The organism is Rhizobium mesosinicum (assembly GCF_019511345.1).
Taxonomy (GTDB): domain Bacteria; phylum Pseudomonadota; class Alphaproteobacteria; order Rhizobiales; family Rhizobiaceae; genus Rhizobium; species Rhizobium mesosinicum.
In genome coordinates, this window is record NZ_JAEUAK010000006.1 from 283177 (window position 1) to 335999 (window position 52823).

Below are 52823 nucleotides of genomic sequence, written 5' to 3' on the forward strand. Positions count from 1 at the left end.
GGCTTACCCTTCATTTTATGGAGCAAGCCTTTATGCCTGTCGTGCGCGGAAAAAACATCGAGCCGCTCTTCACCGCCGAGCAGATCGCCGAGCGCAATCACTCCATGGCGCAGGAGATCGCCGCCGGTCCGACGAAGGACCTCCTGGTTATCGCTATACTCAAGGGTTCTTTCATTTTCGCAGCCGATCTGCTGCGCGCCCTGCACGATACCGGCCTTGCTCCCGAAGTAGAATTCATCACGCTCTCGAGCTATGGCACCGGTACGGTGTCGCAGGGGGTGCGTATCGTCAAGGATATCGACAGTGACGTGAAGGATCGTGACGTTCTGCTGATCGACGATATACTTGAATCCGGCCGCACGCTGCTGTTCGCCAAGGAACTGCTCTATGAGCGTGGGGCGCGCAACGTCACCATCGCCGTACTGCTCGACAAGAGTGTGAAGCGCAAGGAAAAGCTGGAAGCTGATTATGTCGGTTTCGAGTGCCCTGACTATTTCGTCGTCGGTTACGGCATGGATGTCGCCTATGCGTTCCGCGAGCTGCCCTTCGTCGGCGTGGTTACCGGCGACGCGTAAGCGTCCTCCTTCAAGACGGCTTGTTAACCATTCCGTCGATCGGCCTGATATGTTTACCGATCGCTAGGGAACCGCATGCGATCTCCGTCGCGGGGCATGACGACGGAGCAATGCACAGATGGCAAAAATTCTGATCACGGAAGACGAAGATTCCCTTCGTATTTTCGTAGCCCGGGCACTACGCCTTGACGGTCATGAGACCGATGAAGCCGCCGATGGGGCGGAAGGGCTGGAAAAGCTGAAGGGCGGCAGCTACGATCTGCTGCTCTCCGATATTCGCATGCCGGTCATGGACGGCATCGAACTTGCGCATCAGGCCAAGGACGCCTTTCCCGCGCTGAAAATCCTGCTGATGACGGGCTACGCCGAGCAGCGCGAACGGGCCGACGATCTCGCCGAAAAGATCATTGATGTCGTGCCGAAGCCGTTCGCCCTGCCTGACATCCGCAAGGCCGTAGCGCGGGCTCTGGTGGCTTAACATTTTGTGGCGTGGGCGTGCTTTAAGGCACGCCAACAGCTCCCACATCTTCAAGCATCACTGAATATCCAGCAGACGCTCGAGATATTGCCGTTCGATTGCCTGAGTCGGATTGTTGCCCAGCTTTTCTCGAATAGCGTCGAGAATCTCTCGGGCACGCTGAACATCGATCTCGTCGGGTATCTTCACATCGTTGTTCATATCCGGCCCGAGATCGGTCTGGCGGGGGCGGCCGAGCGGATCGCGTCCGTTCTGGTTGCCTTGGCCGAGCTGGCCGTTCGGACCCTGCTGTCCTTGTTGACCTTGCTGCGCCTGCATCATCTGGCTCATCATGTCGCGGGCGCCTTGCCGCAGGGCTTCAAGCGCCCGTCCCTGACCTTCCACGGCGCTGCTGCCGTTGCCTTGGCCGAGGTCACGGCCGGCGCCTTCCATTTCGCGCTGCGCCTGACCGAAGCCTTCGCCCGGCTTCATACCCATATCGCCAAGGCCCTTCTGCAGTTCCTGCAACTGCTTGCCAAGCGCATCCTGCTGGGTACGGAGTTGTTTTAACGCTTCGCGCAGTTGCTCGGCCGTCATCTGGTCGCCGGGCTGCTGGCCCTGCTGCTGCTGTTGACCCTGCTGCTGTTGCTGCTGGCCCTCTTCGCCGGGCATCATGTCGTCCATGTCTGGATCGCCGCGCTGCATGCGGTCGCGTAACCGCTGGTCGAGGCGGAAGGTCTCATCCATCAGCTTCTGCTGGTCGCGCAGGATCTGACCGAGTTTATTCATCTGCTGGGTCAGCTGGCTGTTTTCCTGCTGCTGGCCGCGCTGCGGGCGCGCCGTCTGCAGGTTGTTCATCAGACGCTGCAGATCGGAGAGCATCTGCTGGGCGGCATCGCGATTGCCGGAGCGTGCCAGATTTTCAATCTGGTCCATCATGCGCTGCAAATCCTGCTGGCGCAGGAAATTCTGGGCATTCTGGTTCGGCTGCATCGGCATATTCTGCAGGCGCTGGGCGAGCTCGCTCATATAGTCCTGCATCGCTTTCCGAAGCTCGTCCATCAGCTTCTTGATTTCGGCGTCTGGCGCATTGCGGTTCAGCGCATCGGCAAGGTTCTGCTGGGCGTCGCGCAGCCGCCGTTCGGCAAGCGAAAGATCGCCTTCCTCGATTCCAAGCGCGATGTCCCAGAGATATTGAGCCGTATCCTTGAGCTGCTCATCACCCTTGGCAAGCTTCATGCGGGTCAGTGCGGACTCGATCAGCAGGTAATGGGTGGTGTTCGGGATCGTCTCCTCGGGCCGGATCGTCAGGGCTTCGTTGAGGGCGATCGCCTCGGGCATCTTGCGGATATCGAGAGCGAAGGTCTGGCGCTCTTCGGCGACGGCGGCAGCCAGCGGTTCGCTGAACGGACGCGACGGCATGATCATCTCATAGGGCGGGCTGCGGCCGGTCTGCCCGGCGGCATCCTTGGCGACGAGGGTGATGCGCACGCGTTTGCCGGCGAGCGGGTGTTCGGTCAGGTTCTTGCTGGTCAAGCCCTTGCCGTCACGTGCATTGCGGCGGGGAATTTCCAGCCGGAATTCCGGCAGCGGAAAGAGCGGTGTTGCCGAAGGATCGGATTCGACCGGCCCGATCTCGGCACGGGCTTCCTGCACGCCGTAATCGTCCTTCACCGTAAAGCCGATTTCCAGCGCGCCGTTGACGGTGCGGCGCGGCATGCCGTCGAAGCCGATTTCCGGCGCCTTGTCGGGCAGCACGTCGAAATTCCAGGTGCGGCCGTTTGCCTGCAGCGCGCCATTTTCCTCGAGCTTCATGACGTGCGTCTGCGCCATCAACTGAGGTGCAACTGGCGTGCCTGACGCCTGTTCGGTATCGGCATTTGTGGCCGGCTGCTGCGGCCGCGTGTCTTCCTGGACAGCGATTTCCTGGCTTTCGCCATCGGCCTTTCTGAACAGCACCTTCTCGGTCGATTGGCCGCCACTGACGCGCACCGTCAGGCTGGAAAACTGCGGAACACTGATCGGCGCCTGTTCACTGCCGTCAGTCGTCAGATAGATCGGTGCGCGGCCGGTATAGGAAGGCGGGGTCACCCATGCATCGATACGCACGGCCGGATTGCTTGTTACGTGCGCGGGTGCAGGCTGGAATGCGTCGGCGACGGAGCCGCCGTTGATCGACAGTGAATAACCGAATGCGGTGACGACCAGCAGCGCCGGAATGGCACGCAACGCAAAGCGGTCGTGTCGGGCGATATCGGGTCGCGGCAGGCCGGCGTCCAATGTCGCGATCTTCCGCGCCATGCGCGTCTGGTGTTCACGCCACAGGGTACGGGAGAACGGTGTATCGAAGGCGGGTTCATCCTCCTGCACCATGACTGGCTGATGCGGCAGGCCGTTACGTTCTTCCAGCATGCGGTCGGCATCGACAATCCGCGGCCAGCGAAGATTGCGGAACGGCAGCAGAGAAACAAGGAAGCCGGCAGCAAAGGCGATCAGAAGGAGGACCCGCAGCCAGTCCGGCAGGATGCGGAAGAAGCCGAACCAGGAGACCGAGAGATAAATCGCGATGACGGAAAGAGCGGGCACCAGCGACGGAAGGACCTGCTCGGCGAAAAGCACGAGCCGGGCCAGGAAACGTTTTGCCGCCACCAGCCGCGCAAGAGAGGGTTGAAGCGCGAATGCGCCTTTCTTCTGCCTTGCGGGGCTTGTCATCAATCCGGTCTCCGCGATCTGGTGTTCAGGGAACAGAGGGCGCTTCCGGCGATTGCTGGGCAATACGCTCACGAAAGAAAAGGATAACACTCTTTGTGGCGAAGGCGAGGGCGAGCATCCGTCAATACCGGTATTTCGCGTGTGGTCGCCAAAAAGTGATTGCGGCTTTTAGTCCAGCCAAGCTGGAACGGAATCGAGACCGATCAGCTCCGAATAGGTCCGGCGGGGGCGAACCACATGGAATTCATCACCCTTGACCAGGACTTCGGGCACCAGAAGGCGGCTGTTATAGGTGCCTGCCTGAACTGCGCCATAGGCGCCGGCCGTGCCGACGGCGAGGAGATCGCCCGGCTTTGGGGCCGCCATTTCCCGGTCGAGCGCGAGGTAATCGCCGGTTTCGCAGACGGGGCCGACGACATCGGCACGAATGCGCGGCGCGTTGGCGGCCGAAATCACCACGGGACGGATCTCATGATAGGCTTCATAGAGTGTCGGGCGGATAAGGTCGTTCATCGCGCCGTCGACGATCACGAAAGTCTTCTCGCCGCCATCCTTTATGTAGATGACTTCTGTCACAAGGATACCGGCATTGCCGACGATCAGGCGGCCGGGCTCAGTAACGATCTTGCAGTTCAGAGCGCGAAGCTGGTTCTTGACGATTGCGGCATAGGCATCCGGCAAGGGCGGCGGGTTGTTATCGTCCCTATAGGGAATGCCGAGACCGCCGCCGATATCGACGTGGTGGATATTGTGGCCATCGGCGCGCAGCGTGTTGACCAGATCGTGCAATAGCTTGAAGGCATCATCGAAGGGCTGCAGCTCAGTGATCTGGCTGCCGATATGCATGTCGATGCCGGTTACTTCGATGCCGGGCAGGTTTGCTGCGCGGGCATAGATGGCCCGGGCGCGCTCCCAGGAGATGCCGAACTTGTTTTCCTTCTTGCCTGTCGAAATCTTCGCATGGGTGCGGGCATCGACATCGGGATTGATGCGGAAGGAAACGGGCGCCTTCTTACCGGCGCGCACGGCACGTTGGTTCAGCACTTCGAGTTCCGGTTCGGATTCGACGTTGAAGCAGTAGATGCCGGCTTCCAGCGCGTAATCCATCTCATTCGGCGTCTTGCCGACGCCGGAGAACATGATGCGATCGGCGGGAATTCCGGCCGCAAGCGCACGGCGCAGCTCGCCTTCGGAAACCACATCGATGCCGGCGCCGAGCCGGCCGAGCGTCTTCAGTACGGCCTGGTTCGAATTGGCCTTCATCGCATAGCAGACCATGGAATCGACATCGCCGAAAGCCTCGGAGAAAACCCGGTAATGGCGCTCGAGCGTTGCTGTCGAGTAGACATAGAAGGGCGTACCGACCGCTTTGGCGATCTCGGGAACGGGAACGTTCTCGGCGTAGAGAATGCCGTCGCGGTGCTGGAAATGGTTCACGGGAGTCGGGCCTTAAAGAAGGGGATCGAGGAGGAAAGGCTTGTCGACGGTACCGGGCTGTTTCGTCGGCTTGGAGATATCGCCGCCCTTCGAGGCGTTCGCGCTCGGCGGATCGAGGTCACCTTTGCGGCCGCATCCGGCAACGGCAAGGCCGATGACGGCAAAAACCACCGTAAGGCGGATGAAATGCGGCAAGCTCGTCTGCATGGATATCCTCATATCGGGCACTGGCTGGCATCTTCATAGCGAAGTTTATCAGCCTTGTGCACCCTGATTGTTGAAGCTTCGTGCTGCACGCATTCCCGGACGAACCGTTTTCCGCTCCGCCGGGAAATGCGTTAGTTACGGGTGCGCCAATAGTCGATCTGCTTCCTCACTTCGGACGGTGCCGTGCCGCCGAAGCTCTTGCGGCTGGCGACCGAAGCTTCGACCGTCAACACGTCATAGACCTTTTCGGTGATGGCGGGATTGATTGCCTGCAGATCGGCGAGCGGAAGCTCCGAGAGATCGCAGCCCTTGCTTTCGGCAAGGGCCACCGCGCGGCCGGTGACATGGTGGGCGTCGCGGAACGGAAGGCCCGCCTCGCGCACCAGCCAGTCCGCGAGGTCGGTTGCGGTCGAATAGCCGGCGCCGGCAGCCGCTTTCATTCTGATCGTATTGATCGTCATGTCGCGCACCATGCCGGTCATGGCGGCGATCGCAAGCTCCAGGCTTTCGGCAGCGTCGAAGACCTGCTCCTTGTCTTCCTGCATGTCCTTGGAATAGGCAAGCGGCAGGCCCTTCATGATCGTCAGCAGGGCGATCAGCGAGCCGTTGATGCGGCCGGTCTTGGCGCGCACCAGCTCGGCCGCATCCGGGTTCTTCTTCTGCGGCATAATGGAAGAACCGGTCGAGAAGGCGTCGGAGAGGCGCACGAAGCCGAATTGCGGCGTCGACCAGATGACGATTTCCTCGGCAAGGCGCGACAGATGCACGGCGCAGATTGCGGCGATTGCCAGGAATTCGATGGCGAAATCACGGTCGGAGACCGTGTCGATCGAGTTGCGGGTCGGCTCACGGAAGCCGAGGGCCTTGGCCGTCATGTGGCGGTCGATCGCGTAGCCGGTGCCGGCGAGCGCTGCCGCACCGATCGGGCTCTCATCCAGATGTTCGATCGCGTGGCGAACGCGGGAGCGGTCGCGGCCGAACATTTCCACATAGGCCATGCAGTGATGGCCGAATGTGACCGGCTGGGCGGTCTGCAGGTGCGTAAAGCCGGGCATGACGCTGTCTGCATGTTCCTCGGCACGATCGAGGAAGGCTGTAATCAGATCGGTCAGCATGGCCTCGGTTTTCTGCAGCTCTTCCTTCACCCAGAGGCGGAAGTCGAGGGCTACCTGGTCATTGCGCGAGCGGGCCGTGTGCAGGCGGCCGGCCGCGGGGCCGATCAGGGTCGCAAGCCTCGCCTCGACATTCATGTGAATGTCTTCGAGCTGGCGGGAGAATTCGAAATTGCCGCTTTCGATTTCTGACAGGATCGTGTTTAGCCCGTGAACGATCTTGTCCTTATCGTCCGCAGAAATGATGCCCTGATGGGCGAGCATCGTGGCGTGAGCGATCGATCCGCGGATATCCTGGGCAAACAGCTTCTTGTCGAAACCGATCGAGGCATTTATCTCCTCCATGATCGCGTCGGGGCCGGAGGCAAAACGTCCGCCCCACATCTGGTTGGAGGATTTGGTGTTCGTATTGTCCTCGGCCATGGAAGATGCCCGTCCTGGAGAATGAAATGACGACCAAAAAACCCTTCGGCCTGCCGTCCGTGAAACTGATCGCAATCGCTGCCGTTGCAGGCATCGTTGCCGGTGCGGCAGCGGTATACGTGAAGGAGGCGGGCATTGGCAATGGCGTCAGCGATACGGCCTCGGCCGAATGCCCGCTGACGAAGGAGCGTGCTGCTAGTCTCAGCCCCCTCATGAAGGGCCAGGTTGCAGCCATGGTCGCCGCCAACCAGCCGAAGAAGCTCGAAACCGTTGCCTTCAACGGTCCCGATGGCAAGCCGATGACGCTCGATCATTTCTCGGGCAAGACCGTGCTTCTCAATCTCTGGGCCACATGGTGCGTGCCCTGTCGCGAGGAGATGCCGGCGCTGAATGCGCTGGAGAAGGAGATGGGCAACGACAAGTTCCAGGTCGTGCCTGTGAATATCGACACCGGTGACGATGAAAAGCCGAAGGCATTTCTCAGCGAAATCGGTGTGGATGCTTTGCAGCTCTACCGTGACAATACGATCGGTGTTTTCAATAGCCTGAAGAAGGAAGGCCTCGCCTTTGGTCTCCCGGTGACGCTGCTGCTCGATGACAAGGGTTGCCTGATCTCGGCCATGAATGGCCCGGCCGTGTGGGACAGCGAGGACGCCAAGGCGCTGATCAAGGGTGCCGTAGGGTCGTAAGGATGCCGGTCAGGGGTCGCCGGCGCCGCGAATGAGGAAGACGCCTGCAAGTCCGATCAGGACACAGCACTGCAGCAGGAACATCGGCAATTCGCTCGACATGGCATTTTCCTTCCGTTCACGGCAAGGAAAGCATGTCTCGGACGTTTGTTCCACTCGCCTTTTCAGGCGATGATTTGCTTAGCGGGTCGGAACCGGCGTTTCGCCACGATAGTCGTAGAAGCCGCGGCCGGATTTGCGGCCGAGCCAGCCGGCTTCGACATATTTCACCAGCAGCGGGCAAGGGCGGTATTTGCTGTCGGCGAGGCCGTCATGCAGAACCTGCATGATCGACAGGCAGGTATCGAGGCCAATAAAATCGGCAAGCTGCAGCGGCCCCATCGGATGATTGGCGCCGAGCTTCATGGCGGTATCGATGGCATCGACCGTGCCGACACCTTCGTAGAGTGTATAGATGGCTTCGTTGATCATCGGCAGCAGGATACGGTTGACGATGAAGGCTGGGAAATCCTCGGCGACCGTGACGGTTTTTTCCAACGATGCGACGAATTCCCTGGCGGCAGAGAAGGTTGCCTCCTCAGTCGCGATGCCGCGCACCAGCTCCACCAGCTTCATGACCGGAACCGGGTTCATGAAGTGGATGCCCATGAAGCGCTCGGGGCGGTCTGTTGCGGCCGCAAGACGCGTGATCGACAGCGAGGAGGTGTTGGTGGCGAGGATCGCTTCCGGCTTCAGCACCGGACAGACCTGCGCATAGATCTTGCGCTTGACGCTTTCATCCTCGGTCGCCGCCTCGATCAGAAGATCGGAGGGGGCAAGATCGTTGACATCGGCTGAGCCGGTGATGCGCGCAAGCGCTGCGCTGCGCTCTTCATCGGTCATCTTGCCGTTCGTTACCTGGCGCGCAAAATTGCCGTTGATGGTGGCAAGGCCGGACTCGATACGATCCTGCGACAGATCGTAGATGTGAACCTTGTATCCTGCGGCGGCCGAAACATGCGCGATGCCGCAGCCCATCTGGCCCGCACCGATGATACCAATATTCTTCAACACCGCACTCATCTCTAACCCCCGCCCGGCATACACCTCCGCGCTGCCGGTATTCTTATATGAAATTGCCGGACGAAAGATCGCCCGGCAAAAGTAGTAGACCGATAGAAGACAATTTTCCAGTCATTCGCAAGTGCGAAAAGAAGGCAATGTGCCCGATCAGAGGGCTTTTTCGAGTTCCGGCAGGACGTCGAAGAGATCGGCGACAAGTCCATAGTCGGCAATCTGGAAGATCGGAGCTTCCTCGTCCTTGTTGATCGCGACGATGACCTTAGAGTCCTTCATGCCGGCGAGATGCTGAATGGCGCCCGAGATGCCGCACGCGATGTAAAGCTGCGGCGCGACGACCTTGCCGGTCTGGCCGACCTGCCAGTCGTTGGGAGCGTAACCGGCGTCAACCGCGGCGCGCGAAGCGCCGACGGCCGCACCGAGCTTGTCGGCAACCGGAAGGATCACTTCCTTGAATTTCTCGGCCGAACCGAGCGCGCGACCGCCGGAAATGATGATCTTGGCGGAAGTCAGCTCCGGACGTTCGGAGGCCGACAGCGCGTCGGATACGAAGTTCGAAAGGCCCGGATCGGAAACGGCCGGGATTGCGTCGACGGCAGCCGAACCGCCCTCGCCGGCAGAAGCGAAGGAGGCGGTACGCACTGTGATGACCTTCTTGGCGTCGGTCGTCTGCACCGTCTGGATCGCATTGCCGGCATAGATCGGACGCTTGAATGTATCCGGCGCGACCACTTCGATGATTTCGGAGACCTGGGCGACATCGAGCAGAGCGGCGACGCGCGGCATGACATTCTTGCCGGTGGACGTCGCCGCGGCGACGATCGTGTCGTAGTTGCCGGCTAGAGAGACGATCAGGTCGCCAAGCGGCTCGGCGAGGTTGTTGGCGAGTTCGTCGCTCTCGGCGAGCAATACTTTGGAAACGCCGGCAAGCTTGGCAGCTGCGTCTGCTGCTGTCTTCGCGCCTTTACCGGCAACGAGAACGTGAACATCTCCACCGATCTGTGTTGCTGCCGTCAGGGCCTTGGCAGTCTGGTCGGAAAGGGTTGCGTTGTCGTGGTCAGCCAGAAGAAGAATGGCCATGGTCGTATTCCTTTCTCGAACCTTAGAGGACGCCGGCTTCGTTCTTGAGCTTGTCGACAAGCTCGGCGACCGACTTCACCTTCACGCCTGCCTTGCGCCCGGACGGTTCTTCCGTCTTCAGCACCTTGAGGCGTGGCGCAGTGGAAACGCCGAAATCGGCAGGGATCTTCTTGTCGAGCGGCTTCTTCTTCGCTTTCATGATATTTGGCAGCGTGGCGTAGCGTGGCTCGTTCAAGCGCAGGTCGGTTGTCACGACAGCCGGAAGCTTGACCTTGATCGTCTGCAGGCCGCCGTCGATTTCGCGGGTGACGGTGGCGGTTCCTGCATCTCCGGCGCCCTCGATCGCGATCTTGGAGGCAAAGGTCGCCTGTGCGGAGCCGAGGAGGGCTGCCAGCATCTGGCCGGTCTGGTTGGAATCGTCGTCGATCGCCTGCTTGCCGACAATAACAAGGCCCGGCTTTTCGGCGTCTGCAATACCCTTGAGGATCTTTGCCACAGTGAGCGGCTCGACGGCGTCATCGGTCTCGACGAGGATGGCGCGGTCGGCGCCCATGGCGAGCGCGGTGCGTAAAGTTTCCTCTGCCTTGGCCGGGCCGATCGAGACGACGATCACTTCCTCGGCCTTGCCGGCTTCCTTCAGGCGAAGGGCTTCCTCGACCGAAATCTCGTCGAACGGGTTCATCGACATCTTGACGTTGGCAAGGTCGACGCCCGAGCCATCCGGCTTGACGCGGATCTTCACGTTGTAATCGACAACGCGCTTGACTGGGACGAGAATTTTCATGGGGTCCTTCCTTCGAACAGAGATGGGCCTTCAACAGAGACGTCTGGGAAAATGCGCGCTCGAGCGCTGCTCCGATTGTCGAATGGCGACATGGATACGCGTTTTTCCTCCAAATACAACGCTTCCGTAACGCAATCTGTCGATTTGGATGGCAATATATTAACGTTTACGTTCACGTCAATATTAAAGCTTGTCCCGATCCCAGGGCAGGCGCAGCGGCACAGGCATGCCCGAGGCGGTGATGCGAATGGGACTCGGCCGATCCCTGACGGCGCGCGGCATGACGATCTGCCGGTCGAATAGCGGCACGCCCGGCCGGCGCAGGATAAGAATGAGCAGGGTACCCCCGATGATTCCGCCGACATGTGCGCCCCACGAGACATTACCATCAGGATCGATCAACAGCATGAAAAACTGCTGACCGACCCAGAGCAGGAGCGGGATGAAGGCCGGCAGCGGTAATGGCACGCGGAAAAAGACCAGCACCCAGACCCGCACGCGCGGATGCAGCATCAGATAGGCCGCCACCACGCCGGAGATTGCGCCCGATGCACCGACAAGGGGCGCTTCCGACGTCGTCGACAGCAGGCCATGGCAGAAGGCACCGGCAGCAGCGCAGGCGAGGTAGAAGGCGAGGAAACGTAAGTGTCCCATTGCATCCTCGACATTGTCGCCGAAGACCCAGAGGAAGATCATGTTGCCGGCAAGATGCCAGAAACCCATGTGGATGAAGGAGTAGGTGATGTAGGTCGCTGCTTCCGGCACGATCTCCAGTCCCGGCGCTAGCTCGGCGTGGCCGAAGATGATAGCCGGGATATAGCCAAGGCCGATGATTGCGGCCTGGGCAACCTGCTCGCTCTCAACAGCCGTGAAGAGCCAGGCGGCAATGTTTGCCGCCATCAGGCCGAGTGTGACCCACTGAACCTTGATGTGCTTCAGCGTATTGGCATCGTGCAGCGGTATGAACATGAAGGCCTGCCCCGGGCGATCGTGACGGTTGCGACCCTACCTGTTTTTTCCAGGAACCCAAAGCACATCTGCCTTGCCGCCGTTATTTGCATGACGGGCGGCTACGAACAGGAAATCGGAGAGGCGGTTGACATATTTCAGTGCCGCGGCGTTTACGATTTCTCCGTGGCTTCGGGCAAGCGCCACCATCAGCCGTTCGGCGCGGCGCGCGATCGTGCGGGCGAGGTGCAGGTGGGCGGCTGCAGCACTGCCGCCAGGCAAAACGAAGGATTTCAGTGGCTGCAGCTCGGCATTCAGCCTGTCGATATCCTGCTCCAGCCGTGTGACTTGGCTTTCGACTATGCGCAGCGGTTCGTAGGCCGGCGGCTCAGCTGTTTCAGGCGTGGCGAGATCGGCGCCGAGATCGAAGAGGTCGTTCTGGATCAGCGCCAGCATGGCGTCTAGTTCTGCCCGGTCGGCCGTATGCAGTCTTGCGATGCCGATTGCCGAATTGGTTTCGTCGATGGTTCCGTAGGCCTCGACGCGTAGGTCGTGTTTGGCGCGGCGCGGACCGGAGACCAGCGCGGTCGTGCCGTCGTCGCCGGTTCTGGTGTAGATTTTGTTGAGCTTTACCATCGCCGGCTCTCGGGATCAGCTCGGGCGTCCGCCGCCGGTCAGCCAGAGCGTCAGCATGATGAGGATGACGGCGATCGCCTGTAGCAGCACGCGCAGCTGCATCAGTTTGTTGGAAAGGTTCGCATCGCCACCCTTCATCATGTTGAACAGGCCGCGGATCAGCACGAGGGCGACGAGGCCCATGACGATGATCGCGATGACGTAGGTGACTGTGGACATGCCAGTCTCTTTTCTTCTTCAGTCCGTCCAGCGCATCAGGCGGTAGAAGAGGCCGGCCGGAAGCAGCCTCTTCAACAATATGCCCTGTTTAGCAGGAATCGTTACGGGATAATGTGGCTTTGGATTTTTCGAGTTCAATGCATGGGTCAATACTGCATAGACGGCTCCGGGACCAAGCTTGTGCCGATTGATCGGGCCTGAGCCTTCAAGGCGGGCAAGCTGCCGGCGGTACTCGCCCGCGTGCGGCGAGTTTTCGAGATCGATATGCTCCTTGAACTTCGCCAGCGCGTTTGTGGTGAAGCGGCTGGTGATCGGTCCCGGTTCAATCAGGCTCACATGAATGCCGCTTCCCTGCAGCTCCATGCGCAGGGTGATGCTCAGGCCTTCAAGCGCGAATTTCGAGGCGGTGTAGGCGCCGCGATAGCGGTAGGGCACGAGGCCGAGGATCGAGGAACATTGCACGATGCGGCCTTGGCCGCGCCGGCGCATGAAGGGAATGACCTGCCGCGTCAGCTCGTGCCAGCCGAAGAAGTTTGCTTCGAACTGGTCGCGCAATGCCTGTGTCGGGAGATCCTCAACTGCGCCCGGCTGCCCATAGGCGCCATTGTTGAACAGCGCGTCGATCCTGCCGCCGCTGCGCTCGCAGACTGCCGCCACGAGCGCCGAAATCGTTTCGGGCTGAGTGTAGTCCATCAGAAAGGCTTCGATGCCGTCCGCTTCGAGGGCCTGCAGATCCTCCACCTTGCGTACCGTGGCGAAGACACGCCAACCATTCGCTTTCAGGGCGCGCGCGCAATAAGCGCCGATGCCGGAAGAGCATCCGGTCACGACGATGGTGCGCTGATCGGCCATTCGATGATTCCTGTACAAAATGGGACTCGTTTCCCATATTCGCGGGAAGGATACAATTGGGAAGCCGAATGCCTAAATTCCTGCGCACGCTCTATGATGTGGTCTACGACGCCATCTGCCACCTCATCGAAGACGACGGCTTCGCCATGGCAAGCCATGTTGCACTTTCCACCCTGCTTGCAGTCTTTCCCTTTCTGATCTTCGGCACTGCGCTTGCCAATTTTCTCGGTGCCGACCAATTTTCTACCACGGCCATCCATCTGATCTTCGATACGTGGCCGGAAGCCATCGCCAAGCCCCTTGCCGACCAGGTGGTGCAGGTATTGACGATCCCTCGCGGCGGGCTGCTGACCATCTCTGTGCTTGCGGCTGCCTATTTCGCCTCGAACGGCGTCGAGGCGCTCAGAATCTCGCTCAATCGCGCCTATCGTGTGCAGGAAACCCGGCCCTGGTATCTCACGCGTCTAGCGAGCCTCGGCTATGTGCTTATCGCTGTGATCATCTTTGCAGCCATCAGCATTCTACTTGTCGCAGTTCCCGTCGGTCTTGATTATGCACGCGACTGGCTGATGCATAACGACACGCTCGAATGGCTTCCCGTCACGATCCGTCAATGGTTGCCCGTTATCGTCGATACACTCGAAATTGTTTTCAGCTGGCGCATTTATGGCACGCTCGTCATGCTGACAATTGCCCTTCTTGTGGTCCATCTCTGGTTGCCCGCCGGCAAGCGTCGCGTTTTCGACGTCGTTCCGGGCGTGTTTCTGACCTTGGTAGCCTGGCTCATAGGCGCGCTTATCTTTGCCTATTATCTTGCGACCTTCGCCAATTACACGGCTACCTATGCCGGTCTGGCGTCCGTCATGATCGTGCTGATCTTTCTCTATATGGTGGGGGTCATCTTCATCGTCGGCGCGGAGATCAATGCAGCGCTCATGAAGTTCCGGGTGCTGCGCAATTTCTCGCGAACTTTCTCGGTGGTCGGACGTGACCACGCTGCTGGCTCAAAGTCCGACAAGACGGCGAATATCGGCAGCTGACAGCCCTTTGGCACGCAGTTCCGCAAGGCCGGTATCGCCCTCGCTCTTTGAAAGCTTGCGGCCATCTGCATCCACGACGAGGCGATGATGGTGGTAGAGGGGCTGCGGCAGGTTGAGCAGGTTCTGCAGCAGCCTGTGCACCGAGGTGGCGTGGAAGAGGTCGAGGCCGCGCACGACATGGGTCACGCCCTGCAGCGCATCATCGATGACGACGGAGAGATGGTAGCTGGAGGGGGCATCCGAGCGTGACAGAACGACGTCGCCCCAGGCGGCGGGCTCGGCCAGGATTTCGCCCTTTCGTTCATCGCCGGTCTCCGTCCAGAACAGCGGTTCGCCGATCACGTCCAATGCCCTGTTCATGTCGAGCCGCCAGGCATGTTTGAGACCGGAGACCAGCATCGCATCGCGTTCTTCCTCGCTGCGGTCACGGTCGTCCGCTGGGTAGTGCGGCATGCCGTCCGGATCGCGCGGCCAGGTTTCGTCCATTCTCTCATAGGCGGCGACGCGTGTTTTGACTTCACCGCGCGTCAGGAAAGAAGGATAAACCAGTCCGCGTTCGATCAGTGAATGAAGGGCCGCCTGGTATTCGGAAAAATGTTCCTGCTGGCGACGGACCGGCTGTTCCCACTCAATGCCAAGCAATTCGAGATCGGTGTAGATGCCGGATTCGAATTCGGGTGTACAACGCGTCAGATCGATGTCTTCGATACGCAGCAGCAGCCGACCGTCTGCGGCCTTGGCCATGTCATCGTTCAGGAAAGCCGACAGCGCGTGACCGAGATGCAGCGGCCCATTGGGGCTCGGGGCGAAACGGAAAACGGGTTTTTGACGCGGAGTCGTGATCATGCTTTCTTTTGACATGGATTTGAAGCGATCGCGAGGCAAGGTGCGGGTCATCGTCAATGAAAAGGATATTGAAGAGGGGCTTGCCGCTCTTGTTGCTCTCGATCCACGGCTCATGGCGATTGCCAGGGAAGCCGGTCCTGTTCCGCTCAGGCTGCGCGAGCCGGGCTTTGCCGGCCTTGCCCATATCATCGTTTCGCAGATGGTATCTCGCGCCAGCGCCGAGGCGATCTGGCGGCGGATGCAGCCGGCGAGCGGACTGCTGAGCGCGGAGACCTACCTCCTGTTTCATCCAGAGGCCTGGCGCGAATTCGGGCTTTCCCGCGCCAAGGCCGACGCGCTGACGCGGATTGCGCAAGCCGTCGCTTCCGGGCGAATCGATCTGCAAGGGCTGGTTCAAAAGCCACCTGCCGAGGCGCTCGCGGAACTGACTGCGCAGAAGGGAATCGGGCCGTGGACGGCAGAGGTCTATTTGATGTTCTGCGGCGGGCATGCGGATGTTTTTCCGGCGGGTGACGTGGCGCTTCAGGCGGCGGTCGCTGCGGCATTCGGTCTCGCTGAACGCCCGCAAGCCAAGGTGCTTGCAGGGCTTGCGGAAATCTGGTCGCCCTGGCGCTCGGTGGCAGCCAGGCTCTTCTGGGCTTATTACGCCGCAAAAATGCGTCGCGACGTGCTGCCGATCGGCTAACGGGTTCCGTCCCTCAATTTGCCTTTATCCCCTGAATTTATTGGACTTCACAATCCTGTAACAACCGGCCTAATATACAAGTGCAGATGCCGAATCGATCCAGGAGGGCTCCTTGACGATTGCAGTCTCACCACAGGCCCTGCCAGCGCTCGTCCTGAACGCTGACTACCGGCCACTGAGTTATTACCCCTTGTCGCTGTGGTCCTGGCAGGACGCGATCAAGGCGGTATTTCTCGACCGTGTGAACATCATTGCGGAATACGAGCACGAGGTTTCCTCACCGAGCTTCTCGATGCGGCTGCCGAGTGTCGTATGCCTAAAAACTTACGTTCAGCCGTCACGCAATCCCGCCTTCACCCGTTTCAATGTCTTCCTGCGCGACCGGTTCGAGTGCCAGTATTGCGGCGCTCATGACGATCTGACTTTCGACCACGTCATTCCACGTGCCCATGGCGGCGAGACGACCTGGGAGAATGTCGTGGCGGCGTGTTCGCCCTGCAATCTGCGCAAGGGCAGCAAGCTTCCGAAGCAGGCAAGCATGTTCCCGGCGCAGAAGCCGTACCAGCCGACCGTGCAGGATCTGCACAATAACGGCCGGCTCTTCCCGCCGAACTATCTACACGATAGCTGGCTCGACTACCTCTACTGGGATACCGAGCTGCAGCCCTGATCGAATTGATTACGCGGTCTTCTTCACGCTCCAGAATGCGAAGGCTGCGAGGATCAGGCTTGCGATCACATTCCAACCCGCAAAAGACAGGCCGAGAACGCGCAGTGCTGCGTCCGTGCAGGACGGGCCTTTGATCGTGTTCAGTTCGCCCAGGAGATCGCCGGCATTGGTGGTCATGCTGCTTGCGGTGGTCGAGCAGGTGGCGGGGCCTGGCCAGAAGTGCCACTCCACGCCTGAGTGATAGACCCCCATGCCGGCGCCCACGAGCATCAGGATGCCGACCGCGAGAATGATGGCGCGCGTCATCCAGTTCGGCAGGCCGAGGAGGGCGGCTACCGCGCCAACGATCGCGATCGGAATACCATAGTAGTAGGGCTGGCGCTGCAGCAGGCAGAGCGCGCAGGGAATATAGCCGCCGATATACTGGAAGCCGAGAGCCGTTCCGACGACCACTGCCATGGCGACGGCAAGCAGCAGAGAGAGGGTGAAGCCCGGGCGGGCAAGCGGCGAGGCGGTGGCATTCATGGCGGAGCTCCGCGAAGTTGGCTCAGTGGGCAAAATATCGGTAGGCTAGATATAGCACGATCACGACCGCAGCGCCGATGCCGACGATCTGGCCGAGGCGCTTCTCGATGAAGTGGCGGATCGGCTCGCCGTAACGACGCAGCAGCCAGGCAAGGAACAGGAAACGGGCGCCGCGGGCGATGATCGCCGAGACGATGAAGAGCGGCAGGCTGACATGAATGACGCCTGATAGAATCGTGACGATCTTGATTGGTGGCAGATGCGCCAGGCCCGAAGTGACGAGGAGCAGCAGGATCGTCTCATAAGTGACGTAGGATTTCATCTGCTCGAATTGATCGAGCTTTCCATAAAATTCCAGAACCGGGCGTGCCACGGTTTCGTAGGCAAAATAGCCGAGCGCCCAGCCGGCGATGCCGCCCAGCACCGATGCGACCGTGGCGACGATCGCGTAGCGATAGGAGCGTTCGGGCTTCGCAAGCGCCATCGGCAGGAAGAGCACGTCAGCGGGGACCAGAAAGACGGAGCTTTCGACGAAGGCGATGACGGCGAGCCAGACTTCGGCCGATTTCTTCGAGGCCAGAGACATGGTCCAGTCGTAAAGTCTGCGGAGCATCCGTTTCCTTTCTCTGTTGCAACGCACAAAGCATTAGGGGGCGATCACGGTGCTGTAAATGCTCGGCCTGTGGCTTCCTGGCGTTCCCGCTGAAAATTTTCGTGATCTGATGCAGGTATTCCCTCCCAATATCTTGCGGGATGGCAAAAGCGCCAAACTAGGTCAGGCTGGGTTCTCGTTCGACGAATCCGGGCATGTCATGAAATTCAGGGTCATAGAGGGCGGGCTCAGTTCCGCAGGGGAGCGGGATAGGCAAGCGAGCGGTCGTGGGCCGGGGCGCGAGGATATCCGGCGCGAGGCGGCTCGTCGTTTGAGCGCCAGCGGCTATCACCGTTCCCGCATCATGGAAGCAGCCGGCGTGCCGATATCGCCGGCGTTGCAATATTTCGCCATGCAGATCGATTTCGCTGCAGATGCCATCTGCCGGCTCGATCCCATCCCGGCCGATTTTCGTTCCGATCTTTACTGGCCGAAGCTGGATGACGCTGCGACGGCGTGATCGGGCTTGCGCTCCGAGCGCCTACGACAGGTCCATGGATTTTTCCCACTGCTGGCGCATGACGTTCATCTCGGTGCGCTTCTGCGCCATTTCGCTGACGATGGTGCGAAGGTTCGGGTGGCGAGACATGAACATGTTGAAGTCACGCCGCTCCAGTACTTCGAACTGGCAGAAATCGACAGCGATGACATCGGCCGTGCGACGTCCGCCGCTGAGCAGCGCCATTTCGCCGAAAAAGGCACCGGGCTCGAGCCGCACAGCGCCGCTTGCCAGCCGCACCTCTACCGCACCGGAGGAGATGAAATACATGCTGTCGCCGCGGTCGCCGCGGCGGATGACGCGTTCGCCGGGTGAGGCGAGTTTGGGGTTGAACAGCAGGAGGAGTTCTTCGAGCGCGTCCTCGCCAACTTCGGAGAAGAGCGGGAAAGTCTCGACCAACTGCTGGATCCGCAGATAATGCTGACGCGCGCGCTCCTCGCCTAGTGCCCTGATCTTTTCCAGTTCCCGCGCCAAGGCGTCCTGGTTTTTCCGGCCGTAGCCTTCGTAGATGCGCGGCCACTTCACCTTGATCTGGCGGTTCAGCTTCTCCGCCACGAAGATCACGAGGGGGTTCACCGTGATGGAAAGGATTGCTGCGGCAAGGATCAGATCCTGTCCTTCATGCGGCAGGAGCCCGAGCGAAACGCCGAGGCCGGCAAGGATGAAGGAGAATTCGCCGATCTGGGCAAGGCCGCCGGCAGCCGTCAGGCCCATTCCGATCGGATAGCGCAACAGGGCGACGATCCCGAAAGAGATGATTGCCTTGCCGACGATGATCAGCGCCAACGCGCCGATAACAGCCAAAGGCTGACGCACGATGACCGACGGATCGAAGAGCATGCCGACCGAGACGAAAAAGAGCACCGAAAAGGCATTCTGCAGCGGCAGGGAGTCGGCGGCGGCGCGATGGCTGAGGTGGGATTCGCTCATGACCACGCCGGCGAAGAAGGCACCCAGCGCAAAGGAAACGCCGAAGATCGCCGCCGAGCCGAAGGCGATGCCGAGCGCAATGGCGAGCACTGTGAGCGTGAAGAGTTCACGCGAGCCGGTGCGGGCGATCAAAGTCAAAAGCCAGGGCACGATGCGCGGCCCGAGGAAGATCGCCATGGCGGCAAAGGCTCCGACCTTCAGCAGGGTGAGGGCGATCGTGGCCGAAAGCGGCAGGTCGAGACCATGCGAGGCGGTGTCGCTCGCATGTCCGCCCAGAAGTTCGGCGAGGGCCGGCAGCAGCACGAGCGCCAGTACCATGGCGAGATCCTCGACGATCAACCAGCCGACGGCTACGCGCCCGCCGGCGGTATTGACGAGGTTGCGATCTTCCAGCGCTTTCAGGAGCACGACCGTGCTGGCAACCGAAAGGCTGAGGCCGAAGACGATACCGGCGCCGAGGCTCCAGCCCCAGAATTCGCCAAGGCCGACGCCGAGCAAGGTGGCAAGCAGGATCTGGCCAATCGCGCCCGGCACGGCGATGCCGCGCACAGCCAAAAGATCGGATGCGGAGAAGTGCAGACCGACGCCGAACATCAGCAGGATCACGCCCATTTCGGCGAGCTGGCTCGCAAGCTCCGTGTCGGCGACAAAGCCCGGTGTGAATGGTCCCATGAGAATGCCGGCGAAGAGATAGCCGACCAGCGGCGGCAGTCGCAGCCTGTCGGCGCAATAGCCAAGAACCGCCGCAAAGACGAAGCTTACAGCCACCGTCGCAATCAATCCCGCTTCCTGATGCATCCGCCCTCTCACAATGCCCCGCGGCCGGCACTTTAGGATGAAGCGCCGGCAAAGTTAAAGAGTTGATTTGGATGGATTAGACCTGGATGGCCGGCTTTTTGAGCGGAACCACTAAGCTCCCGTGTCGTTGCTTATACATGAAGACAAGGAGAAGAAAGATGCGAAAGATCATCATCAACTGCGCAATCGCAGCCCTGGCCCTGGGCTCGGCTGCAGCGCCTGCAATGGCAGACAGCGTTACGGTCACACGCGAGCGTTCCTATGATGGATATGACGGATATGACCGGTATGACCGCGACAGGGTCCGCCCCGGCGTTACCATCAGTGATCGCGGCATTACGTTCGGCGCGGTGCGCGAACGCGATCGCTGGCGCGATCGGGACCGTGACCGCTGCTACACGCGTAGCGTGACCCGTCAGACCGATGAAGGTACTGTCACAAAAACAGTAAGGCGGTGTGACTAAGCAGCAGGCTGGGGCTCTGTATTTCGCGGAACTTCAGCATCGTCCGCCACGGATAGTGCCCTCGCCCTTGAGGGCGTGGGCAAGCACAAAAGGAATATGCTGTTGGAGACATTTGGTGCCCCATGCCGGGGTCGAACCAGCACTTCTTTCGAAACTCGATTTTGAGTCGAGCGCGTCTACCAATTCCGCCAATGGGGCAGCGAAATACGAGGCGGCTGTCTAACATGCGTTCGCCCGCGCGTGCAAGACGGCGGGCGAAGTTTTGGCGCTTAGAAGTGTGGTTTAGTGGGCGACTGCCTCACTTGAGGCAGTGAGGCCGGATTTCTTCAGCGTAATAGCGAGAACCGAGGCCAATAGGCAGAAGGCGCCGGCGATGAAGAAGGCCGGCAGGTAGCTTTCCAGCGCTGTGCGCGACAGGCCGGCACCATAAGCTGCGGTGGCAGCACCAAGCTGATGACCGGCGAAGACCCAGCCGAAGACGAGGCCGGCTTTTTCACGGCCGAAGCGGTCGGCGGCGATCTTGACTGTCGGCGGCACGGTGGCGATCCAGTCCAGACCATAGAAGACGGCGAAGATCGACAGGCCGTAGAAGCTGAAATCGCTGAAAGGCAGGAAGAGCAGCGAGAGGCCGCGCAGGCCGTAATACCAGAACAGCAGCCAGCGGTTATCGACGCGGTCTGAGAGCCAGCCGGAGCCGATCGTACCGAAGAAATCGAAGATGCCCATGACGGCGAGAACGCTGGCGGCTGCGACCGGCACAATGCCGAAATCGCCGCAAAGTGTGACGAAATGGGTCTGGATGAGGCCGTTGGTGCTGAGGCCGCAGATGAAGAAGGTGGCAAACAGGATCCAGAAGGTCGAGGTCGTCGAAATATCCCTGAGAACTGTGATCGGTGTTGCAAGCGCTGCGGCGAGCGTGCCGCGGGCAGGGGCCGGCGTCACCTGGGTTTCGCCGACCGAAGGCAGGTTCACGTCCGAGGGACGGTCACGCATGAAGAGCAGCACGAGAAGGGCCGCGACCATGATCATCGCGCAGACGAAGAAGACGGTGGCGCGCCAGCCGTAGCGTTCCGTCAGTTCCGCCATCAGCGGCAGGAAAACGAGCTGGCCGGTTGCTGAGCTTGCCGAGAGCATGCCGACGACGAGGCCGCGATGCTTGACGAACCAGCGTGTGGAGACCGTGGCCGCCAGCACCATGGCCGTCAGGCCGGTACCGAAGCCGACGACGATGCCCCAGAGCGCCAGCAGATGCCAAAGCTTGGTCATGAACAACGAGCCCACGAAGCCTGCGCCGATCAGGGCAAGCGCGAAGACGATGACCTTGCGGACACCGAAATAATTCATGAAGGCGGCTGCGAAGGGACCCATAAGGCCGAAGAGGATCAGGCGAATGGCGAGGGCGGAGGAAATTTGGGAGGTTTCCCAGCCGAATTCGTCCTGCAGCGGCTTGATGAGGACGCCCGGTGCGCCCATTGCGCCGGCGGTTACCAGCATGGTCAGGAAGGTGGCGGCGACGACGACCCATCCATAGTGAATGTTTCGCCGGGCAAGGGATGATGCAAGGACTGCAGAGACCATGGGCAAATTCCGTTATGACGTGAGGATCATATACAAGACCGCTTTACATGACGGTCATCATATTTGTTGCGTATTGATGATGGACATCATATAAATTGTCAAGCGACCATTTCCGGAGACGAAAAATGCGGGTCAGCCGCGAGAAATTTGCAGAAAACCGCGAGAAGATCCTGACGGCTGCCAGCGTGCTCTTTCGCGAGAACGGGTTCGATGGCGTCGGTGTCGCCGACATCATGAAGGCGGCGGGTCTTACGCATGGCGGGTTTTACGGCCATTTCGAATCGAAAGACGACCTCGCGCTGGAGGTCAGCCGCAAGCTGATCGAGCGTGTGGAAGAACGCTGGCGTGAGCTGATCGCCGCTGAGCCAGACAAGCCGCTTCAGGCACTGCTCGATCACTACATCCATTGGCGCACGGTCGACGATCCCGGCGGAAGCTGCGTATTTGCCTCACTGATTCAGGAAGTCAGCCGCAGCGAAGGCGCGGTTCGTGCGACCTTTAGCGAGGGGCTGTCCACGCTGGTCGATGTGCTGAAGGAGGTGGTGCCGGGCGCGACCGAGGAAGAGCGCCGCGCCAATGCGACGACGACGCTTTCGTCGATGATGGGGGCCGTCATTCTTGCCCGTGCGGTGGAGGATCGGGCGCTCGCCGAGCACTTTCTGGTCACGATGCGCCGCAAGCTCGACCCGGTGCGGCAATCTTAGGCCGCGTTCTTTCAGATTCGCTCACTACGCCGTCGGTCTGTAACGCATGTCGTCGCGGAAGCGCGGGACGGCGCTTTACTTGAAGCCGGCGACGTTGTGCGGGATGTAGGGTGCTTCCAGTGCGGCTATATCATCGGCGCTGAGTTTTACCGTCAGTGCGCTGACGGCATCCGTGAGGTGGTTCGGCTTGGATGCGCCGATGATCGGGGCGGTGACGGCGCTCTTCTGCAGGATCCAGGCGGTGGCGACCTGCGCCCGGGAAACGCCATGGGCCTTGGCGATTTCGGCAACCTTCTCGACAATCCTGCGGTCAGCATCTTCGGCCTGCTTATAGAGTGTCTTGCCGAATTCATCGGTCTCGCTGCGGTTGGTCTTCTCATCCCAGTCACGGGTCAGACGGCCGCGGGCAAGCGGGCTCCAGGGAATGACGGCGATCTTCTGGTCTTCGCAGAAAGGCAGCATTTCGCGTTCTTCTTCGCGATAGAGCAGGTTCAGGTGGTCCTGCATACTGACGAATTCCGTCCAGCCATTGAGGCGCGAGGTGTAGAGCGCCTTGGCGAATTGCCAGGAATACATGGAGGAAGCGCCGATATAACGTGCCTTTCCGGCTTTCACGACATCATGGAGAGCTTCGAGCGTTTCCTCGATTGGTGTCGTATAATCCCAGCGGTGGATCTGGTAGAGGTCGACGTAATCAGTGCCGAGGCGGCGCAGGCTGTTATCTATTTCGTCGAAGATCGCCTTACGCGATAGGCCGGCGCCGTTCGGGCCGGGGCGCATGCGGTTGAAGACCTTGGTCGCGAGTACGATATCCTCGCGCTTGGCGAAATCCCTGATGGCGCGTCCGACGATCTCCTCGGAGGAGCCGTTGGAATAGGTGTTGGCCGTGTCGAGGAAATTGATACCGAGATCGATCGCCTGTTTGAGGAGCGCGCGGCTTTCCTCTTCCGGCAGGCTCCAGGCATGGTTTCCGCGGTTGGGATCGCCATAGGTCATGCAGCCGAGGCAAATCTTCGAGACTTCGAGACCGGTTTTTCCGAGTTTTACATATTCCATGAAAGTGCTCCGCGATGAATTTCAGCGACTCCCAGGCGCATGCGCACGATGTAGCGCAGAAATCGCCGAAGTCTCAGCAAGCCCGACAAAGAATGTGTTGTGCAGCTAGCGCAATAATACCTGATGAGCGAGCGGAATGTCTTCTTATCCCTGCGGGTTACACCGCTTGCGCATTCGGTCGGTGAGGTGTTAGCTGGTGCAGCATTCTACTGGATCATGCCCATGAAACTGCCGCCCGGCGATCGATACGACACGCTCTACCGCGATTTCTCCTGGCAGATCCCCGAGGACTTCAATATCGGCCGCGCCGTCTGCAACGACTGGGCGGCGCGTGATCCTGATCGCGTCTGCCTCGAACATTTTAGTCCCGACAGCCACCATCTGGCGTTGACCTATGGCGAGCTTGCCGCCCGCTCCTCATCCTTCGCCAATGGGCTTTCGGCACTTGGTCTCGGCAAGGGGGATCGTGTGGCGCTGCTCCTGCCGCAATCCTTCGAGACGGTCATTTCGCATGTGGCGATCTACAAGATGGGTGCGATTGCCCTGCCGCTCGCGTTGCTTTTCGGTGTCGATGCGCTGGAGTACCGGCTGAAGGCTGCAGGTGCGAGAGCTGTCGTCACCAATGGTTTCGGGCTTGGACGCATCAATCAGATCCGCGACCGACTGCCTGACGTCAAACATCTCATCAGCGTCGATGGAGCCTCCGCAAGCACGCTCGGCTTTGCCGATCTGGTTTCTGCCCATTCTTCAACCTTTGAAATTGCGCAATCGGGCCCGGATGAGCCGGCACTGATGATCTTCACATCAGGCACGACAGGTCCACCGAAGGGCGCGCTGCACGGTCACCGGGTACTCGCCGGCCACATTCCCGGCATGCAGTTCGTTCACCAAGGTTTCCCGCAGGCGGGAGACAAGGTCTGGACGCCGTCTGACTGGGCATGGGCGGGGGGGCTGCTCAATGCGTTGCTGCCGAGCCTGCTGCTCGGCGTGCCTGTTGTTTCCTCGCCGGCACAGAAATTCGATGCTGACATGGCCTATCGCATCATGGCCGAGATGAAGGTGCGGAATGCCTTCATTCCGCCGACGGCACTTAGACTCCTGAAATCCGTCGAGGAGCCGCGCTCGAAATACGATCTCGTGCTGCGCACCATCGGTTCGGCAGGTGAATCCCTGGGGCGCGAAACCTACGAGTGGGCGCGCCGCACGCTCGGCATTACCGTCAACGAATTCTACGGGCAGACGGAGTGCAATTTCGTGCTGTCTTCGAGCGCTGCCTTCGGGGTGACCAAGGCTGGTGCGATCGGGCGGGCGTCGCCTGGCCACAGGGTGGCGATCGTCAGTGATAAAGGTGATGAGGTGTCTGTCGGCGAGCAGGGGCAGATCGCTATCGCCAGCCCCGACCCGGTGATGTTCCTCGGCTACTGGAACGACCCCGATGCGACGGAGAGGAAATATGCTAAGGGCTGGCTACTGACCGGCGATATCGGCCGGCAGGACGCGCAGGGCTATGTCATCTTCGCCGGCCGTGACGACGACGTCATCACCTCGTCCGGGTACCGCATAGGGCCGGCGGAGATCGAGGACTGTCTCGTCGGCCATCCGGCCGTGCAGCTTGCCGCTGCCGTCGGCAAGCCAGATGCGCTGCGTACGGAGATCGTCAAGGCCTATATCGTGCTTTCGCCGGACTACAGCCCGAGTGCGGAGCTGGCAGCAGAAATCCAGGACTGGGTGAAAACCCGGCTTTCGATGCACGAATATCCGCGCGAGGTTGAATTCGTCGATACTCTGCCGCTGACGACTACCGGAAAGGTCATTCGCCGGCTCCTGCGGGAAAAGGCTGCGGCGGAAGCTAAGAACTAACCGCGGCCGGCAAGCGACATGATCTTCTCGCGCAACATCTTCGCCATGTTGCGGGTACTGCGGTACATGTGGAGCTGGGCTGCGACCTGTCGCATGTCGCGGTCGCCGTTCTGGGTGAGGCCGATCACAAGCGTGCCCATCTCCTCGCGTTCCCGCCAAAAGCGGCTCATGATCGGATGATCCGAGACGGCGCAGGAATCCGAACGCACGACATTGGCATCGTCGAGATGCCACTCGGTCAGTTCGCTCATCAAAAGTTTGCCCGGCGAATAGCGGGAGTAGTTTTCGTCATAGGCGGTCTTCCAGGTATAGGCCTCGCCGCCCATCATCAGCACGACCACGGCAGCGATTGCCTTGCCATTAACGTCGATCGTGTGGATGCGCACGGCATCGACTTCCGCCAGATTGGAGACAGCCTCGCGGGCAAAGGCGGTGTGATAACGGTCGGTCACTAGCGCGCTGCGGCGCTTGCCTTTCCAGCCGCCGGCCTCCAGTGCCAGGAATTCCTCGAAGCGTAGATGGATCTCGCGCGGCTGGCGGGCCACGGTATGAACGACCGAGCCGAGTTCTTCGAGCAGCCGCCACTGGCGGCGCATCTCGCGCTGGTGGGAGGAAGATACCGTGCGGCCGAGATAGACCATGGCGTCGTCATCGCTCTGCAGCATCGGCCGTTCGTAAGGATTGGCGACGGTCAGCGGCAGATTGCGGCTAAGCGCCACGGCTTTTGCCATGCGCACGAAGATGCCGTTCAGCCGGACGTCCGGCAGCACCAGCGTGCCCGGAAGGCCGAGATCCGGCGTGACAAGGCCTTCGAAGAGATTGTCCAGCGTCTCGGCCGCGTCCTCGGCATCAACCAAGGGGGTGCCAAGCGGACCGAAACTGTTTGCCCAGCCGCGGATGATCGACGGGCCGACGGCAAAGCCGGGTTTGTCGACCGAGAAGGGCATAAGAAGGCGCATGCGGCTACGATGTTCGTTCTCATCGCGGATGATTGCGAAATTGACCTGCCGGTCTTCCAGCCGCGGCATGGCGGGCGCCAGGAAACGGCCGCTGAAGAAGACGTTCGGCTCCATCGCGCGGTTGGAGAGGAAATCCAGTTCTTCCTGCAGATCGTAACCCAGCTTACCGGGGTAAAGGCAGAGCTCGCGCCCTTGCCGCCCGATTTCGATCCGTGCTTCTGCCTGCGGGGCTTCGAACTTGAGTGCGGCAAGATCGTGAACCATGCGGTTCGCGTTGCTGTCGGTGCTCTCGGTGATGGGAGGTATATGCACCATCTATCGGGCTCTCATGTCTGGCGTTGCGGCGGAAGGGGTTGCAAAGGCAAAAAGCGTGAAGCCGAGTGCGCGGCGCACAAAGACATGCAGCAGGATCGCTTCCACGGCCATGGCGGAGGCAGTGGCAATCGCCGTGCCGACGATGCCGTAGTGCGGGATCAGCAGGAGATTGAGGCCGACATTGGCGGCGAGTGCTCCAGCATAAAGGGCGACGCAGAGGTTCTGCTTGCCTGCCATCATCAGCAGCGTCTCGGCGGGGCCGACCAGGGCCTTGGCAAGGATACCAGCCAGCAGGATCGCCATCAGCATATAACCAGCCGTAAAGGCGCCGCCGAAAAGCGACAGCAGCAGATGCCCGGCCGCCAGCACCGCGAGACCGGCTCCAAGCGCAGGCCAAAAGGTCCAGCGGGCGGCATCGGCAGCCGCAACCGCGAGATCGGCCCGGTTGCCCTCGGCAATGATCGAGGAGAAGCGCGGGCCGGCGGCGGCCTTAACCGAGAAATTGATGAAATGCACCAGCGCCATCGTCTTGGCCGCCGCGAAATAAATCGCGACGTCATGCGGCTCCAGGAAGATGCCGACGACGACGACGTCGGAGTTGGTCAGCAGGAAGCCCACGCCCTCGATGAGGAAGATCGGGAAGGCAACACCGAGCCACTCCAGGAAATCCACCTTGCGTGGACCGGCATCGTAATGCCTACGCATCCGATAGAGCGTGGCGGCATATTGGCCGAGCGCGGTGACGAAGGTTGCCGCGAGTGCGGCCTGCATGGCGGTGACTGCCGTGTGCGGTGCGCCGAAGAAGATCGCGGCCAGCATGAAGAGGATGATGAGGATCGGCCTGACAATATAGACCGGGCTGAGCGCCATGACCGGCCAATGATTGGCCCGCGACGTGCCTTCGAGAATATCGCCGAGCGCGATCATCGGCATGGCCATGAGGCCGAGGAAGATCGGCACCAGATAATAGCTCTCGATCCTGTCGCCGAAGAAATGGAGCCCGAGCATGCCGGCGATGAGAACGGTCGTCCCCGAGAGCAGCGCGAAAATACGCGCGGAGCCGGTCAGGCCGCGGATTTCGGCGAAGGCGCCGGCAGCGCGATATTGCGGCAGGAAGCGGACGATCGCGGTGTGGAAACCGAGGCAGGAAAGATCGCCGCAGAGGACGACCAGCACCCACACGAAAACGAAGATGCCGTATTCATATTCGCCCATCAGCCGGGCGAGCACGATCTGCGACAGGAAGGCGAGGGCTGCGCTCAGAATACGGATTGAAAAGGCGATCAGCGCCATACGCTGGGCAGCGGCCTTGTCGCCCCGTTCGGTCAGAACTGCGGCAAGCATGCGCAGCAGGCGGGCGGCGATCGGCCGCAGCCCCGCGGGCAGCATTTTTTCCGCTGTTTCTATGACCGCCATTTTAACACGCAAAACTCTAAGGGCAGGGCATTCGCACGGCCAAGTCTTGCCAGATCAGAGTTAAGAAACGGTATGCCCGACGAGGCGGCATTGCCTGTCGCGATGATCCATAATTGAGCGGAAATTACCCAAGAAAAATGGCGCCCGAAGGCGCCATTCTCAGACCTGTTCGAAAGCACCGTGGCAGTGCTTGTATTTCTTGCCCGAGCCGCAGGGGCAGGCCTCGTTGCGGCCGACCTTGCCCCAGGTCGATGGATCGTTGGGATTGCGGTTTTCCGGCGGCACCGTGACTTCAAGCGCTTGATAAGTCGTGTTGGCGAACTCATCCTCGCCGGTCGTCGGATCGAGGTGATGGGCCTGCATGACCGGCGGTTCCGGCTGCGGCGGAGCCTGTTGCACCAACTCGACTCGCATCAGCTGCGCGGTAACGGCCTGACGCAGGTTGTTGAGCAGCGCCTGGAAGAGCTCGAAGGCTTCCGACTTGTATTCCTGCAGCGGATCGCGCTGGGCGTAACCGCGGAAGCCGATGACGGACCGCAGGTGGTCGAGGTTGACGATGTGCTCGCGCCACAGATGATCGAGCGTCTGCATGACGACCTGACGCTCGACATAGTGCATGATGTCGGGCCCGAAGCGTTCAACCTTCTCGTTGAAGGCGGCATTGGTCGCTTCCATCAGGCGTTCGCGGATGTCGTCTTCGCCAATGCCCTCTTCCTTCACCCATTCCTCGATTGGCAGGTCGAGGTTGAGGATGTTGGCGACCTGTGCCTTCAGGCCGACGGCATCCCACTGCTCGGCGTAAGCGCGTTCCGGAATGTGGGTCGTGACCAGATCGTCAACCACTTCGCGACGCATGTCGGAGACAGTCTCGGAAATGTTTGGCGCTTCCATCATCTCGACGCGCTGTTCGAAGATGACTTTACGCTGGTCGTTCAGAACGTCGTCGTACTTCAGGAGGTTCTTGCGGATGTCGAAGTTGCGGGCTTCGACCTTCTTTTGCGCGCGTTCCAGGGCTTTGTTGATCCAAGGATGGACGATCGCTTCGCCCTCCTTCAGACCGAGCTTCTGCAGCATGCTGTCCATACGGTCGGAGCCGAAGATGCGCATCAGGTCGTCCTGAAGCGATAGATAGAACTTGGACCGGCCGGGGTCGCCCTGACGGCCGGAACGGCCGCGCAACTGGTTGTCGATGCGGCGGCTTTCGTGGCGCTCGGTGGCGATGACGTAAAGACCGCCGGCGGCGAGCGCCTTTTCCTTAAGCTGCTTGATCTCTTCACGGATCGCTTCGATCTTGGCATCGCGTTCCGGGCCTGGCTCGACTTCGCCAAGCTCACGTTCTACACGCATTTCGAGGTTGCCACCGAGCTGGATGTCGGTACCGCGGCCTGCCATATTGGTAGCGATCGTGACCGCGCCAGGCACGCCGGCCTGGGCGACGATATAGGCTTCCTGTTCATGGTAGCGGGCGTTCAGAACCTGGAAGTTCGAGAAGCCCTGCTTGCGCATCAGCTCGGCCAGGAATTCCGACTTTTCGATCGAGGTCGTGCCGACGAGCACCGGCTGGCCGCGCTGGTGGGCGTCCAGGATCTCGGCGATGATCGCCTTGTATTTCTCTTCGACCGTCCGGTAGACCTCGTCGTCCTCGTCGATACGCTTGATCGGCAGATTTGTCGGCACCTCGATGACATCGAGGTTGTAGATGTTGCCGAATTCTTCCGCTTCCGTCTGAGCCGTACCGGTCATGCCGGCGAGCTTGCCGTACATGCGGAAGTAGTTCTGGAAGGTGATGGAAGCCAGCGTCTGGTTTTCCGGCTGTATCTGCACCTTTTCCTTGGCTTCCAGCGCCTGGTGCTGTCCTTCCGAATAGCGGCGGCCGGGCATCATGCGGCCGGTGAATTCGTCGATGATGACGATCTCGCCGTTGCGGACGATGTAGTCCTTGTCGCGCTGGAAGAGCTTGTGAGCCTTCAGCGCGTTGTTGATGTGGTGAACGATCGCGACGTTTTCGATGTCGTAAAGCGAAGCGCCCTTCAGGAGACCCGCCTGCTTCAACAGGTTCTCAAGCTTTTCGGTGCCGACTTCGGAGAAGTTCGCCGACCGCTGCTTTTCATCGATCTCATAATCCTCCGGCGTCAGCAGCGGGATGTAAGTGTCGATGGTGTTGTAGAGGTCGGAGCGGTCGTCGAGGGGGCCGGAAATGATGAGCGGCGTGCGCGCTTCGTCGACGAGGATCGAATCCACTTCGTCGACGATTGCGAAGTTGTGGCCGCGCTGAACCATCTGGCTCTTCTCGTACTTCATATTATCGCGCAGATAATCGAAGCCGAGTTCGTTGTTGGTCGCGTAGGTGATGTCGCAATTATAGGCGTCGCGGCGCTCCTCGTCGGAAAGGCCGTGGACGATGACACCCGTGGTCAGGCCGAGGAAGCCGTAGAGCCGGCCCATGGTCGCAGCGTCACGCTGTGCGAGGTAGTCGTTGACGGTAACGACATGCACGCCCTTGCCGGCAAGCGCGTTCAGATAGACCGGCAGGGTGGCGACCAGGGTTTTGCCTTCGCCGGTCTTCATTTCGGCAATGGCATTGGAATGCAGGATCATGCCGCCGACAAGCTGTACGTCAAAAGGTCGCATGCCAAGGACGCGGCGGGAGGCTTCGCGCACGACCGCAAAGGCCGGAATGAGGATGTCATCGAGCGTCTTGCCTTCTGCGAGGAGTGCGCGGAACTCCAGCGTCTTTGCGGCAAGCTGCTCGTCCGTCAGCGCCTTGGTCTTCTCTTCGATAGAGTTAATCGCGACGACGTTCGGCTGGAATGATCGCACGCGGCGATCGTTGGCTGAGCCAAATAACTTGCGGGCAATACCGCCAAAGCTGACCATATGACTGGTCCTTTCTGAATATTCTTCCCCGACGTTTCTTATTCGCTACCCAGCCGAAAAACAGGCGCACGCTTGAAAACGCCCGGAAACTGTTCTGGACGCGAGGTTGCGTGACAGATAAGAGGGGGGGCAAATGATGTCAACGGATTTGGCTGATATAGAAAGGCCACATTCCGGTGTTGAAGCCTGTTTCGGCTGGATTCACGAAAGCGGAAGCCGGCGGTATGATTGTGAAGGGTTATTTGATGTTGAGCACCAACAAACTTGCTGCGCTGGCGTTTACGGCCTTCGTTGCCTTCCAGGCTCCGGCCCATGCCGATGATGCCGTCGTCGCCAAGGTCGGCGATCTGGAAATCCATCAGTCGGAACTCGATCTGGCTGTGGCCAATCTCGACCCGCAGCTTGCGCAGCTCCCTGACGACCAGAAGAAGGTTGCCGCCCTCTCTGCCGCCATCGATGTGAAGCTGCTTGCTGCCGACGCCACGGCCGAGAAGCTCGACCAGACTGATGATTTCAAGAAGCGCATGCAGTATCTGACCGACCGTGAGCTTCACAATGCCTACTTCAAGAAGCATGTCGTCGACACCGTCACCGATGCCGACGTGAAGGCACGCTACGACAAGGAAGTCGCCGCCCTGCCGAAGCAGGAAGAGGTTCATGCCCGCCACATCCTCGTCAAGACCGAGGACGAGGCGAAGGACGTCATCAAGCAGCTCGACGCCGGCAAGGACTTTGCCGAGCTTGCCAAGGAAAAATCCACCGATCCCAACAAGGATGACGGCGGCGACCTCGGCTATTTCAGCCGTGGCCGCATGGTCAAGGAGTTCGAGGATGCCGCTTTCGCGCTTGAGAAGGGCACCTATTCCAAGACCCCGATCAAGACCGATTTCGGCTATCACGTCATCAAGGTCGAGGATAAGCGAGACGCTCCGCCGCCGCCGTTCGACCAGGTCAAGGATCAGGTTCGCCAGCTCGTCATGCGCGACAAGTATCTTGCGCTCCTGAACCAGGCCAAGGCTTCGGCCAAGGTCGATATCATGGACGAAACGCTCCGCAAGGGTTACGAAGACGCGAACAAGCAGCCTGAGCCGGGTGCCGAACCCGCGCCGGCACCGGCGCCGCAGCAGTAATCACCAGCATCTGGGCCCGGTTCTTCCGGGCCTTTCACTATGATAGACAGGTCACATCCGATGTCCGCTACCGTTTCTCCGCTTGCCCCGAAAACCTTTGCCTCGCTGCCGGCCCTTCGCGGCGTGCGCATGGCGACCGCTTCCGCCGGCATCAAGTACAAGAACCGGACGGACGTGCTGATGATGGTCTTTGATGCGCCGGCTGCCGTTGCCGGCGTCTTCACCAAGTCGAAATGTCCCTCCGCGCCCGTCGATTTCTGCCGGGCCAACTTGCCGCATGGCACGGCGCGCGCCGTCGTCGTCAATTCCGGCAATGCCAATGCCTTTACCGGCATGAAGGGCCGTGCTGCGACTGAGCTTACCGCCAAGTCTGCCGCCGCTGCCATCGGCTGCGGCGAAAACGAAATCTTCCTTGCGTCGACCGGCGTCATCGGCGAACCACTCGACGCTACCAAATTTGCCGGCGTGCTCGACAAGATGCATGCCGATGCGACAGGCGATTTCTGGTTCGAGGCCGCCAAGGCGATCATGACCACCGACACCTATCCGAAGGTTGCGACGCGCACTGCCGAAATCGGCGGCGTCAAGGTGACGATCAACGGCATCGCCAAGGGCGCCGGTATGATCGCGCCCGACATGGCGACCATGCTCTCCTTCGTCGTCACGGATGCTGCGATCGACTCCTCCGTCCTGCAGTCGCTCTTGTCTGCGGGCGTCGAGCCGAGCTTCAACTCCATGACGGTCGATAGCGATACTTCGACATCGGATACGCTGATGCTGTTTGCGACTGGTGCTGCTGCAGCTGATGGGCAGGCGCGTATCACGAGCGCGGACGACCCACAGCTCGATGCGTTTCGTTCGGCGCTGAACGACCTCCTCAAGGATCTGGCGATCCAGGTCGCCCGCGACGGCGAGGGCGCAACGAAGATGCTGGAGATCACCGTGACTGGTGCCGAGAGCGATGCCGCTGCCAAGACTATTGCTCTTTCAATCGCCAATTCGCCGCTGGTCAAAACCGCGGCTGCGGGTGAGGATGCCAATTGGGGCCGGATTGTCATGGCCGTCGGCAAGGCCGGTGAAATGGCCGACCGCGACCGGCTCGCCATCTGGTTCGGCGATGTGCGCGTCGCCGTCAACGGCGAGCGCGACCCTTCCTATTCCGAGGATGCGGCCTCAGCCGTGATGAAGAAGCAGGATATACCTGTGAAAGTCGATATTGGCCTCGGCTCCGGCAAGGCTACGGTCTGGACCTGCGACCTCACCAAGGAATATGTTGCGATCAATGGCGACTACCGGAGCTGATCGTTCGTTGACGCAAGCATCCCTTCCGAAGCAGAACCTGCCGCTGGTCCGGCGGCTGGAAGCCGTGGGCTTTCGCGCCTGGCCGGCCGCTTCCGTGCAGTATGACGGGAGCTGGCAGGTCCGCCTGACGGCGGGCCATCCCTCCAACCGCCTGAATTCCATCGTGCCGCTCGATCCCTCCGATCATCGCGATGTCGAGATCAGGCTCGAGAAGGCAAGCCGCAAATTCGAGGCCTATGGCCGCCCTGCCGTCGTGCGTGAGACGCCGCTTGCCTCGCGTATCCTGATCGATCTGATCAAGGAACAAGGATGGAAGCGTTTCGATGAGACGGTCGTGATGGTCTGCGATCTCTCGCAGGCCGATCTGCCCGATACGCTCGATCATCTTCCGACCCACGATGTCGGCCGGTTTGTCGACGCTAATCTCGCCGTCGATCAGGCGCAGCTTTCTCTGAAGCCGGCGCTCGCGGAGATCATTTCTGCGATCAAGCCCCCATGCGGGCTTTTCATGATCGATGACGCCACCCACGGCCCGCTGGCGACAGTCCTCTGTGTGCAGGACAACGATCTTGCTGGCGTCATGTCGCTTTCGGTCGCTGGCAGCCATCGCCGCAAAGGTCTCGGCATCGAGATCCTGACTTCGGCCCTGCGTTGGGCGCGGATGCGCAGTGCCCGTACCGCCTGGCTGCAGGTGAAACTCTCCAATGCGCCGGCGATTGCTCTTTATGATCGTCTCGGTTTCCGCGATGCCTATCACTATTGCTACTGGCAGGAGCGCTGCGAATGAGCGAAGGCGCAAGGAAGCTGCTCCTGGTCGCGGCCTGTGCATTGATCGATACGGACGGGCGTATCCTTCTGGCACAGCGGCCGGAAGGCAAGTCCCTTGCCGGCCTGTGGGAATTCCCCGGCGGCAAGGTCGAACCCGGCGAGACGCCGGAGCAAACCCTGGTGCGCGAACTGAACGAAGAGCTCGGCGTTATTACCAAAGTGCCGTGCCTTGCGCCGCTGACCTTCGCCAGCCACAGCTATGATACGTTCCATCTGTTGATGCCGCTTTACGTTTGCCGCCGCTACGAGGGCATCCCCCTGGGCCGCGAGGGCCAGGCGATCAAATGGGTGCGCCCGCAGGCGCTGCGGGATTACCCAATGCCGCCGGCCGACGAGCCGCTCATCCCAGTACTGCAGGATCTACTTTAGCTTTTGCTGATTATTGGGACGAAACGTCGATTTCGCCTGTGGATATTAATCGATCATTTAGCACCTTCTGGCAATGATCGGCCTCACTCAAGCAGCTGGCGTGCGTGTATTTAAGGGCTTGACGTCATGGACGACGATTTCTGGAAAGCTGTGCGCGAAAAGGAACGCGCTTCTTCGTCTGCCTCGCGCAGGACGGGGGCGCTCAATATTGCCCTTCTCTTCGGTACGGCCGTAGTGGCGCTGACCCTCATTCTGACGCCGATGCTGGCGGATTCTTCCAAGAAGAGTGTGCTCGCCAGCGCGCCGGCAGATTTCGACACGATTACCACCGGCTCCATCCCGAAGACCGAGAATGGCGCGAAGAGCGAGAACGGCAAGCGCTATACAATCCGCCGCAGCGTGCTCCAGGATACGCCTGGTTCAGTCTGCGTCGTCCAGGGCTACGGCGTCGGCGCCGGTTGCTGAGGAAATGAAGCTCCATCCCAGGGAGCCTTGAATTTCATTGCTGTCTGAGCGCAAAAGGTCGGGTCGATGAATTTGCTAAGGAAATTTGTGGCGGACAGAAGCGGTGCGACGGCGATCGAATATGGATTGATCGCAGCGCTGATGTCGGTTGCCCTCATTGGAGGGCTGGGTGTGTTAACCAACGGCCTGCGCGGCGTGTTCAACACCGTCGAGAATAACCTGACCATCAACTGAGCTATCCGTTAGAGCGCCGTGCGGCCATTCGGATGCGTTAAGGACGCTCTAACTCTTTGAATCGACGCATCAGGCTTTCCGGAAATCGATTCCGATTTTCGGGCCAATGCTAACGATCTCACTGCCTGAGCTTCTGCTCCTCCACCTTCAGTGCGTCAGCAAGCCGCGCCTTGGCCGTTCCTGGTTTCAGCGGCTGCTGCTGGCTTTCATGCGGTGCCCAGCCCGACACATAGATCACTGAAAATGTCGCGCGGATGCGGCCGTCCGGGTCCGAATAGCGCTCGGCATAGATTTCAGCGGCGCGCAGGAAGAAGGCGCGCGTCAATGGCTTGCGGCTGCGGGCAGCGAGCGGATTGGCCATGCCCATCGCTCTCAGGTCGCGCATCAGCGGAAAAATTGAATCATAGCGTACCGTATAATTCTCCGCGTCGATGACGGGCAGGGCAAATCCTGCGCGCTGCAGCAGACTGCCGACATCGCGGACATCGGCGAAGGGGATGACGCGCGGGCTTGCACCGCCGGTCATCTCGATCTCGGTCGCGAGCAGCACTTCGCGCAGTTCCTGCAGCGTACCGGCGCCCGGAATGGCGGCCAGGAACAGGCCGTCCGGCTTCAATGCGCGGCGGATTTGGATGAAGACGCCGGGTGTGTCGTTAGTCAGGTGCAGACTGAGCGGTGCAATCACCAGATTGGCCGATTGGGGCGCGAGCGGCACGTCTTCGAGTGGCGCTTCGAGAAAAGATTCGCCCGGTGCGACATAGCGTATGTCGCTTTCCACGCGGATGAGGTTGCCGACCTTGCCGGTCGCGACCACCGCACGGGCGGCGGCACCTGTAGTGCCGTGCAGTTCCGCCGCATGTTCAAAGCTGCGCTCGACGACGGCCAAACGGTCTGCCAGTTCCTCGGCGGCTATATCGAGCAGGAAGGCTGCTTTCGGGTCATTATTTGCGAGTGCGCGCCGACGATTTATGGCGATCTGCGTCCTGTCAAAGATGATATCCATGGCCATGTCCATATTCCCCCGTCCAGCAGGCGGCAAGGCGATTTTCCTTTGGCTCGCGACGCGCTAGTCTGCCTCATATGGGGATGATCGAGATGAAAAGTGAGACGGGACGGATATGGGCGCAACTTCTGCGGCCCTTTTCGATGCTTGCCGATCTTGTCTATCCGCCGTCCTGTGCGGCTTGCGGTGTTTCGACAGGCGGTCATCGCGGGCTTTGTGCCAAATGCTGGTCCGAGGTCCGCTTCATCGAGCGGCCCTATTGCGAAGTGCTCGGCATTCCCTTTTCCCATGATCTCGGGACCGGCATTCTCAGTGCCGAGGCGATCTCCAATCCGCCGCCCTTCGATCGACTGCGTTCAGCAGCTACCCATGATCATGCCGTTCGAAATCTGGTGCATGGCCTCAAATACCGGGATCGCACGGATCTCGCGCCGATGATGGCCGGCTGGATGCTGCGCGCCTCGGACGGCACGGTCGAGCGCTGCGACGCCGTCATTCCGGTTCCACTTCATCGTGCCCGCATGGTCTCGCGCAAATTCAATCAAGCCGCGGAACTTGCCCGGCATTTGGCGGGGCTTGCAGGAAAACCGCTGCTGCCGGCAACGCTTTTGCGTGTGAAACGTACCAGCCAGCAGGTCGGTCTTGGCGTGCGGGCACGTGAGGACAACGTCCGTGGCGCTTTTGCGGTCGCCGCGGGCAAGGAAAGCGATGTCTTCGGCAAACGCATCGTGCTTGTCGACGACGTCTTTACGACAGGGGCGACAGTTGGTGCGGCAACGCGCGCGCTGCGCAAGGCGGGTGCAGCCGATATAACGGTTTTAACCTTTGCAAGGGCACTTGCGGAAACTATATGACAGAAAGAAAACAGCACGGTCTGGAGACCTTCATGGTACCTGTTGCCATCTATACGCGTCAGTTCTGCGGCTATTGTGCACGCGCCAAATCTCTTCTTGAAGAGAAGGGCGTCGACTATGTCGAATATGACGCGACCTTCTCGCCGGAGCTTCGCCAGGAAATGCTTGGCAAGTCGAACGGCCGCACCACCTTTCCGCAGATTTTTATCGGCAGCACCCATGTCGGCGGTTGCGACGATCTCTACGCGCTCGACCGGGCGGGCAAGCTCGATCCGTTGCTGGCAGCCTGAGGAAGAGCGATGAGCTTCATAGCCGCCGCCATCCAAATGTGTTCCGGTGTCGATCCGGAGCGGAATGCCGCTTCGATGGCGCGCCTCGTTCGAGAGGCTGCCGCAAAGGGCGCAACTTACGTGCAGACCCCCGAAATGACCGGCATGCTGCAGCGTAATCGTGCGGCGGCAAAGGAAGTTCTGCGCGACGAGAGCAATGACATCATCGTCGAAACCGGTTCGGCCCTTGCGGCCGAACTCGGCATCTTCATGCATGTGGGCTCGACGGCGATTGCGCTCGATGACGGCAAGATGGCCAACCGCGGCTTCTTGTTCGGCCCCGACGGCAAGGTTCTGAACCGCTACGACAAGATTCACATGTTCGACGTCGATCTCGACAATGGCGAGAGCTGGCGCGAAAGCGCCGCCTACCGGCCGGGGTCGGAAGCGCGCGTTCTATCGTTGCCGTTTGCCGAGATGGGTTTCACGATCTGTTACGACGTGCGTTTCCCGCAGCTTTTCCGCGCGCAGGCTGTTGCCGGTGCTGAAGTGATGACCGTTCCGGCCGCTTTTACGAAGCAGACGGGCGAGGCGCATTGGGAAATCCTGCTGCGGGCGCGCGCCATCGAAAACGGTGTCTTCGTCATCGCCGCAGCGCAGGCCGGCCTGCATGAAGACGGACGCGAGACATTCGGTCATTCGATGATCATCGATCCCTGGGGCAAGGTTCTGGCATCAGCCGGCCCCGTCGGTGAGGCCGTCATTCTGGCAGAGATCGATCCGGCGGCCGTGAAGGCCGCGCATGACAAGATTCCGAACCTTAAGAACGGCCGGGAGTTTTCCATCGAGAGGATTGCGGGGGAAATTTCAGGAGGCGTTGCAGCTTGATCCGCTATTCCCTTATTTGCGAAAATGCCCACGAATTTGAAGGCTGGTTTTCTCAAAGCGCCGATTTTGACCGGCAGGTTGAAAGCGGCTTTCTGACCTGCCCCGTCTGCAATTCCGCTTCCATCTCCAAGTCGCTCATGGCTCCCTCCGTCTCGACCGCGCGCAAAAAGGAAGAGATGCAGACGGTCGCGATGGACACGGCCCGCCGCGAAGCCTTCTTGAAGCTCAAGGAAGCTGTCGCCGCAATCAAGGCGAATTCCGAGGATGTCGGAACCCGCTTTCCCGAGGAAGCTCGCAAAATCCACTACGGTGAGGCGGATGCCCGCGGTATCATCGGTCAGGCGACGCCCGACGAAGCTGAGGCGCTGGTGGAAGAAGGCATCGAGATCGCCGCCTTGCCGGTCCTGCCCGAAGACGTGAACTGATTTGCGGGCGGCTGGGTTAGCATGACTTAGGTGCGCAGGCGGCGCGATCAGGTCGGCCGTTTTGCCAGTAGCATATAATTCACATCCATATCCTTCGACAGGTTCCACTGGTTTGCCAGCGGATTGAAGAAGACGCCCGTGCGGTCGACAATATCGAGGCCGCTTGCGGCAAGCGGCTTTTCCAGTTCTTCCGGGCGTACCAGTTTCTCATACTGATGCGTGCCGCGCGGCAGCCAGCGCAGGACGTTTTCGGCAGCGAAAATGGCAAGCGCGGCGGCCTTCACGGTGCGGTTGATCGTGGCGACGAACATCAGGCCGCCCGGCCGGACCATGCTGGCGCAGGTATTCATGAAAAGCTCGACATCGGCCACATGCTCCACCACTTCCATGTTGAGCACGATATCGAAGGTCTCGCCTGCCTCGGCAAGCTGCTCGGCGGTGACGGCGCGATAGTCCACCGCAACACCCGATGCCTTGGCATGGGTGGAGGCGATGCCGATGTTCTTTTCCGAGGGATCGGCACCTACGACTTCAGCGCCCATGCGGGCGACCGGCTCCGATAGGAGGCCGCCGCCGCAGCCGATATCGAGCACGCGCAGGCCTTCAAGCGGCTTGGCGCTCTTCGGATTACGTGAAAAATTCTCCGCCGCCTTGTCGCGGATATAGGCCAGGCGAACAGGATTGAACTTGTGCAGCGGCTTGAACTTGCCCGTCGGACTCCACCATTCGGCCGCCATGGCGGAAAAGCGATCGACTTCGCTCTGGTCGATGGTGGTTTTGGCCGCTTCGTTCATCTGCCGCTCCTTAATGTCCTGTTACTGAAGTCGGACGATCGAGGCGATAAGTCAAGGGCGGCCAGGTCGCGCCGGAGCTTGGCAAGACCGTAAAAAAAGAGGAAGTCTGAAGGCAGTTAAAACCCCGCGTCGTCGCGGGGTTGCGGATGCTGGTGATTGCGATTAGCGGCACTGGCGGCGTGGGCCGTACGTGGGCTGGTACGTATTGTCGTATGCACGGTACGAGCGATAACGGCTGTAGCAATAGTCGGCATGGGATCTGCCCGCACGCACGCGTGGCTGCGAGGCTATGATACTACCGATGATCGCGCCGGCAGCCAGGCCGCCGATAATGGCGCCGGTATTGTCATGGCGGCGATAATAGCGGTCGCGGTAGTAGCGGTCCCCATAATAGCGGCGATCCCATCTTCGGTCGTACCGATAACGGTCGGAGTAGCGATAATTGCCCCATCCTCGGCCTTCGTAGTCGTAACGCGGGCAGTTCGTGAAGTTGTTGCAGCCCACCTGAAGAAGGTCCGGCTGGCTGCCGGCGGTTTGCGGTTGCGCTGTCGAGTGAACCGGGGTTGCCGTATAGACCGGTCCTGCCCAGGCGGGCACTCCCGAGAATGCGGTCGTTATCGACAGCGCAATTATCGCTAATCTTCTCATTCTACTCACCAGCTTTCTTGACACATTTATTGCGGTTTAAACGCATTCGAGGCCATTAAGTTCAAGCGCCTCCACGCTTCCATGCCTCTTTCATCGGATGGACCAGGGGGCTTTGCAGTAGTCGCAGCGACCATTTCTTGACGAAATCCTGCCGCTTCCACTTCACATTTTCACTGCCCTTGCCACCCCCTGCCAAACTCGCTAAGAGACGCGCCAACTTTCGTCCTTGGTTGGCGGGGCTTTAGAAGCGTTCCAGAAACCAGTATTTTCCGGGCTCTTCGGCCGTTGGACAGCCGGGGTTTTTGATGTCCGGGAGGGCGCTGCGTTTCCGGGCGGTTTATGAATGCGCGTGGCGTACCGGAAGCAAATCCGTCTTCCGGTAATCTCGCGCGGGTCATGGTAGAGGCTTATGGCACGCATCGTTATGAAATTCGGCGGAACCTCCGTCGCGGATCTGGATCGCATCAAGAACGTTGCCCGCCATGTTAAACGTGAAGTCGATGCCGGCCATGAAGTGGCAGTCGTCGTGTCCGCCATGTCCGGCAAGACCAACGAACTTGTCGGCTGGGTGCAAAACACGCCCAAGGTGATTGGCGCCAACTCGCCTTTCTACGACGCGCGCGAATATGATGCTGTCGTTGCCTCCGGCGAACAAGTAACGTCAGGTCTTCTTGCGATTGCATTGCAGAGTATGGGCATCAATGCCCGTTCCTGGCAGGGCTGGCAGATCCCGATCCGCACGGACAATGCCCATGGAGCGGCTCGCATCATGGAGATTGACGGGGCCGACATCATCAAGCGCATGGGTGAGGGGCAGGTTGCCGTCGTCGCCGGTTTCCAGGGCCTCGGTCCGGATAATCGTATCTCGACGCTTGGACGCGGCGGATCGGACACTTCGGCTGTAGCGATAGCGGCTGCTCTCAAAGCCGATCGCTGCGACATCTATACCGATGTCGATGGCGTCTACACGACCGATCCACGCATCGAACCCAAGGCGCGGCGCCTGAAGAAGATCGCCTTTGAAGAAATGCTGGAAATGGCGTCGCTCGGCGCCAAGGTTCTTCAGGTGCGCTCGGTCGAGCTTGCCATGGTACACAAGGTGCGCACTTTCGTGCGTTCTTCTTTCGAGGATCCCGATGCTCCGGGCATGGGCGACCTCTTGAACCCGCCCGGAACGTTGATTTGTGACGAGGATGAAATCGTGGAACAGGAAGTAGTCACCGGCATTGCCTATGCTAAAGATGAGGCTCAGATTTCGCTTCGTCGTCTTGCCGACCGGCCTGGCGTTTCTGCCGCGATCTTCGGTCCGCTCGCAGAAAGCCACATCAACGTCGACATGATCGTCCAGAACATTTCTGAAGATGGTTCGAAGACGGATATGACCTTCACCGTGCCCTCGGGCGATGTCGACAAGGCCATCAAGGTTCTCTCCGACAACAAGGAAAAGATCGGCTACGACGTCGCGCAGAGCGAATCGGGTCTGGTGAAAGTCTCCGTCATCGGCATCGGCATGCGCAGCCATGCAGGCGTTGCAGCGACCGCGTTCCGGGCACTTGCCGAAAAAGGCATCAACATCAAGGCCATTACAACCTCGGAGATCAAGATTTCGATCCTGATCGACGGTCCTTATGCAGAACTCGCTGTCAGAACTTTGCATTCCTGCTACGGTCTGGATAAGAATTGATTCCGGCGGGCGGCCTGCCCCTTCAGGTTGAAGATGCGGCCGGTTCTTGTGGCCGCATCAGGTGTTTGTTTCAGGGAGCTTGAGACGCAATGAGAGACCTTTCCGGCGGTCCGCGCGTATTGCTCAAGCGGTTGCGCGAATTGATGGCGGAGCCACTGGAGCCGCAGGAGCGACTCGACCGGATCGTGCGTCAGATTGCCAGCAACATGGTAGCGGAGGTTTGCTCCGTTTACGTTCTTCGCGCTGACGGCGTTCTTGAGCTTTATGCTACCGAAGGTCTCAATAAGGAAGCCGTCCACCTCTCGCAGCTGAAGATGGGACAGGGTCTCGTCGGCACGATCGCCGCCTCGGCCCAGCCGCTCAATCTTTCCGACGCGCAGTCGCATCCGGCCTTCCGCTACCTGCCGGAAACGGGCGAAGAGATCTACCATTCCTTCCTTGGCGTGCCGATCCTACGGACGGGGCGCTCGCTTGGCGTTCTCGTCGTGCAGAACAAGGCAAGCCGCAATTATCGCGACGAAGAGTTGGAAGCGCTCGAGACGACGGCGATGGTTCTCGCCGAGATGATCGCGACCGGCGAACTGAAGAAGATCACAAAGCCGGGTCTCGAACTCGATCTTACGCGTTCGGTTACAGTCGATGGCGATACCTATAATGACGGGATCGGCCTTGGTTACGTCGTTCTCCACGAGCCGCGCATCGTCGTTACCAATCTGCTCAACGAAGATGCGGAGAAGGAAATCCGGCGGCTGGCGGAAGCCATGGGCTCGCTTAGGATCTCCATCGACGACATGCTGTCGCGCCGCGATGTTTCCATGGAAGGCGAGCACCGCGAAGTGCTCGAGACCTATCGCATGTTCGCCCACGACCAGGGCTGGGTTCGCAAGCTGGAAGAGGCGATCCGCAACGGCCTGACGGCGGAGGCGGCTGTCGAGAAGGTCCAGAGCGACACCAAGGCGCGCATGATACGCCTGACCGATCCCTATTTGCGCGAACGCATGCACGATTTCGAAGATCTGGCGAACCGGCTGCTGCGCGTATTGACCGGTTATACGGGCCGCACAACGGCCGAGGGTTTTCCGAACGACGCGATCGTCCTGGCGCGCGCCATGGGTGCGGCAGAACTCCTCGACTATCCGCGTGCCAATGTACGCGGGCTGGTGTTGGAAGAAGGCGCGGTGACCAGCCATGTGGTGATCGTCGCACGTGCCATGGGCATTCCTGTTATCGGCCAGGCGGCAGGTGTCGTGGCGCTTGCCGAAAACGGTGATGCCGTCATTATCGACGGCGACGAAGGGCATGTGCATATCCGGCCGATGCCGGAGCATCAGCGCTCCTATGAAGAGAAGGTGCGCTTCCGCGCCAGACGGCAAGAGCAATTCCGGGCGCTGCGTTCCGTTGAGCCGGTCACCCGGGATGGGCAGCGCATCCAGCTTCTGATGAATGCCGGCCTGCTGGTCGATCTGCCGCAGTTGGCGGAATCCGGAGCGGAGGGTATCGGCCTGTTCCGCACTGAGCTGCAATTCATGATCGCCTCGACCATGCCGAAGGCGGAAGAGCAGGAGATGTTCTACCGCAATGTGCTGAAGCAGGCGGGTGGACGTGTCGTGACCTTCCGCACACTTGATATCGGCGGCGACAAGGTTGTTCCTTATTTCCGCGGCCATGAGGAAGAGAATCCGGCGCTCGGCTGGCGGGCAATCCGCCTGTCGCTCGATCGGCCGGGACTGTTGCGCACGCAGCTGCGCGCCATGCTCAAGGCCGCGGCCGGCGCCGAGCTGAAGCTGATGGTGCCGATGGTGACCGAAGTTTCGGAAATCAGGCAGGTGCGCGAACTCCTGCAGAAGGAAGTGCAGCATCTTTCGCGTTTCGGTCACGGGCTGCCGCGCAAGCTGCAGTTTGGCGCGATGCTGGAAGTGCCGGCACTTCTTTGGCAGCTCGATGAGCTGATGGACGCGGTCGACTTTGTCTCCGTCGGTTCCAACGATCTCTTCCAGTTCGCCATGGCGGTCGATCGCGGCAATGCGCGGGTTTCCGAGCGTTTCGATCCGCTGGAGCGGCCGTTCCTGCGTATCCTTCGTGATATCGTACGTGGCGCGGCTCGCAATAAGACACCGGTGACGCTCTGCGGCGAACTGGCGGGCAAGCCGCTTTCGGCCATGGCGTTGCTCGGTGTCGGGTTCCGTTCGATCTCCATGTCGGCGGCCTCGATCGGACCGGTTAAGGCGATGCTGCTCGGCCTTAACGCCGAGGCTCTGACGAAGGCCGTCGATGAGGCGCTGGACGACCGGAATGCGACCGTGCCGATGCGCGAGGTGCTTGCCCACTTCGCCGAGAGCCACAATATTCCCCTTTAGACATATATAAGAATTGGAGTAAGGGGTGGCGAAGCTTCCCATTGAAAAGATGCGCGAGCTTGAGCGCCGCTTCGGCGAGATCGAAGCCCGCATGTCGGCCGGCCCTTCGGCCGATGTTTATGTAAAGCTCGCATCCGAATATTCCGAATTGCAGCCGGTCGTCACCAAGATCCGCGCCTATCAAAAGGCCATCGGCGAGCTTGCCGATCTGGAGGTGCTGCTCGAGGACAAGTCTGTCGACCGCGATATGCGCGAGCTTGCCGAACTCGAACTGCCTGATGTGAAGGAGCAGATCGAGGCGTTGGAGAACGAAATCCAGATCCTGCTCTTGCCGAAGGACGCTGCCGACGAGAAGAGCGCGATCCTGGAGATTCGCGCCGGTACCGGCGGCAACGAGGCGGCCCTTTTCGCCGGTGACCTCTTCCGCATGTATGAGCGTTATGCGGCAACGCATGGCTGGAAGGTCGACGTACTTTCGTCGAGTGAGGGCGAAGCCGGGGGGTTCAAGGAAATCATCGCAACGATCACCGGCAAGGGCGTGTTCGCCAAGCTGAAGTTCGAATCCGGCGTGCACCGCGTGCAGCGTGTACCTGAGACGGAAGCGGGCGGACGCATTCACACCTCGGCGGCAACGGTCGCCGTTCTGCCGGAGGCCGAGGAGATCGATATCGAGATTCGGCCGGAAGATATCCGCATCGATACGATGCGCTCCTCGGGTGCAGGCGGACAGCACGTCAATACGACGGACTCTGCCGTGCGCATCACCCACCTGCCGACGGGCATTGTCGTCACCAGCTCGGAAAAGTCCCAGCACCAGAACCGCGCCAAGGCCATGCAGGTGCTGCGCTCGCGTCTTTATGATGCCGAGCGGCAGAGGGCCGATAGCGAACGCTCCGCCGACCGGAAGAGCCAGGTCGGTTCCGGCGACCGTTCCGAACGTATCCGCACCTATAATTTCCCGCAGGGCCGCATCACCGACCATCGCATCAACCTGACGCTCTATAAGCTCGACCGAATGATGGAAGGTGAAATCGACGAAGTGGTCGACGCCCTGCTGGCCGACTATCAAGCGAGCCAGCTCGCACAGCTTGGTGAACAGCAATGACCGTGTCGGGGCCGACGGTTTCCGAGATGCTTGCCGAGGCTAGGCGCCGTTTCACGGAGGCGGGCATAGCCGATCCACAGACAGATGCGCGGTTGCTGATTTCGGGACTGCTGAAGCTGTCGCCGACAGAGATGCTGACGGCAGGTCGCCAGTCGGTTTCGGGGGAACAGGCAGGCAGTATCGGCCGCGCAATCGAAAGGCGGCTGAAGCACGAGCCGGTGCATCGCATTCTCGGAGAGCGGGAATTTTACGGCCTGCCGCTTTTGCTGTCCGCCGGCACGCTGGAGCCGCGGCCTGATACGGAAATTCTTGTCGATACGATCATTCCTTATCTGCGTGATCTTGCAAAGACGGAAAGCAATGTCCATATTCTCGATGTAGGAACCGGGACTGGAGCGATTTGCCTTGCGCTCCTCAATGAGTGTCCGGAAGCATCAGGCATCGGCAGCGACATTTCGATCGATGCACTTGAGACGGCAAGATCAAACGCAGAAAGAAACGGATTGCAGGATCGATTCACGACCATTCGGTCGAATTGGTTAGAGAACATCCGCGGGACGTTTCATGCGATTGTCTCAAATCCGCCCTATATTGCTTCCAAAACCATTCATGATCTCGCTCCCGAAGTGACGAAATTTGATCCGGCTGCAGCTCTGGATGGTGGCTCGGATGGGCTTGACGCTTACAAAGCCATAGCCAAGGATGCGGCGAGGTTCGTACGGCCAAATGGAGTCGTCGGACTGGAAATCGGCTACGATCAGCGAAACGATGTGACGGCGATCTTTGAAGCAGAAGGCTTCAAGTGCCTCAAATCCGTGAGAGATTATGGTCAGAATGACAGAGTGCTCGTGTTCTCGCCGGCATGACCGGCGACAAATTGCAGCATCGAACTGGACATTATTGCTGTTGCGAAGAAAAGGCTTGGATTTCCTGAGGAAGCAATATAGGTTGCCCTTACGCGTTGGGCACATAGGAATGAACGAGATTCGTTCGGTACTTGCTCAGCCTCGGGGGTCTGCTCTTTTAGACGAGAGTTTCAAAGGTTGAACACGACCCAATGCGTGAATCAGTCAAACTGACTTGAAGACAAGCGGCAGGTCGGCGCGAAGGCGCACTATGCTTGCGGCACGAAGGCCCTGATCCGGATGAACCGGTCTTGGCGATTGGTGCCATGTATCAAATCACAAACAGAAGAATTCAGGTGAACGATCGATGAGGCCAGGACAGCAGAACAAGCGCGGTCGAGGGCGTGGCAATAACAACAACAATAACAATGGCGGCGGTGGAAATAACAATAACAACAATTTCAACCGCAAGGGCGGAAACCCGCTGACCCGGACTTATGACAGCTCCGGCCCCGATGTGAAAATCCGCGGCACTGCCCAGCACATAGCTGAAAAATATGCGCAGCTTGCTCGTGACGCCCAAAGTTCCGGCGACCGCGTCATAGCTGAGAACTATCTGCAGCATGCTGAACACTACAACCGCATCATTGCTGCCGCACAGGCGCAGATGCAGGAACGCTTCCAGCGCGATGATCGCCACGACTTTAACGATCGCGATAATGCGGACCGTGACGGTGATGAACTGGACACGGCGGATAGTGACGACGTCGTCATCGTTCAGCCGCCCCACCAGCAACAGCGCGAACAGCAGCGGCCAGCTGCCGCAGCACCGGTGCCCGCACAGTCTCAGGCGGAGGTGATCGACGGTACCGGCCCGCAGCCGGATATCGAAGGTATCCCTGCCGAAGTCGCGATGGAGGAGGAAGGCTCTGCTGCGCCGCAGCGCGAGCGACAGCCTCGCCGCCGCAACGCAGGCAGCCGTCCGCGCCGTCCGCGCCGCGGTGCTGAAGGTGAGGCCGCCGGCGAGGAAGGTGCTTCCGCCGAAGCGCCGGTTCTGGCTGAAGCTGCTTCCGAATAAACTTGTTTCACGTGCGGAATCTGAAAGGCTGCCCTTCGGGTGGCCTTTTCTTTTTTGCGCGTCGCGTTGCCCTTGCCGCTGCGGGGCCGGAGGAGCGTCATGGGGTTCCTCGCCTGGGGGTGCGACCAAGGCGACTTCAGCACTAATTAGGTGCCGCCAGGCGTCGTCGGTGGGCAAATAGCGTCTGCGAAGGAGGTGCTCGCGGGCGTCAGTTTTCCGGTGTCTTACCCCTTTAAACTCTCCGGATTCTCCACCATATCCTGACCAGATCGTTTGCCGCAAATCCTAATGGCGACAAACAGGGCTTGCCTTTTGAGGGAGCTCAATCTCAATCATCGGTCTGTGCCTTATGAAGGGCAGGGCGATTCATGGAGGTAACATATGAATATCGAGAAATACTCCGAGCGGGTGCGCGGTTTCGTTCAGTCCGCCCAGACCTATGCGCTGGCGCAAGGGCACCAGCAATTCACCGCAGAACATGTGCTCAAAGTCCTGCTTGATGACGATCAGGGCATGGCCGCTTCGCTGATCGAGCGTGCCGGCGGCGACGCAAAGGCCGCGCGGCTTGCCAATGATGCAGCGCTTGCCAAACTGCCGAAAATTTCCGGCGGCAACGGCAATATCTATCTCGCCCAGCCGCTCGCAAAAGTCTTCTCCACGGCTGAGGAGGCCGCGAAGAAAGGCGGCGACAGCTTCGTTACGGTCGAGCGTCTGCTGCAGGCGCTGGCGATCGAAACCTCTGCCTCGACCTATCAGTCGCTGAAAAATGCCGGCGTGACCGCGCAGGCACTCAACCAGGTCATCAACGAAATCCGCAAGGGCCGCACGGCAGATACGGCGAGTGCCGAGCAAGGTTTCGACAGCCTGAAAAAATACGCGCGCGATCTGACGGGCGAAGCCCGCGAAGGTAAGCTCGATCCGGTTATCGGCCGCGACGACGAAATCCGCCGCACGATCCAGGTTCTCTCGCGCCGCACCAAGAACAATCCCGTCCTGATCGGTGAGCCGGGCGTCGGTAAAACGGCCATCGTCGAAGGCCTTGCACTGCGCATCGTCAATGGCGATGTGCCGGAGAGCCTGAAGGACAAGAAGCTGATGGCGCTCGACATGGGCGCGTTGATTGCCGGTGCGAAGTACCGCGGCGAGTTCGAGGAGCGCCTGAAGGCTGTGCTGAACGAGGTTCAGTCGGAGAACGGTGAGATCATCCTCTTCATCGACGAAATGCACACGTTGGTCGGTGCCGGCAAGGCGGATGGGGCAATGGATGCCTCCAACCTGCTGAAGCCTGCGCTTGCCCGCGGCGAACTGCACTGCGTCGGTGCTACCACGCTCGACGAATACCGCAAGCACGTCGAGAAGGATCCGGCCCTTGCCCGCCGTTTCCAGCCGGTCATGGTCGAGGAGCCGACGGTGGAGGATACGATCTCGATCCTGCGCGGCCTGAAAGAAAAGTACGAGCAGCATCACAAGGTGCGCATCGCCGATGCCGCGCTGGTTGCCGCCGCAACCCTTTCGAACCGCTATATTACCGACCGTTTCCTGCCAGATAAGGCGATCGACTTGATGGACGAGGCGGCCGCCCGCCTGCGTATGCAGGTGGATTCAAAACCGGAAGAGCTCGATGAACTCGACCGCCGCATCATCCAGCTTAAGATCGAACGCGAGGCGCTGAAGAAGGAAACCGATGTCGCCTCCGCCGACCGGCTGAAGCGGCTGGAAACCGAGCTTTCCTCAATCGAGGAAGAAGCCGACGCGCTGACGGCCCGCTGGCAGGCGGAAAAGCAGAAGCTCGGCCTTGCCGCCGACCTGAAGAAGCAGCTCGACGATGCCCGCAACGAGCTGGCGATTGCCCAGCGCAAGGGTGAATTCCAACGCGCCGGCGAGCTCGCCTATGGCGTGATTCCGGGACTGGAAAAGCAGCTGGCCGACGCCGAAAGCAAGGAAGACAATAGCCGCAACGCGATGGTGCAGGAGGTCGTAACCCCTGACAATATCGCCCATGTCGTTTCGCGCTGGACCGGCATTCCCGTTGACAAGATGCTGGAGGGCGAACGCGACAAGCTGCTCCGGATGGAAGACGAGCTGGCGAAGTCGGTGATCGGCCAAGGCGATGCGGTTCAGGCCGTATCCCGTGCCGTGCGCCGTGCCCGCGCAGGCCTTCAGGATCCGAACCGGCCGATCGGCTCGTTCATCTTCCTCGGCCCGACCGGCGTCGGCAAGACGGAGCTCACCAAGGCGCTCGCCCGCTTCCTCTTCGATGATGAGACGGCGATGGTGCGCATGGACATGTCGGAATACATGGAGAAGCACTCCGTGGCACGGCTGATCGGTGCACCTCCAGGTTATGTCGGCTATGACGAAGGTGGCGCGCTGACGGAAGCCGTTCGTCGCCGGCCCTATCAGGTCGTTTTGTTCGATGAGATCGAGAAGGCCCATCCCGACGTCTTCAATATCCTGCTGCAGGTGCTGGACGACGGTCGCCTGACCGATGGTCAGGGCCGGACGGTCGATTTCCGCAACACGATGATCATCATGACCTCGAACCTCGGTGCCGAGTACCTCACGCAGTTGCGCGAGGGTGAGGACAGCGAGACCGTTCGCGAGCAAGTGATGGATGTCGTTCGTGGTCATTTCCGGCCGGAGTTCCTGAACCGTATCGATGAGATCATCCTCTTCCATCGCCTGAAGCGTGAGGAAATGGGCGCGATCGTCGATATTCAGCTGAAGCGGCTGGTTTCGCTGCTGTCCGAGCGCAAGATCGTGCTCGACCTCGATGAGGAGGCCCGCAACTGGCTGGCGAACAAAGGATACGATCCTGTCTACGGCGCCCGTCCGCTGAAGCGGGTGATCCAGAAATTCGTCCAGGATCCGCTTGCCGAGCAAATCCTCTCGGGCCAGGTGCCGGACGGATCGACGGTGACGATTACCAGCGGCTCGGACAGGTTGCTGTTCCGGTCGAAACAGTCGGTTAGCGAAGCGGCGTAAGGCCGCGCAAACGAGAATTGGAGTGGCGGCTTTCGGGGCCGCCATTTTCGTTTCTTCGGAAAGGGAGAGTTATTTGCTCGCGACCTGATCCGAGGCGGGCTGATTGTTCAGCAGCGTATCGATGCGCTTGCGCTCATCCTCGAACTTGGCGAGCGCATCGCCCTGGAGCGACTTGCCGCCCGGCAGGCGGATGCGCAGCGGGTCGACCTTGGTGCCGTTGACGATCAATTCGTAGTGCAGGTGCGGGCCGGTGGATTCGCCTGTAGTACCCACCCAGCCGATGACCTGGCCTTGTCGCACCTTGGCGCCCGGCACGATACCCTTGGCGATGGCGCTCTGGTGGTTATAGGAGGATTCATAGCCATTGGCGTGGCGGACGATCGTCTGGTTGCCGTAGCCGCCGGAATCCCAGCCGGCCTTTTCGACAGTACCGTTACCGGCTGCGATAATCGCTGTGCCGCGCGGGGCTGCCCAGTCGACGCCAGTATGCATGCGAGCGAAGCCGAGGATCGGGTGGCGGCGCATGCCGAAGCCGGACTTGAAAATACCGTTCGGGACAGGATTGCGTAGCAGGAACTGCCGGATGCTCTTACCGTCCTGATCGAAGTAGTCGATCGTGCCGTCTTCCGGGTCCTGAAAGCGGTAGAAGCGCGTCAACGTATCGCCGAAGCGGGCGTTGACATAGAGAAGGTCGGAATCCTCCGTCGCCTGGCCGTTGGTGTCGGCCACGGAGAAGAAGGCTTCGAGGTAATCCGTCGGCTTCAACTGCGCCTGGAAATCGACATTGCTGGCGAGCAGCTTGATGATCAGCGCCGTCATGTCCTTCGTCATGCCATAGGAAAGGGCTGCGCGGTAAATGCCGTCATAGACGCGCGGCAGGTTCTGACCGGCGGACGGGGCGAAGGAATTGTCCTCGAAAGCGGTGGCGATCGCGTCCAGCATCGGCGGCTCGCTGCCGGCCACGAAACGGCCCTTGTCGTCGAGCGCGACGGTGACGAGATGGCGCGTGCCACGATAGACACTGGCGCGGATGATCTTTGCCTGCTCGCCCTTCTGGATGATACCGATGCGCAGGACGTCGCCCTTCGAGAGCGTATCGGTGCCGAACAGTGGGGCGATATAGCCGGACATGCCGTCTGCCTGTAACTGCGGATAGCCGGAATCGGAAAGCGCCTTGGCGATTGTCGTATCCTGGCGCACAGGCAGGATGTCGTCGGCGAATTCCTCGGTCTGCGGCGTAATGGATTCCGGTGCCGAGACCGTCATGTTCTGTTCGAGCACGCGTGCCGCAAGGCCGGCGGTGAGGTCGACGTCGTTGTCCTCGGCCGAGAAGCGGCGTGGATCCACATAATAGAGAGCTGCAAGCTGGGCATTTCCGTCTGTCAGAACGGAGCCGTTGGAGCGGACGTTCTCCTCGACCTCGTCAAGCGAGAGTCCAGGGGCCATGTTGAGGTTGGATTTGCCGGTCGGGAACGGTACAGTCTTCAGCGCCACTTCGGATTCAACATCGGAACCGTAAATCGCACCGGTGCGGCTTTGCGGTGCCGGCTGCGGCTCGTCGGCCGAGAAGATCGCGAGGGGATCGAAGTCCGGATAATCCTCGGTCGCGACGTGATTGGCAGCCAACATCATCTTCACATGGGAGAAGGGTTGGCGGCGTACGACTTCCTTCTCGCCGTCGTGGACGACGGTCGAGACTTCCATGATGGCGCGGTCGGATGGTTTGGCTGCGATGACGGGGGCGATCAGACGGCTGCCGCGGGTAACAGACGTGTCCTGATGTGCGTCGGCCGATGCGCTTGCATAGGCCTCGGCCGGGATTGCCAGTTGCTGCCGGCCATCGAGGGCAGCAAAAAGCGCAACACCCATGAGGATCGATGAGGTAATGCCTGTGAGGAACGTGCCCGAAAGCCAGCGAAGCGAAACTTCGCGTCGGTCGGGCGCACGTCGCCCGTCTGCCAGAAGCGGAGGCTCGCTGCCGAGCGAGCGGATCATCATTTTCTCCGTCATCATGGCAGGGGAGTTCGCATCCTTACATTCGATGTCGTTACAGGCATCCGCGGGCCGCTCCTGGCTGGGGCGAAAGATGTGCATATTTTGAGCACTGAAGTCAAATCACACCGGAATAGGCATTCTGCGCCTGTATGCCTGCGTGAATCGTGCGTGTTTCCTCTGACCAGCAGAATGTGATGATGTCGGGGCGAAGATGATCAAAATCGTATCTTCCACAGCAAAACCGACAAGTAGTCATGTTTTTCGGATTTTCCCGCGTAATCGGAATCCGGGAAACAAGCGGCTTTTTGCAGCCGATATAAAATCTTCTGTAGAAACAATGGGATGGAAGAAAAATGATTTTTTCGAAAAAGGGCTGTTGACTGTTTTGGTTTGGTGGGATTATAAGCCCACTCACTGACGAGGGCGGCGGCGCTGCTGGCGACGAAGTTTCTCGTTCTTAAGAAATCAAGCGGATTGGCGGATGCTGGTTTGTTGCTCTGG

At 60.2% G+C, this 52823-nt stretch carries 51 protein-coding genes and 1 tRNA gene; 26 read left to right on the forward strand and 26 right to left on the reverse strand.

Annotated features, from left to right (window positions below; all coding sequences use genetic code 11):
- The first annotated feature begins 32 nt into the window (after positions 1 to 32).
- Both hpt and JNB85_RS18315 read left to right on the forward strand, forming a co-directional pair.
- Positions 33 to 575: a hypoxanthine phosphoribosyltransferase gene (hpt, locus tag JNB85_RS18310; RefSeq protein ID WP_220335735.1), complete on the forward strand. Its 543-nt coding sequence runs from the start codon at positions 33 to 35 to the stop codon at positions 573 to 575.
- 118 nt (positions 576 to 693) lie between these two features.
- On the forward strand, positions 694 to 1053 hold the full coding sequence (locus tag JNB85_RS18315) for a response regulator (protein ID WP_183749606.1): 360 nt from the start codon (positions 694 to 696) through the stop codon (positions 1051 to 1053).
- A 57-nt stretch (positions 1054 to 1110) separates the two neighbouring features.
- On the opposite strand, the gene JNB85_RS18320 is transcribed toward JNB85_RS18315, so the two are convergent.
- The 4 genes from JNB85_RS18320 to argH form a co-directional block, all read right to left on the reverse strand.
- Positions 1111 to 3744 carry a TIGR02302 family protein gene (locus tag JNB85_RS18320; RefSeq protein ID WP_220335736.1) on the reverse strand — a complete coding sequence of 878 codons (2634 nt, stop codon included), beginning with the start codon at positions 3742 to 3744 and terminating at the stop codon, positions 1111 to 1113.
- Between the two features lie 168 nt (positions 3745 to 3912).
- Positions 3913 to 5181 carry a diaminopimelate decarboxylase gene (gene lysA / locus JNB85_RS18325; protein ID WP_220335737.1) on the reverse strand — a complete coding sequence of 423 codons (1269 nt, stop codon included), beginning with the start codon at positions 5179 to 5181 and terminating at the stop codon, positions 3913 to 3915.
- A 12-nt stretch (positions 5182 to 5193) separates the two neighbouring features.
- Positions 5194 to 5388, reverse strand: a complete 195-nt coding sequence (gene lptM / locus JNB85_RS18330) for an LPS translocon maturation chaperone LptM (RefSeq protein WP_183749609.1) — start codon at positions 5386 to 5388, stop codon at positions 5194 to 5196.
- A 131-nt stretch (positions 5389 to 5519) separates the two neighbouring features.
- Positions 5520 to 6923: an argininosuccinate lyase gene (gene argH, locus JNB85_RS18335; protein ID WP_220335738.1), complete on the reverse strand. Its 1404-nt coding sequence runs from the start codon at positions 6921 to 6923 to the stop codon at positions 5520 to 5522.
- 26 nt (positions 6924 to 6949) lie between these two features.
- Here argH and tlpA point away from each other — a divergent pair, with 26 nt between their 5' ends.
- Positions 6950 to 7612 carry a thiol:disulfide interchange protein TlpA gene (tlpA, locus tag JNB85_RS18340; protein WP_220335739.1) on the forward strand — a complete coding sequence of 221 codons (663 nt, stop codon included), beginning with the start codon at positions 6950 to 6952 and terminating at the stop codon, positions 7610 to 7612.
- Between the two features lie 180 nt (positions 7613 to 7792).
- Here the strand turns inward: tlpA and JNB85_RS18345 are convergent, their stop codons facing one another.
- The 7 genes from JNB85_RS18345 to JNB85_RS18375 all read right to left on the reverse strand — a co-directional run bounded on the left by JNB85_RS18345 (position 7793) and on the right by JNB85_RS18375 (position 13190).
- Positions 7793 to 8674, reverse strand: a complete 882-nt coding sequence (locus tag JNB85_RS18345; RefSeq protein ID WP_220335740.1) for a 3-hydroxybutyryl-CoA dehydrogenase — start codon at positions 8672 to 8674, stop codon at positions 7793 to 7795.
- 147 nt (positions 8675 to 8821) lie between these two features.
- Positions 8822 to 9751: an electron transfer flavoprotein subunit alpha/FixB family protein gene (locus JNB85_RS18350; RefSeq protein ID WP_220335741.1), complete on the reverse strand. Its 930-nt coding sequence runs from the start codon at positions 9749 to 9751 to the stop codon at positions 8822 to 8824.
- 22 nt (positions 9752 to 9773) lie between these two features.
- Positions 9774 to 10535, reverse strand: coding sequence for an electron transfer flavoprotein subunit beta/FixA family protein (locus JNB85_RS18355; protein WP_220335742.1), 762 nt, complete (start codon positions 10533 to 10535; stop codon positions 9774 to 9776).
- A gap of 183 nt (positions 10536 to 10718) precedes the next feature.
- The gene (locus tag JNB85_RS18360; protein ID WP_220335743.1) at positions 10719 to 11504 is read right to left on the reverse strand and encodes a rhomboid family intramembrane serine protease; all 786 of its coding nucleotides are present in this window, start codon (positions 11502 to 11504) and stop codon (positions 10719 to 10721) included.
- Between the two features lie 36 nt (positions 11505 to 11540).
- Positions 11541 to 12119 (reverse strand): cob(I)yrinic acid a,c-diamide adenosyltransferase, encoded by a 579-nt coding sequence (locus JNB85_RS18365; RefSeq protein ID WP_220335744.1) that lies wholly within the window; start codon positions 12117 to 12119, stop codon positions 11541 to 11543.
- 15 nt (positions 12120 to 12134) lie between these two features.
- Entirely contained in the window at positions 12135 to 12338 is a 204-nt protein-coding gene (locus JNB85_RS18370) for a twin transmembrane helix small protein (protein ID WP_007825545.1), read from the reverse strand.
- 18 nt (positions 12339 to 12356) lie between these two features.
- Positions 12357 to 13190: an SDR family oxidoreductase gene (locus tag JNB85_RS18375; RefSeq protein ID WP_220335745.1), complete on the reverse strand. Its 834-nt coding sequence runs from the start codon at positions 13188 to 13190 to the stop codon at positions 12357 to 12359.
- A gap of 68 nt (positions 13191 to 13258) precedes the next feature.
- On the opposite strand from JNB85_RS18375, the gene JNB85_RS18380 reads away from it, so the two are divergent.
- Entirely contained in the window at positions 13259 to 14230 is a 972-nt protein-coding gene (locus tag JNB85_RS18380) for a YihY/virulence factor BrkB family protein (RefSeq protein ID WP_220335746.1), read from the forward strand.
- Here the strand turns inward: JNB85_RS18380 and gluQRS are convergent.
- Complete coding sequence (gene gluQRS / locus JNB85_RS18385; protein ID WP_220335747.1) at positions 14195 to 15076, reverse strand: tRNA glutamyl-Q(34) synthetase GluQRS; 882 nt, start codon at positions 15074 to 15076, stop codon at positions 14195 to 14197. The genes JNB85_RS18380 and gluQRS overlap by 36 nt on opposite strands.
- A 13-nt stretch (positions 15077 to 15089) precedes the next feature.
- Between gluQRS and JNB85_RS18390 the strand changes: the two genes are divergently transcribed.
- The gene (locus JNB85_RS18390; protein WP_420852280.1) at positions 15090 to 15761 is read left to right on the forward strand and encodes a DNA-3-methyladenine glycosylase family protein; all 672 of its coding nucleotides are present in this window, start codon (positions 15090 to 15092) and stop codon (positions 15759 to 15761) included.
- Positions 15762 to 15873: 112 nt separating this feature from the next.
- On the forward strand, positions 15874 to 16431 hold the full coding sequence (locus JNB85_RS18395) for an HNH endonuclease (RefSeq protein ID WP_007825539.1): 558 nt from the start codon (positions 15874 to 15876) through the stop codon (positions 16429 to 16431).
- Positions 16432 to 16440: 9 nt separating this feature from the next.
- Here JNB85_RS18395 and JNB85_RS18400 read toward each other — a convergent pair whose 3' ends face one another.
- Entirely contained in the window at positions 16441 to 16956 is a 516-nt protein-coding gene (locus JNB85_RS18400; RefSeq protein WP_220335749.1) for a disulfide bond formation protein B, read from the reverse strand.
- Positions 16957 to 16978: 22 nt separating this feature from the next.
- A complete protein-coding gene (locus tag JNB85_RS18405) occupies positions 16979 to 17569 on the reverse strand; it encodes a YqaA family protein (RefSeq protein WP_220335750.1) in 591 nt (196 codons plus the stop codon).
- A gap of 199 nt (positions 17570 to 17768) precedes the next feature.
- Between JNB85_RS18405 and JNB85_RS18410 the strand changes: the two genes are divergently transcribed.
- Entirely contained in the window at positions 17769 to 18068 is a 300-nt protein-coding gene (locus tag JNB85_RS18410; RefSeq protein ID WP_220335751.1) for a hypothetical protein, read from the forward strand.
- Between the two features lie 21 nt (positions 18069 to 18089).
- On the opposite strand, the gene JNB85_RS18415 is transcribed toward JNB85_RS18410, so the two are convergent.
- Positions 18090 to 19835: a cation:proton antiporter domain-containing protein gene (locus tag JNB85_RS18415; RefSeq protein WP_220335752.1), complete on the reverse strand. Its 1746-nt coding sequence runs from the start codon at positions 19833 to 19835 to the stop codon at positions 18090 to 18092.
- 158 nt (positions 19836 to 19993) lie between these two features.
- On the opposite strand from JNB85_RS18415, the gene JNB85_RS18420 reads away from it, so the two are divergent.
- The gene (locus JNB85_RS18420; RefSeq protein ID WP_183749625.1) at positions 19994 to 20299 is read left to right on the forward strand and encodes a hypothetical protein; all 306 of its coding nucleotides are present in this window, start codon (positions 19994 to 19996) and stop codon (positions 20297 to 20299) included.
- A gap of 113 nt (positions 20300 to 20412) precedes the next feature.
- On the opposite strand, the gene JNB85_RS18425 is transcribed toward JNB85_RS18420, so the two are convergent.
- Together JNB85_RS18425 and JNB85_RS18430 are read right to left on the reverse strand one after the other, a co-directional pair.
- Positions 20413 to 20497 (reverse strand) — tRNA-Leu (locus tag JNB85_RS18425).
- An 84-nt stretch (positions 20498 to 20581) separates the two neighbouring features.
- Positions 20582 to 21877 (reverse strand): MFS transporter, encoded by a 1296-nt coding sequence (locus JNB85_RS18430; protein WP_220335753.1) that lies wholly within the window; start codon positions 21875 to 21877, stop codon positions 20582 to 20584.
- Positions 21878 to 22002: 125 nt separating this feature from the next.
- Here JNB85_RS18430 and JNB85_RS18435 point away from each other — a divergent pair, with 125 nt between their 5' ends.
- Entirely contained in the window at positions 22003 to 22581 is a 579-nt protein-coding gene (locus JNB85_RS18435) for a TetR/AcrR family transcriptional regulator (protein WP_220335754.1), read from the forward strand.
- Between the two features lie 75 nt (positions 22582 to 22656).
- Here the strand turns inward: JNB85_RS18435 and JNB85_RS18440 are convergent, their stop codons facing one another.
- Positions 22657 to 23637, reverse strand: a complete 981-nt coding sequence (locus JNB85_RS18440; RefSeq protein WP_220335755.1) for an aldo/keto reductase — start codon at positions 23635 to 23637, stop codon at positions 22657 to 22659.
- A 222-nt stretch (positions 23638 to 23859) separates the two neighbouring features.
- Here JNB85_RS18440 and JNB85_RS18445 point away from each other — a divergent pair, with 222 nt between their 5' ends.
- A complete protein-coding gene (locus JNB85_RS18445) occupies positions 23860 to 25497 on the forward strand; it encodes an AMP-binding protein (RefSeq protein ID WP_220335756.1) in 1638 nt (545 codons plus the stop codon).
- Here the strand turns inward: JNB85_RS18445 and JNB85_RS18450 are convergent.
- From JNB85_RS18450 to secA, 3 genes are all read right to left on the reverse strand, one after another.
- Complete coding sequence (locus JNB85_RS18450) at positions 25494 to 26771, reverse strand: GNAT family N-acetyltransferase (RefSeq protein ID WP_220335757.1); 1278 nt, start codon at positions 26769 to 26771, stop codon at positions 25494 to 25496. The two genes, JNB85_RS18445 and JNB85_RS18450, sit on opposite strands and share 4 nt — an antisense overlap.
- A complete protein-coding gene (locus JNB85_RS18455) occupies positions 26772 to 28187 on the reverse strand; it encodes an oligosaccharide flippase family protein (protein ID WP_220335758.1) in 1416 nt (471 codons plus the stop codon).
- Positions 28188 to 28346: 159 nt separating this feature from the next.
- Positions 28347 to 31064 (reverse strand): preprotein translocase subunit SecA, encoded by a 2718-nt coding sequence (secA, locus tag JNB85_RS18460; protein ID WP_220335759.1) that lies wholly within the window; start codon positions 31062 to 31064, stop codon positions 28347 to 28349.
- Positions 31065 to 31309: 245 nt separating this feature from the next.
- On the opposite strand from secA, the gene JNB85_RS18465 reads away from it, so the two are divergent.
- The 6 genes from JNB85_RS18465 to JNB85_RS18490 all read left to right on the forward strand — a co-directional run bounded on the left by JNB85_RS18465 (position 31310) and on the right by JNB85_RS18490 (position 35392).
- Positions 31310 to 32194 (forward strand): peptidylprolyl isomerase, encoded by an 885-nt coding sequence (locus tag JNB85_RS18465; RefSeq protein WP_220335760.1) that lies wholly within the window; start codon positions 31310 to 31312, stop codon positions 32192 to 32194.
- A gap of 60 nt (positions 32195 to 32254) precedes the next feature.
- Positions 32255 to 33496, forward strand: coding sequence for a bifunctional glutamate N-acetyltransferase/amino-acid acetyltransferase ArgJ (gene argJ / locus JNB85_RS18470; RefSeq protein ID WP_220335761.1), 1242 nt, complete (start codon positions 32255 to 32257; stop codon positions 33494 to 33496).
- Positions 33477 to 34283: a GNAT family N-acetyltransferase gene (locus tag JNB85_RS18475; RefSeq protein ID WP_220335762.1), complete on the forward strand. Its 807-nt coding sequence runs from the start codon at positions 33477 to 33479 to the stop codon at positions 34281 to 34283. Before argJ ends, JNB85_RS18475 begins: the two co-directional genes overlap by 20 nt.
- Entirely contained in the window at positions 34280 to 34693 is a 414-nt protein-coding gene (gene mutT, locus JNB85_RS18480; protein WP_220335763.1) for an 8-oxo-dGTP diphosphatase MutT, read from the forward strand. The genes JNB85_RS18475 and mutT overlap by 4 nt, the downstream gene beginning before the upstream one ends.
- A 126-nt stretch (positions 34694 to 34819) precedes the next feature.
- Entirely contained in the window at positions 34820 to 35158 is a 339-nt protein-coding gene (locus JNB85_RS18485) for a hypothetical protein (RefSeq protein ID WP_220335764.1), read from the forward strand.
- Between the two features lie 66 nt (positions 35159 to 35224).
- Complete coding sequence (locus JNB85_RS18490; RefSeq protein WP_220335765.1) at positions 35225 to 35392, forward strand: Flp family type IVb pilin; 168 nt, start codon at positions 35225 to 35227, stop codon at positions 35390 to 35392.
- Positions 35393 to 35510: 118 nt separating this feature from the next.
- Here JNB85_RS18490 and JNB85_RS18495 read toward each other — a convergent pair whose 3' ends face one another.
- The gene (locus tag JNB85_RS18495) at positions 35511 to 36395 is read right to left on the reverse strand and encodes a methyltransferase domain-containing protein (RefSeq protein WP_220335766.1); all 885 of its coding nucleotides are present in this window, start codon (positions 36393 to 36395) and stop codon (positions 35511 to 35513) included.
- A 92-nt stretch (positions 36396 to 36487) separates the two neighbouring features.
- Between JNB85_RS18495 and JNB85_RS18500 the strand changes: the two genes are divergently transcribed.
- The 4 genes from JNB85_RS18500 to JNB85_RS18515 are packed head-to-tail and all read left to right on the forward strand — an operon-like array spanning position 36488 to position 38831.
- The gene (locus JNB85_RS18500) at positions 36488 to 37249 is read left to right on the forward strand and encodes a ComF family protein (protein WP_420852278.1); all 762 of its coding nucleotides are present in this window, start codon (positions 36488 to 36490) and stop codon (positions 37247 to 37249) included.
- Positions 37250 to 37281: 32 nt separating this feature from the next.
- Entirely contained in the window at positions 37282 to 37539 is a 258-nt protein-coding gene (gene grxC, locus JNB85_RS18505; RefSeq protein WP_183749641.1) for a glutaredoxin 3, read from the forward strand.
- 9 nt (positions 37540 to 37548) lie between these two features.
- Positions 37549 to 38406, forward strand: coding sequence for a carbon-nitrogen hydrolase family protein (locus tag JNB85_RS18510; protein ID WP_220335768.1), 858 nt, complete (start codon positions 37549 to 37551; stop codon positions 38404 to 38406).
- Entirely contained in the window at positions 38403 to 38831 is a 429-nt protein-coding gene (locus tag JNB85_RS18515; protein WP_220335769.1) for a DUF1178 family protein, read from the forward strand. The genes JNB85_RS18510 and JNB85_RS18515 overlap by 4 nt, the downstream gene beginning before the upstream one ends.
- A 47-nt stretch (positions 38832 to 38878) precedes the next feature.
- On the opposite strand, the gene ubiG is transcribed toward JNB85_RS18515, so the two are convergent.
- Both ubiG and JNB85_RS18525 read right to left on the reverse strand, forming a co-directional pair.
- Positions 38879 to 39625 (reverse strand): bifunctional 2-polyprenyl-6-hydroxyphenol methylase/3-demethylubiquinol 3-O-methyltransferase UbiG, encoded by a 747-nt coding sequence (gene ubiG, locus JNB85_RS18520; RefSeq protein WP_220335770.1) that lies wholly within the window; start codon positions 39623 to 39625, stop codon positions 38879 to 38881.
- Between the two features lie 162 nt (positions 39626 to 39787).
- A complete protein-coding gene (locus JNB85_RS18525; protein ID WP_220335771.1) occupies positions 39788 to 40273 on the reverse strand; it encodes a BA14K family protein in 486 nt (161 codons plus the stop codon).
- Between the two features lie 409 nt (positions 40274 to 40682).
- On the opposite strand from JNB85_RS18525, the gene JNB85_RS18530 reads away from it, so the two are divergent.
- The 6 genes from JNB85_RS18530 (at position 40683) to clpB (ending at position 50327) form a co-directional block, all read left to right on the forward strand.
- Positions 40683 to 41957 carry an aspartate kinase gene (locus tag JNB85_RS18530; protein WP_220335772.1) on the forward strand — a complete coding sequence of 425 codons (1275 nt, stop codon included), beginning with the start codon at positions 40683 to 40685 and terminating at the stop codon, positions 41955 to 41957.
- Positions 41958 to 42046: 89 nt separating this feature from the next.
- Positions 42047 to 44314: a phosphoenolpyruvate--protein phosphotransferase gene (ptsP, locus tag JNB85_RS18535; RefSeq protein ID WP_220335773.1), complete on the forward strand. Its 2268-nt coding sequence runs from the start codon at positions 42047 to 42049 to the stop codon at positions 44312 to 44314.
- A 25-nt stretch (positions 44315 to 44339) separates the two neighbouring features.
- Complete coding sequence (gene prfA, locus JNB85_RS18540) at positions 44340 to 45419, forward strand: peptide chain release factor 1 (protein WP_220335774.1); 1080 nt, start codon at positions 44340 to 44342, stop codon at positions 45417 to 45419.
- On the forward strand, positions 45416 to 46285 hold the full coding sequence (prmC, locus tag JNB85_RS18545; RefSeq protein WP_220335775.1) for a peptide chain release factor N(5)-glutamine methyltransferase: 870 nt from the start codon (positions 45416 to 45418) through the stop codon (positions 46283 to 46285). Before prfA ends, prmC begins: the two co-directional genes overlap by 4 nt.
- Before the next feature lie 346 nt (positions 46286 to 46631).
- The gene (locus JNB85_RS18550; protein ID WP_220335776.1) at positions 46632 to 47342 is read left to right on the forward strand and encodes a DUF4167 domain-containing protein; all 711 of its coding nucleotides are present in this window, start codon (positions 46632 to 46634) and stop codon (positions 47340 to 47342) included.
- A 381-nt stretch (positions 47343 to 47723) separates the two neighbouring features.
- The gene (clpB, locus tag JNB85_RS18555; protein WP_220335777.1) at positions 47724 to 50327 is read left to right on the forward strand and encodes an ATP-dependent chaperone ClpB; all 2604 of its coding nucleotides are present in this window, start codon (positions 47724 to 47726) and stop codon (positions 50325 to 50327) included.
- A 69-nt stretch (positions 50328 to 50396) separates the two neighbouring features.
- Here clpB and JNB85_RS18560 read toward each other — a convergent pair whose 3' ends face one another.
- On the reverse strand, positions 50397 to 52340 hold the full coding sequence (locus tag JNB85_RS18560) for a M23 family metallopeptidase (protein ID WP_220335778.1): 1944 nt from the start codon (positions 52338 to 52340) through the stop codon (positions 50397 to 50399).
- Between the two features lie 197 nt (positions 52341 to 52537).
- On the reverse strand, positions 52538 to 52823 hold a 286-nt coding region (locus tag JNB85_RS18565; RefSeq protein WP_220335779.1), incomplete at its 5' end, for a hypothetical protein.

What these genes read in the sequence shown, in the direction of transcription:
- hpt (WP_220335735.1), top strand. Translation starts at nt 33, where the DNA reads ATGCCTGTCGTGCGCGGAAAAAACATCGAGCCGCTCTTCACCGCCGAG.
- JNB85_RS18315 (WP_183749606.1), top strand. Translation starts at nt 694, where the DNA reads ATGGCAAAAATTCTGATCACGGAAGACGAAGATTCCCTTCGTATTTTC.
- JNB85_RS18320 (WP_220335736.1), bottom strand. Translation starts at nt 3,744, where the DNA reads ATGACAAGCCCCGCAAGGCAGAAGAAAGGCGCATTCGCGCTTCAACCC.
- lptM (WP_183749609.1), bottom strand. Translation starts at nt 5,388, where the DNA reads ATGCAGACGAGCTTGCCGCATTTCATCCGCCTTACGGTGGTTTTTGCC.
- argH (WP_220335738.1), bottom strand. Translation starts at nt 6,923, where the DNA reads ATGGCCGAGGACAATACGAACACCAAATCCTCCAACCAGATGTGGGGC.
- tlpA (WP_220335739.1), top strand. Translation starts at nt 6,950, where the DNA reads ATGACGACCAAAAAACCCTTCGGCCTGCCGTCCGTGAAACTGATCGCA.
- JNB85_RS18345 (WP_220335740.1), bottom strand. Translation starts at nt 8,674, where the DNA reads ATGAGTGCGGTGTTGAAGAATATTGGTATCATCGGTGCGGGCCAGATG.
- JNB85_RS18350 (WP_220335741.1), bottom strand. Translation starts at nt 9,751, where the DNA reads ATGGCCATTCTTCTTCTGGCTGACCACGACAACGCAACCCTTTCCGAC.
- JNB85_RS18355 (WP_220335742.1), bottom strand. Translation starts at nt 10,535, where the DNA reads ATGAAAATTCTCGTCCCAGTCAAGCGCGTTGTCGATTACAACGTGAAG.
- JNB85_RS18360 (WP_220335743.1), bottom strand. Translation starts at nt 11,504, where the DNA reads ATGTTCATACCGCTGCACGATGCCAATACGCTGAAGCACATCAAGGTT.
- JNB85_RS18365 (WP_220335744.1), bottom strand. Translation starts at nt 12,119, where the DNA reads ATGGTAAAGCTCAACAAAATCTACACCAGAACCGGCGACGACGGCACG.
- JNB85_RS18370 (WP_007825545.1), bottom strand. Translation starts at nt 12,338, where the DNA reads ATGTCCACAGTCACCTACGTCATCGCGATCATCGTCATGGGCCTCGTC.
- JNB85_RS18375 (WP_220335745.1), bottom strand. Translation starts at nt 13,190, where the DNA reads ATGGCCGATCAGCGCACCATCGTCGTGACCGGATGCTCTTCCGGCATC.
- JNB85_RS18380 (WP_220335746.1), top strand. Translation starts at nt 13,259, where the DNA reads ATGCCTAAATTCCTGCGCACGCTCTATGATGTGGTCTACGACGCCATC.
- gluQRS (WP_220335747.1), bottom strand. Translation starts at nt 15,076, where the DNA reads ATGATCACGACTCCGCGTCAAAAACCCGTTTTCCGTTTCGCCCCGAGC.
- JNB85_RS18390 (WP_420852280.1), top strand. Translation starts at nt 15,090, where the DNA reads ATGGATTTGAAGCGATCGCGAGGCAAGGTGCGGGTCATCGTCAATGAA.
- JNB85_RS18400 (WP_220335749.1), bottom strand. Translation starts at nt 16,956, where the DNA reads ATGAATGCCACCGCCTCGCCGCTTGCCCGCCCGGGCTTCACCCTCTCT.
- JNB85_RS18405 (WP_220335750.1), bottom strand. Translation starts at nt 17,569, where the DNA reads ATGCTCCGCAGACTTTACGACTGGACCATGTCTCTGGCCTCGAAGAAA.
- JNB85_RS18410 (WP_220335751.1), top strand. Translation starts at nt 17,769, where the DNA reads ATGAAATTCAGGGTCATAGAGGGCGGGCTCAGTTCCGCAGGGGAGCGG.
- JNB85_RS18415 (WP_220335752.1), bottom strand. Translation starts at nt 19,835, where the DNA reads ATGCATCAGGAAGCGGGATTGATTGCGACGGTGGCTGTAAGCTTCGTC.
- JNB85_RS18420 (WP_183749625.1), top strand. Translation starts at nt 19,994, where the DNA reads ATGCGAAAGATCATCATCAACTGCGCAATCGCAGCCCTGGCCCTGGGC.
- JNB85_RS18430 (WP_220335753.1), bottom strand. Translation starts at nt 21,877, where the DNA reads ATGGTCTCTGCAGTCCTTGCATCATCCCTTGCCCGGCGAAACATTCAC.
- JNB85_RS18435 (WP_220335754.1), top strand. Translation starts at nt 22,003, where the DNA reads ATGCGGGTCAGCCGCGAGAAATTTGCAGAAAACCGCGAGAAGATCCTG.
- JNB85_RS18440 (WP_220335755.1), bottom strand. Translation starts at nt 23,637, where the DNA reads ATGGAATATGTAAAACTCGGAAAAACCGGTCTCGAAGTCTCGAAGATT.
- JNB85_RS18445 (WP_220335756.1), top strand. Translation starts at nt 23,860, where the DNA reads ATGAAACTGCCGCCCGGCGATCGATACGACACGCTCTACCGCGATTTC.
- JNB85_RS18450 (WP_220335757.1), bottom strand. Translation starts at nt 26,771, where the DNA reads ATGGTGCATATACCTCCCATCACCGAGAGCACCGACAGCAACGCGAAC.
- JNB85_RS18455 (WP_220335758.1), bottom strand. Translation starts at nt 28,187, where the DNA reads ATGGCGGTCATAGAAACAGCGGAAAAAATGCTGCCCGCGGGGCTGCGG.
- secA (WP_220335759.1), bottom strand. Translation starts at nt 31,064, where the DNA reads ATGGTCAGCTTTGGCGGTATTGCCCGCAAGTTATTTGGCTCAGCCAAC.
- JNB85_RS18465 (WP_220335760.1), top strand. Translation starts at nt 31,310, where the DNA reads ATGTTGAGCACCAACAAACTTGCTGCGCTGGCGTTTACGGCCTTCGTT.
- argJ (WP_220335761.1), top strand. Translation starts at nt 32,255, where the DNA reads ATGTCCGCTACCGTTTCTCCGCTTGCCCCGAAAACCTTTGCCTCGCTG.
- JNB85_RS18475 (WP_220335762.1), top strand. Translation starts at nt 33,477, where the DNA reads ATGGCGACTACCGGAGCTGATCGTTCGTTGACGCAAGCATCCCTTCCG.
- mutT (WP_220335763.1), top strand. Translation starts at nt 34,280, where the DNA reads ATGAGCGAAGGCGCAAGGAAGCTGCTCCTGGTCGCGGCCTGTGCATTG.
- JNB85_RS18485 (WP_220335764.1), top strand. Translation starts at nt 34,820, where the DNA reads ATGGACGACGATTTCTGGAAAGCTGTGCGCGAAAAGGAACGCGCTTCT.
- JNB85_RS18490 (WP_220335765.1), top strand. Translation starts at nt 35,225, where the DNA reads ATGAATTTGCTAAGGAAATTTGTGGCGGACAGAAGCGGTGCGACGGCG.
- JNB85_RS18495 (WP_220335766.1), bottom strand. Translation starts at nt 36,395, where the DNA reads ATGGATATCATCTTTGACAGGACGCAGATCGCCATAAATCGTCGGCGC.
- JNB85_RS18500 (WP_420852278.1), top strand. Translation starts at nt 36,488, where the DNA reads ATGAAAAGTGAGACGGGACGGATATGGGCGCAACTTCTGCGGCCCTTT.
- grxC (WP_183749641.1), top strand. Translation starts at nt 37,282, where the DNA reads ATGGTACCTGTTGCCATCTATACGCGTCAGTTCTGCGGCTATTGTGCA.
- JNB85_RS18510 (WP_220335768.1), top strand. Translation starts at nt 37,549, where the DNA reads ATGAGCTTCATAGCCGCCGCCATCCAAATGTGTTCCGGTGTCGATCCG.
- ubiG (WP_220335770.1), bottom strand. Translation starts at nt 39,625, where the DNA reads ATGAACGAAGCGGCCAAAACCACCATCGACCAGAGCGAAGTCGATCGC.
- JNB85_RS18525 (WP_220335771.1), bottom strand. Translation starts at nt 40,273, where the DNA reads ATGAGAAGATTAGCGATAATTGCGCTGTCGATAACGACCGCATTCTCG.
- JNB85_RS18530 (WP_220335772.1), top strand. Translation starts at nt 40,683, where the DNA reads ATGGCACGCATCGTTATGAAATTCGGCGGAACCTCCGTCGCGGATCTG.
- ptsP (WP_220335773.1), top strand. Translation starts at nt 42,047, where the DNA reads ATGAGAGACCTTTCCGGCGGTCCGCGCGTATTGCTCAAGCGGTTGCGC.
- prmC (WP_220335775.1), top strand. Translation starts at nt 45,416, where the DNA reads ATGACCGTGTCGGGGCCGACGGTTTCCGAGATGCTTGCCGAGGCTAGG.
- JNB85_RS18550 (WP_220335776.1), top strand. Translation starts at nt 46,632, where the DNA reads ATGAGGCCAGGACAGCAGAACAAGCGCGGTCGAGGGCGTGGCAATAAC.
- clpB (WP_220335777.1), top strand. Translation starts at nt 47,724, where the DNA reads ATGAATATCGAGAAATACTCCGAGCGGGTGCGCGGTTTCGTTCAGTCC.
- JNB85_RS18560 (WP_220335778.1), bottom strand. Translation starts at nt 52,340, where the DNA reads ATGATGACGGAGAAAATGATGATCCGCTCGCTCGGCAGCGAGCCTCCG.